This window comes from Arthrobacter sp. TS-15, assembly GCF_006964045.1.
GTDB lineage: Bacteria > Actinomycetota > Actinomycetes > Actinomycetales > Micrococcaceae > Arthrobacter.
Genome location: NZ_SDXQ01000062.1, coordinates 1 through 56448, shown reverse-complemented (window position 1 = coordinate 56448; position 56448 = coordinate 1). Strand labels below are relative to the sequence as shown.

54 protein-coding genes and 4 pseudogenes are annotated in these 56448 nt (G+C 62.5%); 29 read left to right on the top strand and 29 right to left on the bottom strand.

Going from position 1 to position 56448, the window contains the following annotated elements; genetic code table 11:
- Window positions 1-169 precede the first annotated feature (169 nt).
- The 4 genes from EU811_RS21660 to EU811_RS21645 all read left to right on the top strand — a co-directional run bounded on the left by EU811_RS21660 (window position 170) and on the right by EU811_RS21645 (window position 4820).
- A complete protein-coding gene (locus EU811_RS21660) occupies window positions 170-970 on the top strand; it encodes a TnsA-like heteromeric transposase endonuclease subunit (RefSeq protein WP_142940334.1) in 801 nt (266 codons plus the stop codon).
- Window positions 967-2997 (top strand): Mu transposase C-terminal domain-containing protein, encoded by a 2031-nt coding sequence (locus EU811_RS21655; RefSeq protein WP_142940333.1) that lies wholly within the window; start codon window positions 967-969, stop codon window positions 2995-2997. Before EU811_RS21660 ends, EU811_RS21655 begins: the two co-directional genes overlap by 4 nt.
- A gap of 87 nt (window positions 2998-3084) precedes the next feature.
- Entirely contained in the window at window positions 3085-4047 is a 963-nt protein-coding gene (locus EU811_RS21650; protein ID WP_238703508.1) for an ATP-binding protein, read from the top strand.
- Window positions 4044-4820: a hypothetical protein gene (locus tag EU811_RS21645; RefSeq protein WP_142940331.1), complete on the top strand. Its 777-nt coding sequence runs from the start codon at window positions 4044-4046 to the stop codon at window positions 4818-4820. The genes EU811_RS21650 and EU811_RS21645 overlap by 4 nt, the downstream gene beginning before the upstream one ends.
- A 181-nt stretch (window positions 4821-5001) precedes the next feature.
- On the opposite strand, the gene EU811_RS21640 is transcribed toward EU811_RS21645, so the two are convergent.
- On the bottom strand, window positions 5002-5643 hold the full coding sequence (locus tag EU811_RS21640; RefSeq protein ID WP_142940330.1) for a plasmid pRiA4b ORF-3 family protein: 642 nt from the start codon (window positions 5641-5643) through the stop codon (window positions 5002-5004).
- 68 nt (window positions 5644-5711) lie between these two features.
- Window positions 5712-6419, bottom strand: coding sequence for a hypothetical protein (locus EU811_RS21635; RefSeq protein WP_142940329.1), 708 nt, complete (start codon window positions 6417-6419; stop codon window positions 5712-5714).
- Between the two features lie 140 nt (window positions 6420-6559).
- Between EU811_RS21635 and EU811_RS21630 the strand changes: the two genes are divergently transcribed.
- A complete protein-coding gene (locus EU811_RS21630) occupies window positions 6560-7645 on the top strand; it encodes an ATP-binding protein (protein ID WP_142940328.1) in 1086 nt (361 codons plus the stop codon).
- Between the two features lie 308 nt (window positions 7646-7953).
- Here the strand turns inward: EU811_RS21630 and EU811_RS24675 are convergent.
- Window positions 7954-8076, bottom strand: a pseudogene (locus EU811_RS24675) (DUF4193 family protein); the annotation flags it as partial.
- Between the two features lie 139 nt (window positions 8077-8215).
- Here EU811_RS24675 and EU811_RS21620 point away from each other — a divergent pair.
- Window positions 8216-9343: a serine hydrolase domain-containing protein gene (locus tag EU811_RS21620; protein WP_142940327.1), complete on the top strand. Its 1128-nt coding sequence runs from the start codon at window positions 8216-8218 to the stop codon at window positions 9341-9343.
- Between the two features lie 423 nt (window positions 9344-9766).
- Here the strand turns inward: EU811_RS21620 and EU811_RS21615 are convergent, their stop codons facing one another.
- From EU811_RS21615 to EU811_RS21605, 3 genes are all read right to left on the bottom strand, one after another.
- Window positions 9767-10366: a hypothetical protein gene (locus EU811_RS21615; RefSeq protein ID WP_142940326.1), complete on the bottom strand. Its 600-nt coding sequence runs from the start codon at window positions 10364-10366 to the stop codon at window positions 9767-9769.
- A gap of 291 nt (window positions 10367-10657) precedes the next feature.
- Window positions 10658-11665 carry an NAD(P)-dependent alcohol dehydrogenase gene (locus EU811_RS21610; RefSeq protein ID WP_142940325.1) on the bottom strand — a complete coding sequence of 336 codons (1008 nt, stop codon included), beginning with the start codon at window positions 11663-11665 and terminating at the stop codon, window positions 10658-10660.
- Between the two features lie 144 nt (window positions 11666-11809).
- Entirely contained in the window at window positions 11810-12280 is a 471-nt protein-coding gene (locus EU811_RS21605) for a hypothetical protein (RefSeq protein ID WP_142940324.1), read from the bottom strand.
- 225 nt (window positions 12281-12505) lie between these two features.
- On the opposite strand from EU811_RS21605, the gene EU811_RS21600 reads away from it, so the two are divergent.
- Window positions 12506-13237, top strand: a complete 732-nt coding sequence (locus EU811_RS21600) for a TetR/AcrR family transcriptional regulator (RefSeq protein ID WP_142940323.1) — start codon at window positions 12506-12508, stop codon at window positions 13235-13237.
- Between the two features lie 328 nt (window positions 13238-13565).
- On the opposite strand, the gene EU811_RS23615 is transcribed toward EU811_RS21600, so the two are convergent.
- Entirely contained in the window at window positions 13566-13745 is a 180-nt protein-coding gene (locus EU811_RS23615; RefSeq protein WP_160147683.1) for a hypothetical protein, read from the bottom strand.
- 1347 nt (window positions 13746-15092) lie between these two features.
- Between EU811_RS23615 and EU811_RS21590 the strand changes: the two genes are divergently transcribed.
- Window positions 15093-15407 carry a COG4315 family predicted lipoprotein gene (locus tag EU811_RS21590; protein ID WP_142940322.1) on the top strand — a complete coding sequence of 105 codons (315 nt, stop codon included), beginning with the start codon at window positions 15093-15095 and terminating at the stop codon, window positions 15405-15407.
- A 5-nt stretch (window positions 15408-15412) separates the two neighbouring features.
- Window positions 15413-15535 carry a hypothetical protein gene (locus EU811_RS24620; RefSeq protein ID WP_274595849.1) on the top strand — a complete coding sequence of 41 codons (123 nt, stop codon included), beginning with the start codon at window positions 15413-15415 and terminating at the stop codon, window positions 15533-15535.
- Window positions 15536-15904: 369 nt separating this feature from the next.
- On the opposite strand, the gene EU811_RS21585 is transcribed toward EU811_RS24620, so the two are convergent.
- From EU811_RS21585 to EU811_RS21570, 4 genes are all read right to left on the bottom strand, one after another.
- The gene (locus tag EU811_RS21585; protein ID WP_142940321.1) at window positions 15905-17524 is read right to left on the bottom strand and encodes an ABC transporter permease; all 1620 of its coding nucleotides are present in this window, start codon (window positions 17522-17524) and stop codon (window positions 15905-15907) included.
- The gene (locus tag EU811_RS21580) at window positions 17524-18477 is read right to left on the bottom strand and encodes an ABC transporter ATP-binding protein (RefSeq protein ID WP_142940320.1); all 954 of its coding nucleotides are present in this window, start codon (window positions 18475-18477) and stop codon (window positions 17524-17526) included. The genes EU811_RS21585 and EU811_RS21580 overlap by 1 nt, the downstream gene beginning before the upstream one ends.
- A gap of 355 nt (window positions 18478-18832) precedes the next feature.
- Window positions 18833-20113 carry a glycosyltransferase gene (locus EU811_RS21575; RefSeq protein WP_160147682.1) on the bottom strand — a complete coding sequence of 427 codons (1281 nt, stop codon included), beginning with the start codon at window positions 20111-20113 and terminating at the stop codon, window positions 18833-18835.
- 101 nt (window positions 20114-20214) lie between these two features.
- Window positions 20215-20406, bottom strand: coding sequence for a hypothetical protein (locus EU811_RS21570; RefSeq protein WP_142940318.1), 192 nt, complete (start codon window positions 20404-20406; stop codon window positions 20215-20217).
- Between the two features lie 322 nt (window positions 20407-20728).
- Here EU811_RS21570 and nhaA point away from each other — a divergent pair, with 322 nt between their 5' ends.
- Together nhaA and EU811_RS21560 are read left to right on the top strand one after the other, a co-directional pair.
- Window positions 20729-22081, top strand: a complete 1353-nt coding sequence (gene nhaA, locus EU811_RS21565; protein ID WP_142940317.1) for a Na+/H+ antiporter NhaA — start codon at window positions 20729-20731, stop codon at window positions 22079-22081.
- On the top strand, window positions 22078-24768 hold the full coding sequence (locus EU811_RS21560; protein WP_142940316.1) for a cation-translocating P-type ATPase: 2691 nt from the start codon (window positions 22078-22080) through the stop codon (window positions 24766-24768). The genes nhaA and EU811_RS21560 overlap by 4 nt, the downstream gene beginning before the upstream one ends.
- A 173-nt stretch (window positions 24769-24941) precedes the next feature.
- On the opposite strand, the gene EU811_RS21555 is transcribed toward EU811_RS21560, so the two are convergent.
- Complete coding sequence (locus EU811_RS21555; protein ID WP_142940315.1) at window positions 24942-26465, bottom strand: SulP family inorganic anion transporter; 1524 nt, start codon at window positions 26463-26465, stop codon at window positions 24942-24944.
- Window positions 26466-26641: 176 nt separating this feature from the next.
- Between EU811_RS21555 and EU811_RS21550 the strand changes: the two genes are divergently transcribed.
- Window positions 26642-27034 (top strand): MerR family transcriptional regulator, encoded by a 393-nt coding sequence (locus EU811_RS21550; protein WP_142940314.1) that lies wholly within the window; start codon window positions 26642-26644, stop codon window positions 27032-27034.
- A 334-nt stretch (window positions 27035-27368) separates the two neighbouring features.
- Here EU811_RS21550 and EU811_RS21545 read toward each other — a convergent pair whose 3' ends face one another.
- Together EU811_RS21545 and EU811_RS23970 are read right to left on the bottom strand one after the other, a co-directional pair.
- Window positions 27369-27743 carry a hypothetical protein gene (locus EU811_RS21545; protein WP_142940313.1) on the bottom strand — a complete coding sequence of 125 codons (375 nt, stop codon included), beginning with the start codon at window positions 27741-27743 and terminating at the stop codon, window positions 27369-27371.
- A 1081-nt stretch (window positions 27744-28824) separates the two neighbouring features.
- Window positions 28825-29082 (bottom strand): annotated as a pseudogene (locus EU811_RS23970) (ATP-binding protein); the annotation flags it as partial.
- A 467-nt stretch (window positions 29083-29549) separates the two neighbouring features.
- Between EU811_RS23970 and EU811_RS21535 the strand changes: the two are divergent.
- Window positions 29550-30308 carry a hypothetical protein gene (locus tag EU811_RS21535; protein WP_142940312.1) on the top strand — a complete coding sequence of 253 codons (759 nt, stop codon included), beginning with the start codon at window positions 29550-29552 and terminating at the stop codon, window positions 30306-30308.
- 443 nt (window positions 30309-30751) lie between these two features.
- Here the strand turns inward: EU811_RS21535 and istB are convergent, their stop codons facing one another.
- A complete protein-coding gene (gene istB, locus EU811_RS21530) occupies window positions 30752-31567 on the bottom strand; it encodes an IS21-like element helper ATPase IstB (RefSeq protein WP_142940311.1) in 816 nt (271 codons plus the stop codon).
- Window positions 31564-33240, bottom strand: a complete 1677-nt coding sequence (gene istA, locus EU811_RS21525; RefSeq protein WP_142940339.1) for an IS21 family transposase — start codon at window positions 33238-33240, stop codon at window positions 31564-31566. Before istA ends, istB begins: the two co-directional genes overlap by 4 nt.
- A 173-nt stretch (window positions 33241-33413) precedes the next feature.
- Here istA and EU811_RS21520 point away from each other — a divergent pair, with 173 nt between their 5' ends.
- Window positions 33414-34613: an alpha/beta hydrolase gene (locus EU811_RS21520; protein ID WP_160147681.1), complete on the top strand. Its 1200-nt coding sequence runs from the start codon at window positions 33414-33416 to the stop codon at window positions 34611-34613.
- Window positions 34614-34755: 142 nt separating this feature from the next.
- Here the strand turns inward: EU811_RS21520 and EU811_RS21515 are convergent, their stop codons facing one another.
- The 9 genes from EU811_RS21515 to EU811_RS21475 form a co-directional block, all read right to left on the bottom strand.
- Window positions 34756-35355, bottom strand: a complete 600-nt coding sequence (locus tag EU811_RS21515) for a DUF305 domain-containing protein (protein ID WP_238703506.1) — start codon at window positions 35353-35355, stop codon at window positions 34756-34758.
- A gap of 84 nt (window positions 35356-35439) precedes the next feature.
- Window positions 35440-35757, bottom strand: coding sequence for an SSI family serine proteinase inhibitor (locus tag EU811_RS24440; RefSeq protein ID WP_238703511.1), 318 nt, complete (start codon window positions 35755-35757; stop codon window positions 35440-35442).
- A gap of 632 nt (window positions 35758-36389) precedes the next feature.
- Window positions 36390-37310, bottom strand: a complete 921-nt coding sequence (locus EU811_RS21505) for a GAF and ANTAR domain-containing protein (protein ID WP_160147680.1) — start codon at window positions 37308-37310, stop codon at window positions 36390-36392.
- A 111-nt stretch (window positions 37311-37421) separates the two neighbouring features.
- Window positions 37422-37868, bottom strand: coding sequence for a LapA family protein (locus tag EU811_RS21500; RefSeq protein ID WP_142940307.1), 447 nt, complete (start codon window positions 37866-37868; stop codon window positions 37422-37424).
- Window positions 37858-38163 (bottom strand): DUF3040 domain-containing protein, encoded by a 306-nt coding sequence (locus EU811_RS21495; protein ID WP_142940306.1) that lies wholly within the window; start codon window positions 38161-38163, stop codon window positions 37858-37860. The genes EU811_RS21500 and EU811_RS21495 overlap by 11 nt, the downstream gene beginning before the upstream one ends.
- A 127-nt stretch (window positions 38164-38290) precedes the next feature.
- Window positions 38291-38548, bottom strand: a complete 258-nt coding sequence (locus EU811_RS21490) for a hypothetical protein (RefSeq protein ID WP_142940305.1) — start codon at window positions 38546-38548, stop codon at window positions 38291-38293.
- Between the two features lie 17 nt (window positions 38549-38565).
- Window positions 38566-38973: a four-helix bundle copper-binding protein gene (locus EU811_RS21485; RefSeq protein WP_142940304.1), complete on the bottom strand. Its 408-nt coding sequence runs from the start codon at window positions 38971-38973 to the stop codon at window positions 38566-38568.
- 58 nt (window positions 38974-39031) lie between these two features.
- On the bottom strand, window positions 39032-39514 hold the full coding sequence (locus EU811_RS21480) for a hypothetical protein (RefSeq protein ID WP_142940303.1): 483 nt from the start codon (window positions 39512-39514) through the stop codon (window positions 39032-39034).
- A gap of 407 nt (window positions 39515-39921) precedes the next feature.
- Window positions 39922-41244, bottom strand: coding sequence for a DUF2254 domain-containing protein (locus EU811_RS21475; RefSeq protein WP_142940337.1), 1323 nt, complete (start codon window positions 41242-41244; stop codon window positions 39922-39924).
- Between the two features lie 192 nt (window positions 41245-41436).
- Here EU811_RS21475 and EU811_RS21470 point away from each other — a divergent pair, with 192 nt between their 5' ends.
- From EU811_RS21470 to EU811_RS21450, 5 genes are all read left to right on the top strand, one after another.
- Complete coding sequence (locus tag EU811_RS21470; protein ID WP_142940302.1) at window positions 41437-41964, top strand: DUF421 domain-containing protein; 528 nt, start codon at window positions 41437-41439, stop codon at window positions 41962-41964.
- 95 nt (window positions 41965-42059) lie between these two features.
- Complete coding sequence (locus tag EU811_RS21465) at window positions 42060-42647, top strand: ion transporter (protein WP_142940301.1); 588 nt, start codon at window positions 42060-42062, stop codon at window positions 42645-42647.
- Between the two features lie 428 nt (window positions 42648-43075).
- Window positions 43076-43522, top strand: coding sequence for a hypothetical protein (locus EU811_RS21460; protein WP_142940300.1), 447 nt, complete (start codon window positions 43076-43078; stop codon window positions 43520-43522).
- Between the two features lie 73 nt (window positions 43523-43595).
- The gene (locus EU811_RS21455; RefSeq protein WP_142940299.1) at window positions 43596-43907 is read left to right on the top strand and encodes a DUF3040 domain-containing protein; all 312 of its coding nucleotides are present in this window, start codon (window positions 43596-43598) and stop codon (window positions 43905-43907) included.
- A gap of 555 nt (window positions 43908-44462) precedes the next feature.
- Window positions 44463-44786 (top strand): hypothetical protein, encoded by a 324-nt coding sequence (locus EU811_RS21450; protein WP_142940298.1) that lies wholly within the window; start codon window positions 44463-44465, stop codon window positions 44784-44786.
- A gap of 75 nt (window positions 44787-44861) precedes the next feature.
- On the opposite strand, the gene EU811_RS21445 is transcribed toward EU811_RS21450, so the two are convergent.
- Window positions 44862-45107 (bottom strand): DUF4193 family protein, encoded by a 246-nt coding sequence (locus EU811_RS21445; RefSeq protein ID WP_238703510.1) that lies wholly within the window; start codon window positions 45105-45107, stop codon window positions 44862-44864.
- A complete protein-coding gene (locus tag EU811_RS24435; RefSeq protein ID WP_238703513.1) occupies window positions 45028-46641 on the bottom strand; it encodes a hypothetical protein in 1614 nt (537 codons plus the stop codon). The genes EU811_RS21445 and EU811_RS24435 overlap by 80 nt, the downstream gene beginning before the upstream one ends.
- Window positions 46642-46844: 203 nt before the next feature.
- Between EU811_RS24435 and EU811_RS21435 the strand changes: the two genes are divergently transcribed.
- The 7 genes and pseudogenes from EU811_RS21435 (at window position 46845) to EU811_RS21405 (ending at window position 52739) form a co-directional block, all read left to right on the top strand.
- Window positions 46845-47507, top strand: coding sequence for a hypothetical protein (locus EU811_RS21435; protein WP_238703505.1), 663 nt, complete (start codon window positions 46845-46847; stop codon window positions 47505-47507).
- On the top strand, window positions 47483-47851 hold the full coding sequence (locus EU811_RS21430; RefSeq protein ID WP_142940297.1) for a hypothetical protein: 369 nt from the start codon (window positions 47483-47485) through the stop codon (window positions 47849-47851). Before EU811_RS21435 ends, EU811_RS21430 begins: the two co-directional genes overlap by 25 nt.
- Window positions 47852-48220: 369 nt before the next feature.
- Entirely contained in the window at window positions 48221-48787 is a 567-nt protein-coding gene (locus EU811_RS21425) for a recombinase family protein (RefSeq protein WP_142940296.1), read from the top strand.
- Window positions 48788-49498: 711 nt separating this feature from the next.
- A complete protein-coding gene (locus tag EU811_RS21420) occupies window positions 49499-51715 on the top strand; it encodes a catalase (RefSeq protein WP_142940295.1) in 2217 nt (738 codons plus the stop codon).
- A gap of 123 nt (window positions 51716-51838) precedes the next feature.
- A pseudogene (locus tag EU811_RS24430) lies at window positions 51839-52054 on the top strand (recombinase family protein); the annotation flags it as partial.
- A 119-nt stretch (window positions 52055-52173) separates the two neighbouring features.
- Window positions 52174-52449 (top strand): type II toxin-antitoxin system Phd/YefM family antitoxin, encoded by a 276-nt coding sequence (locus EU811_RS21410; RefSeq protein WP_142940294.1) that lies wholly within the window; start codon window positions 52174-52176, stop codon window positions 52447-52449.
- A complete protein-coding gene (locus tag EU811_RS21405) occupies window positions 52446-52739 on the top strand; it encodes a type II toxin-antitoxin system RelE family toxin (protein ID WP_142940293.1) in 294 nt (97 codons plus the stop codon). The genes EU811_RS21410 and EU811_RS21405 overlap by 4 nt, the downstream gene beginning before the upstream one ends.
- A 224-nt stretch (window positions 52740-52963) precedes the next feature.
- Here the strand turns inward: EU811_RS21405 and EU811_RS24615 are convergent, their stop codons facing one another.
- Both EU811_RS24615 and EU811_RS21400 read right to left on the bottom strand, forming a co-directional pair.
- A complete protein-coding gene (locus EU811_RS24615; protein ID WP_274595848.1) occupies window positions 52964-53098 on the bottom strand; it encodes a hypothetical protein in 135 nt (44 codons plus the stop codon).
- A gap of 179 nt (window positions 53099-53277) precedes the next feature.
- Window positions 53278-54087: an IclR family transcriptional regulator gene (locus EU811_RS21400; RefSeq protein WP_142940292.1), complete on the bottom strand. Its 810-nt coding sequence runs from the start codon at window positions 54085-54087 to the stop codon at window positions 53278-53280.
- 511 nt (window positions 54088-54598) lie between these two features.
- Here EU811_RS21400 and EU811_RS24610 point away from each other — a divergent pair.
- The 3 genes and pseudogenes from EU811_RS24610 to EU811_RS21385 all read left to right on the top strand — a co-directional run.
- Window positions 54599-54754 (top strand): annotated as a pseudogene (locus EU811_RS24610) (YegP family protein); the annotation flags it as partial.
- Between the two features lie 183 nt (window positions 54755-54937).
- On the top strand, window positions 54938-55189 hold the full coding sequence (locus EU811_RS24420; RefSeq protein WP_238703512.1) for a hypothetical protein: 252 nt from the start codon (window positions 54938-54940) through the stop codon (window positions 55187-55189).
- A 1068-nt stretch (window positions 55190-56257) separates the two neighbouring features.
- Window positions 56258-56448: DUF3040 domain-containing protein (locus EU811_RS21385; protein ID WP_142940289.1), on the top strand; the 191-nt coding region annotated here is incomplete at its 3' end.

The window sequence follows — 56448 nt, the reverse complement described above, 5'->3', positions numbered from 1 at the left end:
AAGCACTTAGAGTCATTACAGCTTTACATAACGTCGGTTATCGGCGCGGAAACAACGGGAGTAGAAGTAGCTGCGAGAACTCCCGTGTCCGTTCTCATTCCAGATGTCAGTTTTCGCATTCAACGTGTCAGTTAACGGATTACAGACGATTCTCAGTTAAGTTGTCAGCGTGGCTGAATGTGAGGCTTTGAGGTCCCTGCCGGCGAATGCGACTGACTCGGCTCGGATTCTCGCGCGGTTGGATGGACGCATCCTGGATGAGCCGGTGTTGCCGGCTTGCGCATCGCTGCGCTTGGAATCTTCGCTGCCGGTCCGTTCCTTCTTTTCCTGGCCGGGCAAGCGGAATTACGAGGGTTCGTGGTGGTCCAGCACGACGTGCGCACATGTGGGCTTTGAGAGTCTGCTGGAGCGGGATTTCCTGATGCTTGCCGACTATGACAGGGACGTTGTCGGGATCGCGTCCCAGCCACTTGCTGTGCTGTGGCCTAAAGGGACTGATAGTGCCCGCGGCCATGTGCCGGACTTCTTTTTGCGACTTCGTGATGGCGGCGGACGAGTCGTGGATGTGCGGCACCCGGACCATCTGGAGGCCGGGGCCCGTCAGTTTTCCTTGACCCGGGCGTTGTGCGATGAGGCTGGCTGGGACTACGAGGTGTTCTCGGGGATGGCAGAGCCGGCGGCTTCGAATCTTCGTTGGCTCTCTGGATACCGGCTTCACAGATACGCTCCGCCCAGCACGATCGTGCCCGCGCTCATGGAAGCAGTCGATTCGGGTGTCTCCTTGTCCGCTGGCGTGCGGCGCGCTTCGCGAATGCTGCGGCTCGAACCTTCCACCGTTCAGGCCCATCTGCTGCATCTGGCCTTCATTGGGGTCCTCCAAGTCGGCCTGGACGAGCCATTGTCGATGGAGGCTTGGATCGCCCCGGCCCAGGAAAGGTCGCCGATGCCGAGACTGGCGGCTGCGTCGTGAAGTCCGTTCGCCTTTTCGATTTCATCCAGTTCGACGCAGGATCCTGGCAGGTTGTAGCCCAGGACGGGCCCGAGCTGGCCTTGAAGAATCTTGCTACCAATCGCATCCGACGAGTTCCGGTGGCCGATCTGTTGATCGATGATTCGTACTTGCCGGATGACCCCCCGTCCTTCCCCTCGCTGGACAATGCTGCGGCTCTGGAGACGCTCTCCCCCGGCACCCGTGACGGTGTCCTTGCCCTTCACCGGCACGTCCACGAAGTGCTCCACGGGATTCCTCCAGGGTCTCTGCCCGGCACGAACCCGAAGCCCGAATACGATCTCGCCAACCCCTTGCAGGTCCGGATCGAAGCCAAGCTGACGGAACTCGCTGCCCGTGGGATGGCCATGACTGAGCGGACAATGTTCCGCCATATCGCCGACTACCGAGCTCATGGCATCGGGGGCCTCGCTGACGGCAGAGCCACCCGCCAGATGAGCGTGGCCGGGCGAACCGACCCCAGAGTTTTTACACTGGTCGAGGCTGAATTGTCCGGGCAGAAGGATGCTTCCACGGGCACGCGATCTCGCGTCATTGCTCGGGTCCGGGCGGCCGCAGCCAAGTCGGATCTCGCCGTGCCATCAGATGCAACGCTCTACCGCATTCTGAAGAAAATCGAGGGTTCAAGGCACCCCTTCGGAAACGCGACCACGCGCCGGACTCAAGGAAACCGACCGGACAGGCCATGGGGACGCCAAAGCCCATCCCGCCCCGGCGAACTCGTGGAGATCGGCTCGACCCCGATGGACCTCATGGTCGTTTATCCGGACGGCAGCAGCGGACGCGTGGACCTGACTTTCGCACTGGACATCGCCACGCGCACCCCGTTGGCGGCCATCCTCCGGCCGGTGGCAACGAAAGCCGTGGACGCGGCCGTGCTGCTTGCCCGTGCCATGACTCCCCTGCCGATGCAGCCGGGATGGGATGCATCGTTGAGCTATTCACGATCCGTTCTCCCGCCTGGAATGCTTCCGCGCGACGAGGATATGCGCTCCGCTATCGCCGCCAAACCGGTCATTGTGCCCGAATCCATCACGGTCGACCGCGGCAAGGTCTTTGTCGGCTCGACCTTCACGGCAGCTTGCGAGCGTCTGCAGATCAGCATCACCAAAGCGGCCCCTCGGACGCCCACGGACAAACCCCACATCGAACGGTTCTTTGCAGGCGTCAACACAGGGTTCACCCAGTATCTTGCCGGCTACACCGGCCCGAACGTGGTCCGGCGGGGCAAGGACCCGGCCGCCGAGACGATATTCACCCTCGCCGAAGTGCAGAACCTGCTGGACTGGTGGCTCGTGGCCGTCTGGCAGAACCGTCCGCACCCGGGACTGCGGCACCCCGCCATGCCGAAGAAGGACCTCACTCCGAACGAAGCCTTTGCCGCCCTGGCCAGCGTCGCGCCACAGATCCCCGTCGCCCTCACCCGGGACGACTACATCGCCCTCCTGCCTGTCGAATGGCGTTCGATCCAGACCTACGGAATCAACTTCCACGGCCTCCACTACGACAATCCGGGCTTTCACCCATACCGCGGTGTCCCCTCCGGGCTCCCCTCTCCGGCCGACGGGCGCTGGGAAGTTCGGTATGACCCTTACAGACTCCAGTCGATCTACGTCCGTGACCACAAGAAAGGTCAGTGGATCGAGGCGAAGTGGACCCTGTCCACGCACCTTGTGGGACCCTTTTCCCGCGACGTCCTTGCCGCCGCGAAGAAGGCCATCGACAGGCGAGGCGAGACGGTCGCCGGCAGGGATCTTCTTGCCGAGATCAATCGGATCCTGACCGCCCCCACGGGACGCGCCGAGCGCCAGGCCACACAACGCACTCACACAACACCGTCGGCCGTCCCGGAACAGGAGGCCGGGCCGGACCCGATCACCGAACCCACTGCTACGCCGGTGGCGCCGATCCGGGCGCCGGACCCAGTCATCGTGGAATTTCCTCGGCGCCGCCGCCACGGGCGACGCATCGATCTTCTGGAGGACTGAGACATCGCCATCCCAGATAGCCTGGCGGCCTGGCGCGATTTTGTCGCGCATTTACCTGAAGAGCCCCTAAGTCTGACGCTGTCAGAAGTGCAGGCACTCTCCGTTGAGGCGAAGTCTGCCTACGACCGCACCCGGTTCGCATGGCTCGCGGCAGACACTGTCCTGGAAACCACAGACACACAGTCGCTCTCCCGGCAAGCCCGAATTGCCATAGCCCGCAACGCGGCCAGCACGGCGACCGCCAGGCGGGGCATCGCCATCTCAGGCGCCGCAGGAATGGGGAAATCGACGGCGGCTCTGCTTCTAGGCAAACGCCACGACAAATCAGAGCGCAAACGACTCGGACGCGAGGACGACCGAGAGTTCGCGCCTGTGGTTTACACCGTTGTCCCGCCTGCCACGACGCCGAAAATGCTCATGCAGGCCTTCGCGCAGTGGCTCGGACTGCCCGTGCTCCAGCGGGCCACGGCACCGATGCTCGCCGAGCAGGTCGTAGCCATATTGCGCACCTTGGGCACGTCGTTGGTGATCGTCGACGAAGTGCACAACCTCAAGACGAACAGGCAGGCCGGAGCCGAAGCCGCAAGCACCCTTAAACAGTTCGCGGACCGTCTGGACGCGACCTTCCTCTACGCCGGAATCGATCTTCCGACAACCGACCTCTTCGCTGGCGAAATGGGCCGACAGATCAAAGCCCGCATGATCCTCCACGAGATGACCCCATACTCCATCGGGACGAAAGCGAACCGTGAATCGTGGGCCGACCTGGTGCTCGGAGTCGAAAACCTCCTACCGCTGGCCGCGCACATCCCAGAGTCCCTTGCCGAGGAGTCTCTCTACCTCTGGGACCGGACCGGCGGGAGCATCGGTGCACTTCGCGGCCTTCTCTCGGACGCAGCCATCGGCGCGATCCTCGACGGCACTGAAAAGATCGACCGGCGCAGGCTCGAAGCAACAGCCACGGACTATGCAGCCCAGGAACACCACCGATCACACATCAAATCCGGCGCCTCAAAATCCAAGAAAACTGGAGTCAGGATGGCCCAGTGATCCTCGGCCCCCTCCCGGTGCGGACCCGCCTCACCCACGGCGAAGGCATCGAGAACTATGCGATCCGCCACGCTCAACGCAACGGCACCACCGTCGAACAAATCGAGAATGCCCTCCGTGAGGCTGGCGTTATGCCCAGGTCCCGCGCCCGACGGCACCCCGGACGCCTTCAAGCATGGAAACAACTGGGCGGACTCCACGACCGGGCCTTCGAAGCGCGGCTGTCGATCGGCGGCCACCCCGTCATCGAGCGGGCCCTATGCTTGCGCTGCGCCAGCGGAAACCAGCGAGTCGGCCGGATTCCGTCCATCGGCTGGGTCTGCGTCGCTCACCGTCGATGGATCGGCCGCGACCAGTTCGACATCCGGCAACTGCCTGAACTCGTCGCCGCAGAACGCCGCTTCAGGTCGACCCTGGTCTCCCGCGGAATCCACGTCGGCACGCCCGCGATGCTGGCCGCGAACGAATGCGCGAGTGCCGGCATCGCACTCTCCACCCTCGAAGAACGCGGCGCACGGGCAGGAAGACATGAGTACGAAATGCTGATCTACCCGGAAACTGTGAGAATCGCCCGACTCATCACCCGGCCCTCCTTCAAAGACTGGGTTCAGAATCCGGCACTCCCGGCCGAGCAGCGGCGCGATCGGGTCGCCAGCGAAATAGCTACCACTCTTTTCCGCACTGGCCAAAGCCACCGACGCCGCCGGGCGGCGCAGCGGATCGAAAACACGCTCCGAAGACTCTCCCGCCGCGGCATCGAATGGCTGACCTAAACCTCCCCAGCGACGCCACGAGCTCAAAGAATTACGGAACTGACAACATGAATGAGAAAGATACCGCCAGATTCTTCTCATCCAACCTGTCAGTCCCCACGTCGCCACTGACAACTGCATTGAGAACGGACAGCTGTGTTTGGCCCTCAGGCAGGGGCTTTCGGCCGAAGCCTCGGTGTGGTTAGAACTGGCCGGCCAGGGCTCGGTTCACGGCGGGGATGTCCAGGAAGGCAGGGTTAAACGGCGAGTCGGATCCGGTCACGTAGGCCACCCAGGCGGCATATTCGGCGTGGCCGGGATGAGCCGGGGCGGCCAGCGCATCCATGATCTCCTCGTAGCCGGGTAATCCACCGGAGTCCTCCAGGGGGCCGCGCCGGGCGCCGTCGGTTAGCACGGCCGGCGGAGCATCTGCGCTGGCCGGCCGGCGGGAGATCAGTTCAAGCCGGTGCAGCCAGCTGTCGCCAAAGTCGTATTCGTAGAAGGCTGCCCCGGACCCCAGGGCGAGCAGCTGCTCCAGCGTGAACTCCTCTTCGGGCCTGTCCCCCGGTTCGTCGCATTCCCGGCCCGGGAGCCACTGCAGGACCTCGGGAATTTCGCCGTCCACGGGCCGCAGCGGCGCGAAGGGAGCATCAGGGGTGAACCTGTGCAGGTGCGAGTCCTCCCAGCCGAAGGCTGCCTGCAGGACCCGGTGCACCTGGCCCAGGTCCAGGGAGCCCCGCATCTCCACCTGACGCCAAATGGCCGGGACGCTGTGGACCAGTTCCACGCGGACCTCCAGGATCGACTCCCGTCGAACCAGGTTATGAGCCTCCGGCTTGTTCATGCCGCCTATTCTTCCAGGGGACCGCCACCATACCCGGAATGGTGGCGGACGCGGGAGCAATCCTGTCCTTAGCGGACGTAGGGCGGGACGGAGGCGTCGGTGAATGGCTCGAACCAGTCCTGGATTTTCATGGGGGCAAGGCCCAGTTGCATGTTCAATTCGATGTCGTCTTCGAAGCCGTCCATGGCGTTCTGGTAGAGCATCTCACTGTCCGTATCTTCGAGCATGTGTTGTTCAAGTCGGCTCCGCCAGTCCTCTGCTAGATCGAGGCTATACAGGTCCTGGATGACTTCGACCTGGTCAAGAAGGCAGCGGAGCGCCAGTTCCTGGGCTACGCAGGAGGGACGGGTCCATCTGCGGGCCAGCGCGCCGGTCATGTCCGCAGCGATGACGAGAAACTGCCGGGCGAACCGGACGTCGTATTTGTCGGCGTGCCTGGGCGGCAGCCCGGACAGGACGAAGGTGTTGGCGATATCCTGCCGGTCAACCCGCTCAAGGTTCCGCAACCCGTTGAGATCCTCGAAAAGCTGGTCGATCAGGACGGCGGAGGCCTCCCACAAGGCGCCGGCGAGGAGCTTGGCCTGGAACAGGCTCCTGTCGCGCCGCTCCGGGGTGATGGAGCCTGCCCATTCGAGGTCATCAGCCTCCAGCCGGTTCCGCCGGTTCTCAGCCAGATCCTCCAGCTGCGGTTCTAAACCCAGCTGCTCCAGGCTCAGGCCAGTCAATTCCTCGCCGACACGGAGGGCGTGCTCGACATAGTTCTCTTCCCCGGTCATGGCCCCGATGCTACCGCCTTGCCCTCCGTTCCTGCGGTAGTACAGGACTTGCCGGGGACGCCCCCGCTGCCGTATGGTGGCAGAAGTTTCACCACTTTCACCACTTTCACCTAGTTTCACCCAGTTCGCAGGAGGCTAGGGTGCAGAACCCCTTCAAGCCCACGGCCGGGGCAACTCCCCCCGAGCTGGTCGGACGGGCCGGACTTTTGGATGAGTTCGAGTACGGCCTGCAGCAGGGCTCCGGCGCGCCAGGGCTCCTGACCATCATCACCGGCTCCAGGGGCATCGGCAAGACAGTCATGTTGAGCGAAGCCGAAGGAATCGCCCGGAACCACGGGTGGGCCGTGATTTCCCGGACAGCCACGCCAGGCTTCCTCGCCGGGGTCGGCGACGACATGCTCCGCCTTCTCGACGAACTCGGGGACGGGCCTCCATCCCGGAAGATCACCGCTTTTTCGGCAGCAGGGTTCGGGCTGACAACCCAACTCCCTCAGGAACGGTCGGCCGACTGGCGCCGCACCGGCAACGAACTGTTGCGCCTGCTGGACGCACAAGGCACAGGACTCGTCATCACTATTGACGAGATACATGCCGTAGACAGGACGGAAATCTCCCAGCTGGCAGCCGACGTCCAGCACTTCATCCGCGACGGGCTGCCCATCGGCCTGATCTTCGCAGGCCTGCCATCAGCCGTGTCCGACCTCCTCAATGAAGGCGTTGCCACCTTCCTGCGGCGGGCCGACAGGATCAATCTCCACGAAACCGCCATCGCGGAAGTCACCGCGTCGTACAGCGAGCTCTTCAGCCAGGGAGACATCAGCGTCTCCCCCGACCTCATCAATAAGGCAGCCGAGGCCACCGAAGGGTATCCCTTCCTGATCCAGCTCGTCGGCTACTACCTCTGGCTCGAAGCCGACAAGGCAGGATGGAAACTGGACCAGACAAACGTCCAGCGTGGAATCGCTGCCGCCCAACGACGGAACACCTTGGTGGTCGTAGAGTCGGCGCTCTCGGACATTTCCGGCAAAGACCGCGAGTTCCTCGACGCCATGGCCGCACAGGATGGTCCCACTGCCGCAGGACAGATCGGCGCCATCATCAAAGCCAAGCCCAACCTCGTATCCAAGTACCGGAACAGGCTCATCGCTGCAGGCCTGATCGAGTCCGCAGGCTACGGCAAAGTGGACTTCGCGATCCCCGGACTCCGCCAATACCTCCGCGAGTAGATTGACGGAATCTGCATTTTTGGCTCTTGAAAATGAGCGGGAAAGAGGCGCTGTAGAGGCTCGATCCAGGGACTCGCCACCTCTGGGAGTAGCCGCCGAGCGCGGCATTCAAGGGTTTTCTCCGCGGCCGATCGATACCAGCAGCCATGGTGCGTGGCACCGCGCCAATCGCGCTGAATGACAAAAAGACGTCTCTGACCTGCAGATTTGTCATAATGATGCATCTAATGAATCATCGATTCGGTTTTTGAAGCAGGTGCGTGAGGCGGAGCGCGCTGGTGGGTGGCCTAGTCCCTCATCGAGGGCGTCGCTTCGTCCAGCTCGGTAACGACGCTGCGGGCATCAGGGGCGTTCGCAGACTGCAAATCCTCCAGAGAACGCTCCTGGTATTCCTTGACGTCGGAACGGGCTTGGTCATAGTCGGCTGCCACAAACTGGCAGGGATACTTGCCGTGATCGTGCTCGCGGTGGTTCTCTCTTATCGCTCGCCGCCGCCACTCGGAGCAGCCGGGTTGAACGGTGTCAAACCGCACGGAACCACGCGTTGACGGCCACTATGAAGGAAGAGTCATGAACACCTTTCACAACCCGCCTGACGAGGCTGACGCAGAATTTGGTCCACTGCCCGCTGACCGCGTCCAGGCCATCGCCCAGGACATGGCCTCCGCGGCGAGGCTCCCCGGACTCTCTATCGCTATCGCCACCCCGGACAAGGTTCTCTATGCAGGAGCATTCGGATACGCCGATCTGGCCGAACGTCGTCGCGCCCGGCCGGAGGACCAGTTCCTGTGGTTTTCCATGACGAAGATTGCCACCGCTACGGCAGCGATGCAGCTGCACGAAAAAGCAATCCTGGACTTGGATGCCCCTATCGGCACCTACCTACCCGACTACCGCCCGCATGAACGCTTCGGACACCCCACCATGCGGCAGTTGCTCACGCACACGGCAGGCCTGGCCAACCCGCTCCCTGTGCGGTGGGTCCGCCCCGAGCATCAACCCCCGGACCCGACCTGGCTCTCCGGCATTGTCCGGAAGCACGGCACTCCATCCAAGGCTGTGGGCTCCCGGGCGGCCTACTCCAACATCGGCTATCTGCTTGCCGGCCAGGTCATGGAGGCCGCCTCCGGCCAGCTGGTTCAGGAGTGCGTCCAAGACTTGGTGCTCAATCCGCTGGGTATGACCGCAACGGGATACGAGTACGACCCGGAGGCTCCCCGGGCCGTCGGCTACGTGCGGATGCCTCTGGGCCTGCGACCGGTACTTAGACGAATCTTGCCCAAAGGTGTGGTAGGAGCACGGGTGGGAAAGTACACCAGCCTGAACCCGTTTCTGGTCAACGGGCCCGCGTATGGGGGCCTCATCGGCACCGCCGCAGACGCCTCAAGGCTGGCCGCGGCACACGCCGCCGCAGCTGCAGACCACCACCCGGTCCTAGAGCAGGGCGCCATCGAGCAGATGCGAACCATTACCGTCTCGAGCAAGCGGTTTGACCACGGCATCGGCTGGTTCCGCAGACCTGCAGACGCTGCGCGAACCCCTGTATTTGTCGAGCACTACGGTACCGGCGGCGGCTTCTGGAACGCCATGCGCATTTACCCAGATGACCGACTCGCCATGGTCGCGATGGCCAACACCACCGCTGCCTGGAATGTTGACCGCCTCTTCACGCAACTCAAGAACCTGCGATGGGCATAAGCTCATGCCCATCGTCAGCGGGTGAACTAGACGACGCCCAGCCGGCGCAGTGGAGGTCGGTGAACAGTATCGCAAAGCCAGCGGCCATGGCCACGACTAAGAACACGATTCACAGCACGGCTTTCAAGGCTGCAGGATGCAAAGGCGCCATCCGACGGACGGCCGGTGCTCCCGGACGTCAGTGGACGCTTCTTTGCCCGGCGGCGAAAGCCCCGCCGATCCTCCAACGCCAGCTACGACCAGGCAACGGCGACCCCAGCTATGGAATATCAGCGCCGAAGTGACCGGCCTGATCAAGACCGATTGGTCTCCGTAGGCGACAGCCTCCCCCTCCAAGCTTCGGTCGACCAAATCTCCTGATGCGTGACAGCCTCCGCCACCCGTGAGAGGGGCTGCATAGCGTCTTCCTATTTTGTTGGGGCTCTATCGGGACTGGAGAGCATCCAGCGCGACTGCCATCGCCGCCGCAACCCGGCCGTCGAGTCGGGCGCCTGGGAGGGTGATGAGGTAGCGGTCGCGCAGGGACCGTCCCCGTTCTGATGTCATGAGCACGTCTCCTTTCGGGTCGATGAAGTCGAAGTGGAAGCGGAAGGGCGAAGGGATGGCGTCTCCCAGGGGTGTCGCTTCCCAGAGGCGGCGGCCGATGGCGATGTCGAGGCTGCGTTCGCTTCCGGTGACTTTGAGACCGTCTGTTTCGAGGTGCCAGGTCGATCGCAGCAGGGACTTGCCAAAATCTTTTCGGAAGCTGCCGATCGGTTGTTCGTTGGCGTCCAGCACGTCGTACGTCGCGGCGAGATCGAGGCGCTGACGGGCTTTGAAGGAGAAAAGCGGCATGGTCCGTGACTCGTCCTGGTAGAAGGTCACCTGCTCCTTGAAAGCGGCCCGCTTCTGCTGCGCTACGGCGAGCAGGTGCCCAGGTTGCCCGTCTCCTGTGACGGAACGTATTTCGTACCGGTTCACCATCAGGGTGAGCTTCTGTATGACCGTGAAACGGTCGATGCCCTGGGCAAGTTCTGCGCTCATGTGCGTCCTCGTGGTTACGGCGGTCCCGAACAGTGCGCGGTCCACCGGTTGCTGTTTTCCCTTTCCCCCGCCTTGACCGGCTCCTGTTGAAAGGACTGGTCCTTGTACCCTGGCAGGGTCCTTCCACCATGGCGGTTCCTTCAGCGCCGGTGCTGTGCCATGTTGGTTGGCCGTGGGCAGCTCGGTGAGCTCACCGTTCCTGCCCAGGCATCTGCGTAGCCCGTCAGTCAGTGGTCTTAATGGCTAGGTGTAGGTTTACGGTACTTCGAGGGCTGCCTGTATGGAGAGGTGTTACCTGGTTTCGATCGTCGGCTCTTGCGTGGACGGGGCAGCGACCCGCACGACGATGTTGCCTGTTTTCCGGCCGGTGCTGACGTGCCGGTGTGCCTCGGCGATGTCGCTGAGGTCAAAGGCGCGGTCGATGACGGGGCGGAACAGGCCGGCTGCTGCGAGCTGTGCGATGTGGGCGAGATCAGCGGCGATGAATGGGACGTTGCCGGCGGTGATGTGGATGCCGGTCCGGCGTGAGCGCACGCCTGCGGTAAGAACCCCGGGGAGGTCGGCAATGACAGATAGCAGCGCTCCCCCGGGCTTGATCAGTGGCTGCAATTGCCGGAACGGTACGTTGCCGACACAGTCCACGATGATGTCGTAGGCCGCCCCTGTCTGGGTGAAGTCGTCCTTGGTGTAGTCGATGACGGTCTCGGCGCCAAGGGAACGAACCAGGTCAGCGTTGGCGCCGCTGCATACTGCCGTGACGTGGGCACCTGCGATGTGGGCGAGCTGCACGGCTGCGGTTCCGACGGCACCCGAGGCCCCGTTGACGAGCACCGACATCCCCGGGCCCATGCTGGTCCTGCCGAGGAACGCCTGGGCGGTGATCCCGCCGAAGACCAGCGCCGCGGCTTCCTCGAACGTCAGGTTCGCCGGCTTAGCTGTGACGGCCCCGTCCTGCGGGACGGTGACGTATTCGGCGTGGCCGCCGAACGTCCCGCCCAGCATCGCCATGACCTCGTCACCGGGCTTGAAACGGGTGACGTCGGGACCGACTGATTCGACGACACCGGCGATGTCCATACCTAGGACCGGGATGCGCGGGGTGATAAAGCCGAGGGTGACCGAGCTGAGAAGCTTCAGCCCTCGTGGAACGTTTTTAGTCCGTGCCCGGTAATCAGCGGCGCTGACCGTGGCTGCCCCGACCTTGACCAGCACTTCGCCGCGCGAAGGTATGGGTTTGGGCTGTTCCTCAAGCCGGACCACATCCGGGCCGCCGAAGCGGCGATAGACCGCGGCCCTCATCCTGCGATCCCCTCCCTCGCGTCAGTGCCTGTAGCGGTGAGCTTGGCGACGGCCTTCCGGTGGGAAGCCATCGGGAGGATTTTTGTGGTTCCCAGTTCTGATGTGGTCATGATCGGCTCCTGCGGCGAGGGGTGGGCGGGGGCTTTATCGGGCTGTGGTCAGCCACGGGTCACCGCGCCTGGTCACGTACTGCCGGAGCAGGTACGGCCAAGGAAGGATCACGAGGACGATCACAACCAAGGAGCAATTAATTGCCACACTGGCGGCGGCGTCGTTGAGCGCACCCGCAAACCAGAGCGGCAGCGCCACGGCGCTTAGCCAGATCACCTTCCAGGTCATTTCGAACAGCAGGATCGGGATCATCTTTACCGGGTAGCGGACGCCGAGGAAGAACAGGAGGGACTGCGCGATGAGCATGCAGACAACAACACTGTCCATCAGTGCCCAGGACGCGTCGTGCCCGATCAGCAGGGGCCACCGGGTGAGCGCTAGTCCGACCGCCATAAATAGGTAGCCGGCGCGCAACAGGTATAAACGCAGGAGTGACAGCGGCGGGTCCTCCGGGATGCTCAGAACGGTCTTCGGTTGGGGCTGGGATGATGCCGGTGATGACATTGCAGACTCCTTGTCCGATTACTCCGAGACCGAGAAGTTCTTTTCGCTGGCGGTGCGCGGCCTTTCGGCGAAGAGGCAACCGCTGTCCTCGAAATTGGGAACGCCAGCGACGGGAAGAGTTGCCTTCAAGGAGGTGTATCGCGTACACCTTTGATATGGAGACCTTAGGGTGTACCCCGTACACTTGTCAATGGCCCTATTCTCAACGGTGTTAAGGTGAGCCCGATGACCCAGCAGGTGAAGACGGCGGAGCGCGTCCGGTTGAACAGGAACCGGGTGCTCACCGCGGCCGTGGCGTTGGCCGACACCATAGGTGTCGAGGCGCTCAGCATGCGGCGGCTCGCCCAAGAGCTCCATGTCGTCCCCATGGCACTGTACAAGCACGTCTCCGACAAGGAAGACCTCCTTGACGGAATGGTCGAGGTCATCATCGGCGAGATTGACCCGCCCAAGATCAGTTCGGACTGGAAGGCAACGATCCGGACGCGCGTGCTATCAGCCCGCCGCGCTCTCCAACGGCATACCTGGGCGAGGCTGGCGATCGAGTCGCGCACGAAACCCACGCCGGCTGTCCTCGACTACCAGGACTCCTTTGCCGGATTGTTCCTCTCCGGCGGGTTCTCCCCCGACCTGGCACACCACGCCATGCACGCCCTGGGCGGACGGATGTGGGGATTCACCCAGGAGTTGTTTGACAGCTCAACAGCCAACGCAGCCGCGACGCCGCCGCAGCCTGACCCTGAAGCGGTGGCGGAAATGTTCGCGCAGCTGGCACAGCGCTACCCCAACATCGCCAGCATTGCCACAGCCACTCCGCATGACCCAGACTCAGTAGTCGGACATGGATGTGATGATCAGTTCGAGTTCGAGTTCGCGCTGGACATACTCCTGGACGGATTCGACAAGCTCCACCGCGAGGGCTGGAGCTCTGCGAAGGAGAAACCCCGAGATACCTAGATAACACGATCCGACGTATACAAGCCGCGTGAGCGGAACGTCTCAAGGAAAGGTGTGCCATTTGGGCGCCTCTCACCCAGCTCAGGCTGACGAAACATCCCTTATCGGCGATCGATCCGGGCTGTCCTTAGACGAGAGAATCGCGCATCTGTTGCAAGTTCCATTCGATTTCCAGACGTGTGTGGAACGGGTCTTCGGGCGGCCGTACGGGCACCCAGTGCCGACTTCGGGAGAAAGTTCTACTGACAGGTAATTGATACGCCGCGTACCTTAGGCGAAAGGGCTGTGAGGCCCCTCACGTTTCCACGGTTCGCTTCTTTTGCGTCCATTAGACCGTCTGGACGGCAGCCCAACGTCGCGCTGCCGTTCGGACTGCAACTACCACCAAGGTCAGTGACAGCGGCCCTACCGGGAGGAGGCCCGTGGCAGGAATGTTCGAACTCTTCAACGACCAGGAACCGAACTTCAGGTTCAGAATCACAGATGCCGACGGTGCAGTGATGGCCACCTCACGTGCCTTCCCCGACAAAGGGTCTGCCGTGCAGGAATCGGGGAATTGCGCGAATACGCCGGAATGGGCCACATCACCGACGTATGCCGGTCGCCCGCGGTACCGGCAGTTGCAGCACCAGTGGCTCCAGCAGCCGGAGAACCGGCCTTAGATCTCAAGTGTTTCAGCCCCCGTCACGGACCTTCGGCCCATCCCCAACGCACCTCCCGGACCATGTCGGCAGCCTGACGAATAGAAGCAGTCAACGGTCTGGAAGCAGAAGCAGGGGCAAGCCAACAGGCAATTCTTTTTCCGTTAGCGAGGGAAAGGGAACCGATTCGCGGCCGGCAGCGGTTGCATGTCTATGGTAGTGGCGGTGTCGCCGCTTCCCCTCCCCCATTTTGCGGAGCAGTCACGGAACCCCTCGCTTGGGTCTCCCCCAGGCTCGGGTGGGGTTCGTCGTTGCTTCTCGGTCGGGTGTGTTGGGGCTCCCAGCCAACACCCGCGGAGGCGGGGTGCTATGGTCGGGCTTCCTCGACGGAGCTGGCTTCAGCCGCGACTCGCCGAGACGAAGCCATCATGCGCTAGATGCGGGTTGCTGTGGCGGATCAGTCTCATGATTGTCGTGATGGAGGCCGGCCAGGGAAAACGCGCTGCATGCGTGTTGGACGAGGTTGGTGTTGGTAGTTCCTCGCCCTGCAAACGGGCAAGCAAACGGGCAAGATTGCGATGTTTGAACCCTCATTCGCTAAGGGCCCGGAAGCGTCCGCTCAAGGTTTCCCCTACGAACGGACTTTGGCCCGCTTCCATCGACAAGTGCGGTCCAGCCGTTACTTTTTCTCCACGCGGCCTAAGCGTACGATTGTCGCCTTTTTCTGAAGCGACTCCTTGTAACGGCGCTGTTCTCGGCCTCGTCCTCCTGAAGCTGCTGCTCGGCGCCGTCCTGCTCGCCGGGCGCCCTCGCCCCGCACCCTGACGGCCACAGCCGCGCACTGACCCAAGCGACTCCGGTGGCAGTCCCCCAAGACCGGACTCGCCGCCTTCCGCGCGCTAAGGCTGAGATGATGGAACCGAATTGCCACACTATCTGATCATCACCAACCCAAAGACCTGGCCGGGGGCGCCCGCCCCTGCCGATAGGAGCACAGCGTGTCCAGACCCGGACTGCGAGCGGCGGCTGCGGTGGTCCTCGCACTCGTCGCGTCGTCTTGCGCAAGCAGCACCTCGAGCGAGGCCCCGGACTTTACCCCGCCTCCGAGGGCGAGCACTACGACACCGGAGAGCCCGCAACCCCCGCCGAGTCAGCCATCCAGCGCGCCAGAGCCGGGCACCACGATTACCACAGCCGCGAGCGACTTCGGCCAGATGCTCTTCGATGCCAAAAAGCAGGCCATCTATATCTGGGAGAGTGAGGAGAGCATCAGTCCGGAGTGTTACGACGACTGCGCTGAAGCGTGGCCACCCGTGCTGACCGATGGAGCGCCGACCGCTAGCGGCGAGGTCGACTCGAGGCTGCTGGGGACGACGAAGCGGCGGGACGGCACGACCCAGGTCACCTACAACGGGCATCCGCTCTACTTCTACGCGCACGAGGGGCCCGGCGAGGTGAAGTGCCACAACGTCTCGACTCACGGGGGGCTCTGGTGGGTCGTAGATCCGGACGGGATCCGAGCACCGTAGCTGCAGTGCAGGCGGAGCCGAATCGGCGGCGCATCCTGCAGCTACGTGGTGCGGGCTCACCGTCCGGGGACCGGCTGCGCCTCGTGGAACTCGACGGTGCAGCCACCAAGGATGTTGAGGTGCGGTGACTTGGCCAGCTCACAGCGGCGAGTGCCGGGTCGCCAAAGATCGTCGCCGTTTGGCAAGACGGTGACGGCTTGCGCTGCGTTTTACCCTGCGGACGCTGTCGCGACCTCATGAGACAAGTCGCCCCAGCCCATCCCGACAACGAGATGATTCTTGGATCAAGTCAATCCGCATTGCTGCGAGAAAAGCTGCCAGCAAATGAGTGGACTGAGCCGCTGTCGTCTGACTGAGGCGCCCCGTAGACCGATCCCCTAGCGCAAGTCCCCATTGCTTTTGTTCAGTCGGGGCGACGTCTCGTTTTCCAAAGGGTTACGCGACGGATTCGCGGCCCCGCAGGGGTAGCGCCGTGCCTCTTCAATCGAGTGGCGTACTTAGACCCTCAGGTCCCGTTTCCGGATCAGGCGGCTGGCTGCAAATGCCATGGCAATGGCCACTGCCGTCATCAGCAGGGCACCCTCCAGATGGAAGGCTTCAACTGGCATGGCTGAGGAATGCCGGAAGGGGCTGAGGTCCTGAAGCCAGATGGGGAGGCTGAGTAGCTCCCCGAATTGCCCCAGGACCAGCGCGGCGGCCAAGGCGCTCCAGCCCGCGGTGCTGCTCCAGCGGGGGGCGAGTGCGAACACCAGCACTGTCAGGGCAGGGAAGACGAGCGCTGCCGGGATATGTGCCAGGGCGGCGGCAAACACGGTGCCGGGGCTGCTGCCCCCTGCCTGCCCCAGGGTGAGCACGAGGGCGGCCGAGGCTCCGGCGGACACGGCAACTGCCGTCGTCGTGATTGCTGCGACGGCGAGGGTGCTGCCCAGCCAGCGGAACCGCGACGCCGGCACGGACAGCAGCAGTTCGGCCCGGCCTTCCGCTTCTTCCGCCCGGAGCCGCAGCACCGCCTCGATCCCGGCCGCAGCGGCCAGGATTCCGGCGATGCCCAGCATGGCGGTGGTAAACAGGTCAACCAGGCCGGCGTCGCCGGGAACGATGCGGTTCATCAGTTCCGCTACGGACGGGTTTCCTTCAAGTGCGTCGCGGACCACCGGGCCCAGACCCCCGGCCACGGCCCCCAGCGCAGCGGTGGTGACGCACCAGCTGGCCAGGCTTCCACGCTGCAGCCGCCATGCCAGGCCCAGCATCGATGCCAGGCCGGAGCCCGCCCGTTCCGGGCCGGTTTCATCCGCAGCGATGTAGCTGGTGCCCAAATCCCTGCTGTTGCGCAGCACCACGGCAACGCCCGCCAGGACGGCGGCAACTGCCCCCAGCAGCAGCAACGGCAGCGTCTCCGTCTCGGTGAAGGGCCGGATGCGTTGGCCCCAGCCGATGGGTGAGAACAGTGAGGGCCAGGCCGCGGTGACGTGCAGCAGCGATGGGTCGGCTATGCCGAGTGCGTCGCCGGCACCGCGGATCAGGTAGGCGCCGCCCACCAGCGCCGCGGCTGTCCCGTTCGCGCTCCGGGCGGAGGGCGTCACCTGTGCCACCAGCGCGGCGGCCGCCAGGAAGAACAGGCCCACCCCGCCAACAGCTGACCCCGCCAGGAATGATCCCTGGACCGGCAGGCCGGCACCGATGAATCCGGCGGCAACGGCCAAGGCAAGGACCACGTTTGCGCAGGTGCCGAGGAGCAGGGTTGCGTACAGGGACGTCACCCGGGTGACCTGGGTGGAACCGAGCAGCTCGAACCGGCCCTGGTCCTCATCCGCGCGGGTGTGCCGGACCACCAGGAATGCGCTCATCAACCCGGCCAGCACCGCCGTGAACGAAAACCCCTGGAAGAAGGTGACAGCTCCGGAACTGATGCCGTCGGGCAGGCCCCGGAGGAACAGGAACGCCGGACTGGCCGCAGCCACCGAAATCAGGGCGGCCCGTTCGGTGTCCTCGCCAAACTGTGTGGTGACGGCGGTGGCGGCCGCGTAGCCAAGACCTGCGATGCCCAGGATCCAGGCGGGCAGGGTTCCGCGGTCCCTGCGTGCCTGCAGCAGGACCAGCCGGAAGACGGCGCGCATCACAGCACCTGGCTGTTCTGGCTCTTGTGGTCCGTTTGACCGGCGGCTTGCCCCGCGTCCTGCACGCCGTAGTGGCGCATGAACAGCTCCTCCAGGGAAGGCGGCGCAGCCGTGATGCCCGTGACGCCTGCCCTAGCCAAAGCATCCAGGACGTAGCCCAGGTCTGCTGCGTCGGCGTCGAACTCCACAGAAGTCCCGTCAAGACGGAGGTCGTGAACGCCGCGCCACGTGGCCAGCACTTCAGGTGTGGCCGCCGACGTGACCCGGAAGCGGGTGCGGGTGAGGTGCCGGAGTTCGGCCAGGGTCCCGGATTCCACGGCCACGCCGGACCGGATGATGGTTACCCTGTCACAGAGTTGTTCCACCTCGGCCAGGATGTGGCTGGACAGCAGCACCGTAGCCCCGTCCGCGGTGACCCGGCGGACATGACGGCGGAAGACGGCATCCATGACCGGGTCCAGGCCCGAATTCGGTTCATCCAGCAGGTAAAGTCTCGCGGGGCGCGAAAAGGCCGCGATGAGGGCGGCCTTCTGACGGTTGCCCTTGGAGTACGTCCGCGATTTTTTCCGGGGATCGAAGTCGAACTCGTCAATGAGCTGCCGTCGCAGGTTCTCGTCCGCGCCGCCGCGCAGCCCGGTGAGCAGGTCGATGACCTCGCCGCCGGTCAGGTTGGGCCAGAGCGTCACGTCCCCGGGGACGTAGGCAACATCGCGGTGTGCCCGCACCGGCTCAGCCCAGGGGTCGATGCCGAACACACGGGCCGTTCCCGACGTGGGGCGGATCAGTCCCAGGAGGATACGGAGGGTGGTGGATTTCCCTGCGCCGTTGGGCCCCAGAAAGCCGTGGACTTCGCCCGGCAGGACGGACAAATCCAGGCCGGCAAGCGCGGCCGTCCGTCCAAAGTTCTTGGCGAGGCGGGAGGTGTTGATGACCGGAGATGAGTCTGACTGCATGACGGGGCCCGTTCCTTGGTCGCAGCTATCATGCCAAGGCGGTTGCCATGGCATGCCGCAGGCGTTTCCGCATGTGGGCCGACCAGGCTTCCCGGCTCTCCAGTGCACATACTACAAGCGGCATGGAAGGGGCGGAAGAGGCCGCTGTCAGGGGCCAGCAGCCTGTCCTTGGCGCGGGCCATGGTGCTGCGTCGGACCCCTGTGGGTGTCATTTCGAAGTCGCCTGCCCACGGGCAATGCCAATCTGGGCGGCCGCCCGCAGGATTCCGGGGTAGAGCGATAGAGCCGCCACCGGTCCCGCATGGTTACGACGGGACCCGGTGTGGCCGCCGGACAGATGGCTTTTATGGGTTGGTCAACCGTCATCGGGAGTAACACCAGTGATTTCCTCCAGGACCTGTACGCCGGCGGCGAGACCGTTTTCGGCGCGGACTGCGGCTCCCACCTGTTCGGCACGGGAGGCGTAAGAGCCGGTGTGGACGAGGTCGCCCAGACGGTCGGTCAGGCCGTCGCGGAGTTGCCTGGCCGGTAGCGGGGCAGGTCCAATACCGAGCGCATGGACCCGCGCGCCCCAAAATGGCTGGTCCCCAAGGAACGGCACGACCAGTGTCGGCCGACCGGCCCGTATGCCAGCTGCCGTCGAACCCGCCCCACCGTGATGTACGACTGCAGCGACACGCGGGAAGAGCCATTCGTGGGGCGCGCCCTCCATGACCAGGACATCGTCGGTCCCGGCCTCGCCGGGGGCGATGCCGCCCCACCCGGTCGCGACGATTCCGCGTAGGCCATGAACCCGCAGCGCGGCCAGGACGGTGTTCCGGCGCTCGTTCGCTCCCTTGCCGAAGCCCATGGAGCCGAAACCGATGTAGACAGGAGGCTCGCCCGCGGCGAGGAAGTCCACCAGCTGCGCGGGCGGATCGTAGTCATCGTCCTCGTTGTGATCCAGAAACCAGTAGCCGGTGACGTGGGCCGAAGGCGGGTAGTCCTCGGGGACAGGCACAACGTGCCTGCTGTACGGATACAGGACGTGGACCGGACTGCCGTCCGGATTCCTGAGCGGATCGGCGAGACGCCGGATGCGACCCAGGCCGGCCTCGCGTCGGAAGGCGTTAATCATGCCGCCGTATATTGCCCCACTCATCCGGCGGAACCCGTAGGAGGCGCGGTTTCCCAACGCCCCGAACGAGGCCCCGCCGAAAAACGGCATGGCGTGCGCACGCGTCGGGGTAAAGAACGGCAACGGCAGGGAAAGCACGCCGGGAACCCCCAGCGCCTCGGCGATGTGCGGCCCGGCAAGACATTTTGGGTGGTGTACAACGACGTCCGGATGCACCGCCTGCGCCGCGGCCCAGCATTCCGCGTTCAGCTCGCGCATCGCGGAGCTCATGACCCCCAGTGTCCGCAATGCATCCCGGGGACCGCTCAGCTCGGGCATGACCTCCTGAACAAGGCGCAGCATCGTCGAGCCCGCGGGCTTGTGGGTAATCGTCCCGGGACCGGCCTGTGGCACCAACTCCGCGAACCCTTCAGGAACAGCGAGGGTGACATCATGCCCCGTGCGGGCAAGCGCACCGGCGAGGGCGGCGTAGGGCTGAATGTCTCCACGGGTCCCGAACGACATGATCATGACATGCATGGCAGGCTCCTCTAGATGGACTCCTTGGCCGCCCAAGCGGGGCGACATTACCGCCCACCAGGCTTTCCGGCACACCACTTGGGACGTCACACCCTCAGCTGCTAGTGCCGGACAGGGGCGCGCGCCCTAATCCGGCCCTCAATGTGGCGGATTTTGCCGGCACCCTTGGGACCCAGGAATCCATGCACATCTCCGGGCGCCACGGTCAGACTGAGACCATCTAATGCTCGGGTCCGGCCAAAGTCCTTCACCAGACCCCGAGCTTCGATGACGGGTTGCGTTTTCGTGTTCATGAGCCGTCCGCTCCTCAGGTCATTACGCGAACACCCGAGGCGGTCGCCGGGGGCGTTCCGCAGGCATTGCCTACGGGCCGACCAGGCTTCCCGGCTCTCCGATCCACAGCATACAAGCACCCGAACCGGGCCGGAAGACCAGCGGTTCCTCTTCGATTCGGTGTTTGCGCAACACACCCGACCACAAACCTCTCGCGGGATTATCAACACTGAACCGGCGGCGTCAATGTGCCCGAGTATCGACGGCCCGTAGACTGGAGAGAGGTGAGCCGGGAAGTCTGGTCGGCAGTATGTTTGTCGACTCAACTTTTAGGACTCTTTCATGGGCCATAATCTTCCCTCCCCTCCGCCGCGGTTCACCATTCTTGGGCGGGGCAGCTACGCAGAGTCACTGCGCATCGCCGAGATCCTGCGCAAGGAAACCGTCGGCGGCGTGCTCCTGGTAGCAGCAGCCGTCATCGCACTCATCTGGGCCAACTCTCCGGCATCCGAGAGTTACTTCGCCCTCAGGGACCTCAAGATCGGTTACGAGCCGTGGCACCTTGAACTGAGCCTTGGCGCTTGGGCTGCGGACGGGCTCCTGGCAATCTTCTTCTTCCTCGTCGGCCTGGAACTCAAACGGGAATTCGTGGCCGGGGACCTGCGCCAACTCAACAAATCGATCGTTCCCGTCACCGCCGCCGTAGGCGGCGTAATTGTTCCCGCGCTGATCTACGCGGCGATCAACCTCACCAGCCCCGAGACGATCCGTGGGTGGGCCATCCCCACGGCCACCGACATCGCCTTCGCCGTCGCCGTCCTGGCCATCATCGGCTCGCACCTGCCCAGCGCCCTGCGGATCTTCCTCCTCACCCTCGCAGTGGTGGATGATCTCATCGCGATCAGCATCATTGCTTTCTTCTACTCGAGCGACATCCAGGCCGGACCCCTGCTGTGGGCACTGGTACCGCTGGCCCTCTACACATTCCTGGCACAGAAATACCGGCGGTTCTTCAAGATGAACGCCCCGGCCGCGTGGCTGATCCTGCTGCCGCTTGGGACCGTGGTGTGGGCCCTGGTGCATGCCTCCGGAATCCATGCCACGGTGGCCGGGGTCCTGCTGGGATTTGCCGTCCCGGTACTCCGCTCCAAGGCAAGCGGCGGCCCTCAAGCAGGTCCCGGGCTTGCGGAGGTCTTTGAGCACAGGTTCCGGCCCATTTCCGCCGGCGTTGCCGTCCCGATCTTCGCCTTCTTCTCAGCCGGCGTGGCCGTCGGCGGCTGGCAGGGCCTGATCTCGGCGCTAGCGGACCCGGTGGCCGTCGGCATCATCCTGGCACTGGTCCTCGGCAAGCCGGCGGGCATCCTCGGAACCACCTGGCTGCTGACCAAGGTCTCCAAAGCCCAACTGGACAGCAGCTTCAAATGGATTGACGTGATGGGAGTGTCCCTCCTGGCCGGGATCGGCTTCACAGTGTCCCTGCTGGTCGCGGAATTGAGCTTCGGCCACGGAAACGTGCACGATGACGCCGCGAAGGTCGGAATTCTTACAGCCTCCGTCCTGGCAGCTCTGCTGGCCGTCGTCCTCCTGCGGACCAGGAACAAGCACTACCGGCTGGCCCACGAAGCTGAGCTGGTCGATTCGGACCACGACGGGATCCCCGACGTCTACGAACCCGGTGAGTCCTCCCGGCCATGACCTCCCAGTCCACCGGCACCAACACCAAGATGGCGGAACCCGTGCCGTGGCACGCCCTGGGTCCAGAGCACGTATTTGCCGCATTGTCCTCCGGGCCCGGCGGGCTCAGCACCGCCCTGGCGTCCCGCCGGCTGGCCGAATACGGTCCCAACGAGTTGAGCGTCGCCGGAGCCACCCCGTGGTGGCGGGTCCTGCTGCGGCAGTTCACCAGCCCGCTGATCGGAATCCTGCTGGCGGCCGCCGTCGTGACCTTCATCCAGCAGCACTGGGTGGACTCCGGCGCCATCTTCCTCATCCTGTGCATCAACGCAGCCCTGGGGTTTGTCCAGGAGCGCAAGGCAGAGGCGGACGTCCGGGCGCTCCAATCGCTCTCCACCCCGTCCTGCCGGGCGCTCCGGGACGGCGTCGAACAGGTGGTCCCCGGCAGCGGCCTCGTCCCCGGTGATGTGGTGCTCCTGGAAAGCGGGGAACGGGTCCCGGCCGATCTTCGCCTCTTCGAAACCAACGGCCTGCAACTGGATGAGTCCCTGTTGACCGGCGAACCGTTCGCGGCCACCAAACACTCTGCGCCGGTTCCTGCCGATACCGGCGCCGCGGACCGGGCAAACATTGCCTTCAGCGGCACGTTCGTGGGCAGCGGGCGGGGCAAGGGAATCGTCATTGCGACCGGCGCCGGAACAGCGTTGGGTGAGATCAATGCCCTGGTCCAGGGTCCGCCCGGGAAATCACCGCTGCAGCTGCTCACCCACAGCCTGGAACGGCGCATCGGCCTGATCGTCATGGCGGCACTGGTCTTCATCTTCATTGCCGGACTGGTGCTCGGCAACGACGTCTCCACCATGTTCCGCACCTCGGTGGGACTCGCGGTGGCGACCATCCCCGAATCACTTCCGATAGTGCTGACGGTGGCGCTCAGCCTCGGTGTCTCCCGGATGGCGAAACGCAATGCCATCATCCGTACCCTGCCCGCCGTCGAAACCCTGGGTTCCACCAACGTCATCGGATCCGACAAAACAGGCACGCTGACCGAGAACCGGCTTACCGTGGAACGGATCTGGACCACTGCGGGGCTGTTGGACATAACAGACACGGCCGACCACGGCGGCGCGGCGGACGCGCCCCTGGTCCGGGCCGTGCTTCGGGCCGGTGCCTTAACCAACGAGGCGACGCTCTCCTCTGAGGACGAGGACCTGGAATACTCCGGGGACGCCGTCGATGCGGCCATGGCCAAGACCGCCGTAGCCCGGGCCGCCATCAGCGAACAGGACCGCACCGCGGAACCCCTGGCCCACCAGCCCTATGAACCGCACCTGAGGTACTCCCAGACAGTCCATGCAGATCCCGACGGACGGCGGATCCTGTACGTCAAAGGGGCTCCCGAAGCGGTGATGGACGCAGCCGTCGCCATTGCCCACGCAGACACTGAGGGACCGCTGGACAGGGCGCTGGTTCATGCAGCCAACGAGGCGATGGGCCAGGACGGCCTCCGGGTCATCGCCACCGGATCCCGGGTTCTGGCCCCTGAGGAGAAGTTCACCGCACCACTGCCGGCGCCGGCCGGGCTCACCTTCCTGGGCATGGAAGGCATGACCGATCCGCCCCGGGCCGGGGTGGCCGAGGCCATCGCGAAGTGCCGGCGGGCCGGGATCAGCGTCATGATGATCACCGGAGACCACCCGGTAACCGCCACGGCCATCGCAAGCCGGCTCGGACTGTCGACGGACAAACCCGCCCTGACCGGCGCCGACATGGCGGACCTCGATGACCACATGCTCGCCGCACGCCTCGAACAAACCGCCGTCGCGGCCCGGGTCTCCCCGGTGGAGAAACTCAGGATCGTACACGCCCTGCAGACCGCCGGTAAGGTCGTCGCCGTCACCGGCGACGGAGTCAACGACGCACCCGCCCTCAAAGCCGCCGCGATCGGCGTCGCCATGGGCAAATCCGGCACAGACGTCGCCCGCGAAGCAGCCGACGTCGTGCTGACCGACGACAACTTCGTCACCATCGTCCACGCCGTGGAACAAGGCAGAGTCACCTTCGCCGCCATCCGCAAAACCACCTACTTCCTGCTCTCCACCGGAGCAGCAGCACTGGTGGCCGTCACGCTCAGCGTCTTCGCCGGCACACCGCTGCTGTTCCTGCCCGTGCAGATGCTCTGGATGAACGTGGTGACCAACGGCGTCCAGGACATCGCTCTGGCCTTCGAACCGGCGGAAGGCGATGAACTCGCACGCCCGCCCCGGCCGCCGTCCGAGGGCATCCTCTCACGCACGCTCTGGTTCCGGGCCGGCATCACCGGCGCGTGGATGGCCCTGGCCGTGATCCTGAGCTTCATCGTGGAACTGCACAACGGCTACCCCGAAATCCACGCCCGGACGCTCGCGCTGACCATGTTCGTGATGCTCAGCTTCTTCCAGGTCTTCAGCTCCCGGGCCGAAAACAAATCCCTCTTCCAGCTCAAGCTGCTGGCCAACAAACCGCTCCTCTACACCTCGCTGGCCGCACTCGGCCTGCACTGGGCCGTAATGAACTGGCCCGTGACCGCAGGGCTGCTGGAACTCACCCCCCTGACCGCATGGGAATGGCTCCTCTGCGCTGCCGTGGGATCCACCGTCCTGATCATCGTCGAGGCCGAAAAAGCCGTCCGCCGCTGGGCACACCGCAACGACGCCCCGGCGGCATGAACGGCCGGCTCAGCTGACCTCGTGGTGCCAGTGCAAGCATGATCCGCTTCCGAGCCGTTAGGACCGGAATCAAATGGCCGGCCGGGGCACAACCGCTTTGCAAGTGACGAGACCTTAACGACGACTCACCTCCAGGTTGCCCGGAAGGTCCCGTGGGCGAGAGCGAACCGGCATCAGTGGCCGGCACCGAGTTTCCCGCCAAGTCGTTCACGCATTGTCCTGCTGGCGTCGTTGAGGCCGATGATCTTCACATCTTTGCCGTGGTTTCGGTATTTCTCTGTGATGGCGTCCAAGGATGCAATCGTCGAGGCGTCCCAGAGGTGGGAGGCATGCATGTCGATAACAACGTGATCAGGGTCCAGAGCGTATTCAAACTGAGTGTAGAGATCGTTGGAGGACGCGAAGAACAGTTCGCCGTTCACCACGTAGATCGCGGTTTCGTGCCCGTCCGTGATGGTGACGGACCGTTCGACGGTGACGAAGTGCGCGACCCTGCGGGCGAAGAGGACCATGGCGACGAGAACTCCGACACCGACGCCGATGGCGAGGTTGTGGGTCACGACGGTGACGATGACGGTAGCGACCATGACCATGGTTTCGCTCTTTGGCATCATCATTAGCGTACGGGGGTGGATGCTGTGCCAGTCAAAGGTGGCCCAGGAAACGAAGATCATCACCGCGACGAGGGCGGCCATCGGGATGACCGAGACGACGCCGCCGAGGGCGACGACGAGGATGAGCAGGAAGACGCCGGCCAGGAAGGTGGAGATTCGGGTTCGGGCGCCGGAGGCTTTGACGTTGATCATGGTCTGGCCGATCATCGCGCATCCGCCCATGCCGCCGGTGAATCCGGTGACGATGTTGGCGACGCCCTGGCCCCACGCTTCGCGGGTCTTGTGGGAGCGCGTGTCCGTGACATCGTCGACCAGCTTGGCGGTCATCAGGGATTCCAGCAGTCCCACGAACGCCATGGCGAGGGCGAATGGGAAAATGACCTGCAGCGTCGTCAAGGTGAACGGCACGTTCGGGATAAACAGCGACGGCAATGAGTCCGGCAGGTCGCCCTTGTCACCCACGGTCGGAACGACGACGGCAGCCAGGACAGTGATGAGGGTGAGGACCACGATCGCCACCAGCGGGGCTGGAACGACATTCGTGAGCTTGCGCAGGCCGAACACGATCACCAGAGCCAGGGCCACCAGCGGATAAACCAGCCACGGAACGCCGATCAGTTCGGGGACCTGGGACATGAAAATCAGGATGGCAAGAGCATTGACGAAGCCCACCATCACCGAGCGCGGGATGAAGCGCATCAGCTTGGCCACCCCCGAGACGCCCAGGATAATCTGGAAGATCCCGGCCAGGATCACTGCGGCGATGAAGTAGTCCACACCGTGGGACTTAACCAGCGGTGCGATCACCAGGGCGATCGCACCCGTGGCGGCGGAAATCATGGCCGGTCGGCCGCCGACAAAAGCGATCGTTACTGCCATCGTGAAGGACGCGAACAGCCCAAGCCTCGGGTCGACCCCGGCGATGATCGAGAAGGCGATTGCTTCAGGGATCAGCGCCAGTGCGACCACGAGCCCGGCGAGGACTTCAGTCTTGAGCCGACGGGGTGACTTCAGGGTTTCCCGTACCGATTGGAGTTGTTCGGGTGTGTAGGCCGGGGCTTCCCCGGCGGATGTGACGGCCATTGCTGGCTCCGTTCATGATCAGGAAAACACCACGGTGTCTTCGCTTTTTCGACGAATGAAGGGGCGCAGCATCGCGCCGGGAGGAGGGGAATTACGACTGAAGGTCTCACCGCTCACGAGAAACTCTACCCTAACGTGATGGTAGAGTTACACCTTAACAAGAACGGAGATCCCTGATGACAGGCAAAACCGGTAGCACGACCATGCACATTGGTGAACTGGCAGAACGGACAGGCCTGTCATTGCGTACCATCCGCCACTACGACGAAGTCGGTCTACTCCCTGCGACAGCACGCACTGATGGCGGCTTCCGGGTTTATTTAGAAGAAGACTTCGACCGCCTCATGGTGATCAAGCAGATGAAGCCGCTGGGCTTCTCGCTGGAGGAAATGGCGGACATTCTCACCATTCTTGGTAATGGGCAGGGACGCCCGGAATCCGCGGGGAGCAGCTCCGAAAAGCTTTCCGAATATCTGGAGAAGGCAATACATCAGAGGGCGAAGATGGCACTCAATCTCGCACAGGCCGACGAGTTCATCAAGAGGATCAGCGGCCAGCAGAGCTTTTAGCGGTCCGGTGCTGGTTCGGATTATCCAAGGCGTTGTTTGTTCGGGTCGTTCAACGGAGCACCGTGAAATGCCGGGCGAGCACACTGCAGCGCGATAATCCAGGATGCGCCGGCGCCGGGCTTGGCCTACGCAGGAACCTGGCCAGTCCATCTCCTCCTAGCCGTGAACGCCCTTGTCAGCGGTATTCCGGCCAGAAGTGCACACTCCCGGTCACTATGATTTCCCTCTGCCGGCTACCAGTCCTCCGGGACGATGAGGACAGACCGTTGCTGTTGGTGGATCAGCAACGCAGCAACGGATCCTTCGATGACCCTGCCCAGCCAGGCCATGGATCCTAGCCGCCCGGCACCGACCACGAGCAATGCTGCGTTGGTATTGTCGGCCAGGCAGTTGAGAGCCTGGAGACATCGCCATTGAGTACCCGGAAGGACCAGGTCTCCCCCGGCATGCCGAGAATAGCTTCCAATTTCTGTTGTAGCTGCCCGGAGGGGAAATCCCCTTCCTCGTTGATTGTGGGGTCCAGGGATAAGGCTGCCCGTTCGTTTACCGGTGCCCATTCGGTGAGGTAGCTGGCCGGATCGACGAAGGCGCAGATCAGGTGCTTTCCCAACCCCGTGGCCAGGGCTGCGGCCGTTCGGATCAGGTGCTCTGAGACGGTCCAGTCGACCCCTAGAACGACGGGCCCATGGGGCCATTCTTTACGGGGCATCGGAGCTTCTTAAGGTGGGCCCCGGTGGTGATCAGCAGGACGGCTGCTGGACGAGGGCTGGGCGGATTGTGGATATTCGGTGATCCGGCGTTTAGGCGGTTGGTCGCATTCTTGAAGTGGTCTCGTCCGTCGGCAGCGCGCGATGGTCTCGGTTTTGCAACCCTTATGCCAAAAGAGCATTACCTAAGGAGCTTTGACATGGCCGGCACTGTGGCTTTACAGAATGTTGATTGGTGGCGGTCCGTGCTGACGGTTAGTAAACGAGAAAATTGCGCATCTATTGCAGGTTCCGGTCGGTTTTCACGCCTGTATGGAACATGGAACTGGTCTTGGTGTATCATGCGGCGCAATTGCGTCGGGAGAAAAAGTTCTACTGACAAGTAACTGGTCTGTCACGTACCTTTGGCGAAAGGAGCACGTGAGGCCCTCATATTTCCGCGAATGAAGTCTTTGCATCCGTTTGACCGTCCGGATGGCAGCCGACCGTAGTGCTGTCGAAAAGTACCAAGGCCAGCGACAGTGGCCGTACCGCGACGAGACCCATGGCAGGAATGTTCGAACTCTTTAACGACTAAGACTCAAGCATAAGGTTCAGATTTACAGGTCCCAACGGCGCAGTAATGGCCATCTCATGTGCCTTTCCCGACAAAACGTCTGCCGTGACAGGAATTTGGGACATGCGAGTACGCGGGCATGGGCCACATCACTTACGTGTGCCTGCCACCTGTGGCACGTGCGGTTGCAGAACCAGTGGCCCCAGTAGCCGAAGAATCCGCCTCCGGCTACCGATAATTTCAGTCACCGGCTTAGAGCTTCGGCACGTCCCCAACGCATGTCCCGGACCGTGCCGGCAGCCTGACAAACAAAGCAGGCAGCTCTCGGCCAGGCGCAGGGCGCTTTCCAGGCCCAGGCTTTGGAAACCGTGACAGCCGAGCCACTGCGCGTTGATTTTGTCAATCTGACTTGAGCCCACTTTGGTGGGAAATCGCAGCTTGATCGGGGTCCACCTTGAAACAGGCTGTGGAGGCGAAGGCAGCGTGGTTTGAGTCCGCTCTCGCACTCGCGCTGGTGGATTGGTGGTTCTTGTGTGGGCGAGGCGGTAGGAGTCGGTGCCGGCTTCGATGATGCTGCCTTTGAAGGTGAGCCGGTCCACCGTCGCTGGGCAGAGGGCGTCAGTGAAGGTCTTCGTCCACCCGGAGAAGGGTTCGGGTTGCGATGGCCACGGATGCTTTTTCTTCCCTTTCGGTGAGGACCTGGAAGAGGAGTTCGGCGCCGCGTTTGTTTAATTCTATGTAACCAAGCTCTTCGATGCGAGTAGATCTACTCTGCCGTTCCGGGCGCCTGAAAATGACAAGCGCATGAAGCAGCGGGGATATGACAAAATTGTCACAATTGGATATCAATTCGATTTATTTTCGTTTGAAGCCTGTATGTTGAGCCTGTCCGGGACGAATAGGGGATTCAGGCCTGACTTCGTTCATGCAGATCCAGGCGTGTCGAAGGAGACACCCATTGAAAAACCGCTTGAAACAAACGCGAGTACTCAGCATGGCTGCGATATTTCCCCTGATTGTCATTTTGGCTCCTGCGGCACACGCGGATCCTGATCCCTCATCCGGGAGAACGTATGCCGACTACGTGCAGAGTACGGAGAGTGATCAGGCCGCGATGCCGGGAGCGGGTCGACCGACTCAGCTGCCAGAGGCCGCACAAGCAGCACGACCTCTGCTGGATAACAGTCGGCCATCTCCGGCGGCTGCCTCTAACGCGAGCATTCCCCGGCGGACTCTGAGTCCTGGTGAGATCGTGTCCCCGAAACTCGTGCCTCCCGGATCCCAGCGCAACAAAGCTGATGCTCCGTCGTTGCGAGTGATGGCCGATGATGGATGGAGCCACAATTACTGCAGCTACTATCCCAATGCCTCGGCAAGCCCTGCGGGTCCGGCATCAGGTCAGTCGTGGGCAGTCGGCAAGGCCTATCGTAGTTTCGGGTGGGAAATCGCAACCTCCGGCAGGGATGGTTTTGACGCCGAATCCACGACACAGTCCGCGACTAGCACGTCCTCACTGCCCATCTATCTGAGCCCATCGTGGCCGTCACCTGCCCGCATTGAGGGATGGGCGGAACCCCAGCTCTCGGGGACGTTTGCTCTAAACGCCGGGGTGAGCGGATTTGGCGTTGCTTCCGGAAGCAACGGAAGATTCACGCAGGACATCGGCTGGACCGTAGGGGCGCAGTCCTTCATGACTAGGTTCTTCGATATCTCTGAGAGCACTGCGGGTGTAGAAAAAGTCCGACGATATGCCTTCGACACAGCTGCTGGCATGGCATATCCTTTCGACATTCAGGTGCAACCAGGGACAACTCACAACTTCACAGGAACCAGTACAGTCACCTCGGTAGCTACTGCCACTTATGGCGCCGGAGCCTACAGTCAGGTTGATTTTGGATCAGCCAATATCGACGCGCCCTCCTCAGACCCGAACGGACACGTCTACATGGATCGAAAAGGTTACGTCGTCATCGACTACAAACTGCCCTCCGGTTGGACAACGGGCTGCTGATGGTGATGCCAACGAAACTTCAGGTATTGGAAACAATCGGCATCGGATTAATGCTGCTTGCGCTTTATCTCGCGGCGATTTTTGTAGTGATGCTCCTTTCGTTGGCAACCGGATCAGAACCAATTTCAACGCTGCCCATAACGGCTATAGGGGCACTGGTAGCAGCAGCTGTTTCATTGGCTCTCCGTCGATATACCAAGCGGCTTCGGAACAGTTCGTGACAGACTCATAAATCCCGAGTTATTTGAAGAGGGTGGCGTTGCCACTACTCAAGGTAAAGTGCTTAGCACTTCAGCAGAGGCGCTCGGCCGGCACTTCCCAGCCGAGCGCCTCTCTGTACGGATAGGCACTGGAGTCAGAGCCATCAAGACTTCGACAATGTCTCACCCAGTTTGTGCTTTGAGATCACTTTTTGGCTTGATCGTATTAAACGGGACCCACCTCTAGCTGGCGGTTTGGTGGTTTCTTGTGTGGGCGAGGCGGTAGGAGTCGGTGCCGGTTTCGATGATGGTGCCTTTGAAGGTGAGCCGGTCCACGATCGCTGCGCAGAGGCGTGGGTCAGTGAATGTCTTCGTCCACCCGGAGAAAGATTCGTTGGTCGCGATGGCCACGGATGCTTTTTCTTCCCTTTCGGTGAGGACCTGGAAGAGGAGCTCGGCGCCGCGTTTGTCCAGTTCCATGTAGCCAAGCTCGTCGATGCAAAGTAAATCCACGCGTCCGTAGCGGGCGATGGTTTTGGCGAGCATTTTCTCGTCTTCTGCTTCGACGAGTTCGTTCACGAGCCGGGTAGCGAGAATGTATCTGACCCGGAAGCCTTTCTCCGCAGCCGCCGTGCCGATTCCGATGAGCAGATGTGATTTCCCGGTCCCGGAATCGCCGATCAGACACAGGGGTTGGCCTTTGCGGATCCAGTCCCCGGTGGCCAGGGTATTGATCGTTGCCTGGTTGATGTTCGGGTTCGCTTCATAGTCGAAGTCCCCAAGCCATTTATCCCGTGGGAAGTTCGCTGATTTCACCCTCCGGAGAGAGGAGCGCCGGTCCCGGTCATCACACTCGGCCAACAGGATCTCGGCCAGGAATCCCTGGTAGGAGAGCTGTTCCTTCCCTGCCACTGCCAGGGCCTCATCCAGGACTGCGCGGATCGTGGGCAGGCGCAGCCGGCGGCAGGCCTGGTCCACGGCCGCGACCGCGGCCTGTTCGGTCAAGCCGCGACGGCGCCGAAGGGTCTGGGAAATAACAACGGGTGCGGTGGGACTCATGAAATCTGCTCCTTGGACGGCGGGGTGGAGGATGACTGGGCACGGAATTTGAGTAAGTCGTCATAGCCAGACACCGAGGGCAGTGGGCGTTTGTCGGGTGGGAGACCTGCGATCACTGCTGCAGGGTCCGCCAGTCGGCGCTGGGTGAGACTGACAACGCGGTGCTCGAGAACATTCTCTTTTGCACCGGGATGGCAATCGGGTTGGACCCACCCTGTGTTGCTTTCGGATGCCACACGCCTGGCTTCCACCGCGACGACGTCTGCGCTCACGGCACCGACACGAAGCGCCGCGGTGATCCCGTCGATGACGTCACGTGCGTCCATGCTCCGGTGGAGCAGTAGAACATCGATAAGTTCCCGGGTGGCCTCAGCATCACCATCGGTTTTCCTAGCCGCAGCCCAGAAAGCGTCGTGGGCGGGGGTGAATGCCCCGGATCCGCGGGCCTGCGCCAGGGCCGTGGACCCGGGCAAGGCGCCTGGTTTTATCCTGAGCACTTCAAGGTAGTGGTCCAGTTGCACGCACTGCCCGCCGCGGGCCACGGTCCTTGGATGTTTGGCGATCAGGGTTCTGCCATCGAAGATCCTCACCTCGGTAGCGCGCAGGGACACCCTGACTTTTCGGTTGATGAACCGCACCGGAACGGAATACTTCGCCGAGCGGACCGTCACGAGGGATGACCGGTCCACCCTTGGTGTCAGGATCAGGCCCGGGTCGAAGTCCTCGACCGGCAACGGTGCCAACAAGGGGTGCTCAACAGCGAAGTCCTGCCCGACCGTGCGGAGCCGCTGGGAAATCCGGCGGCGGTCCTCAGTCTCGTCCCAGACCCGGATCCGGTCATTGAGCTCCACTAAGCTATCCACGGCCGGAACAGGGGTCAGGAAATTCCGGCGAAACCGTCCCACTTCTCCTTCGACCCCGCCCTTCTCATGGGCCCCTTCGATGCCCGGGATGCAAAAGAATGAGTCGAACCCATAGTGGGATTTGAACAACACCCATCGTTCGTTCTCCACGCGTTGCCGGCCGCCACCGTAGATGACCTTCGTGACCGCGGACGTGAGGTTGTCGTACCGGATGTGCTTCGTGGGGACCCCGCCCAAAGCATTGAACGCTTCGATATGGCCTTCCAGGAATGCCTCCTGCGCGCATGTAGGGTACACGCGGTGGACAGCCTTGCCCGAGTGGGAGAGCCGGTAAGCGAACATGTAACAACGGGTGCGGACGCCGGCGACGTCCACATACACATCACCAAAATCGACCTCGGCCTCCGCGCCAGGGGCATGTTCCTGAGGCACAAAGACTTCCATCGGGGCCCGTCCGGCCTCGATGGCAATCTGGGCCCTCCGGGCCTTCACATACTGACGTACCGTCGAATACGAAATCATCGCCTGATGCTCATCAACCAGACGGTCAAAGATCCTTTGGGCGGTATGGCGCTGCTTCCTCGGAGCATCAAGATCAGCCGTAAGTATCTGGTCGATCACAGCCCTGATCCGGTCCAGTTTCGGTGCCGTGCGGGCAGGAATCCTGCGGGGCGGCGGCTCAGCAGTTGCGAGGGCTTGCCGGACAGTCCTTCGGGAAACATGATGCTCCCTGGCAAGCGCGCGGATCGACCATCCCTTGACGCGTGCGTCCCGCCGGATCCTTGCAAAAAGCTCCACCCTCAACCCCATCACTGCCTTCCACCATTGGAAAAAACCTGATGAAATCAACGGTGGGGTGGGCTCAGTTCAAACTGCGATTCCTCGACCGGCGAGCCGCAAGTGGGCTCAATTCAAACTGCAGAAGCGGTCTCCATTCAAGCTGCCATAATCAGCGCGTGTCACTCCGTGAGTATGCTGGCGATATGAGCGATCCCGAGCTTGTGGCTCTGCCAGTAGGGTTCGAGCGGTTCCATCGACGTAACTTCGTCAACTACCAGCTCAACCGGGCTCATGCGTTGGGCTTCGCCGACCGCCATGAGCTAGCCGACGCCGCGGCACACGTACGCTCGATGGATGACTGCGTCACCGTGTTCGAGGCCATATCGAGCCGGGCGGCCGCCGAGGCGCGGCCTCGACAGGCGGCGGGTTACGCGAGGATTGCGGAATTCTTCACGCCCCCGCATTCGGCGGAGAAAACGAATCGGTACCGCCTCTATCTCAGGCTTTTCGGAACCGCCTTCGCAGATGCTGTCTTCGTCCGTCACGAGGTCCCCTATGCCGACGCGGAACTGCCGGCGTATGCGCTTCCGGCGGTCGGGACACGGACTGGCGACACTGTGCTACTGCACGGCGGGTTCGATTCCTTGATTGAAGAGTTCTTTCCCATCTGTCAACGTGTCGCTGCCGCCGGTTTCGACGTCATTGCGTTCGAGGGCCCGGGACAAGGTGGTGCGCGGGCATTGAACGGGCTCACCTTCGATCATGACTGGGAAAAACCGGTCGGGGCGGTGTTGGATCACTTCCGCCTCGACCGGGCGGCTCTTGTTGGCATCTCAATGGGTGGATACTGGGCTCTGCGCGCCGCAGGACGCGAACCCCGGATACAGAGTGTTGTGGCTTGGCCGCCGGTGTACGACTGGCTCCACCGGGTCCCACCGGTGTTGCGCGGCCCGGTTCGCGCGATGTTGCGCCACCGGCGCTTCATGCGCTGGAGCGTACGCACCCGTGCCCGGCTGTTCCCGACCCTTCGCGTCGTGGTCGATCAGGTCCTGTACATGCTTGACAGCGACGACCCGGTCGATGTCGTTGACTGGTTCATGGGCATGAACGCCGAGCACCTGGGCAGTGGACGGGTGAACCAGGATGTACTGCTGATGTGCGGCGAGCATGACGTCTTCCAACCACCGGCACTGGCCCAAGCACAGGCAAAGGCGCTCACTGCCGCCCGAAGCGTCACGACGCGCATGTTCACCCTTGCCGAGCAGGCCGACCAGCACTGCCAGATGGGAAACCTCGAGCTCGCCTGCGAGGTTCTTACGGCATGGTTGAATGCTGCAGGCACGAACGGCGGCGTTTCCAGGCAATATTCCGATCCCTCTCCGGAGCAGACCGAACCAAAGTAGAGGTGACTGTGTCCGCACAGGGCCCCCGCTGTCGGAGTGCGGTGCGGGCGGATTTGTCAGGCTTGCATTTCGTTGCCGGTAGTACAGCGAGGGTTACGGCCACGGTGAAGGCCTCGCCTCCGACGCTGGAGCGAGGTGCAAATCACTCTCCGGGGCACTTACGTTCTGCGAGCTCCTCGTAAGCAGGGACCGGCCGGGCCTCAGCCTCCTGGGGTGTTGCTGCTACCCCGTTCCGGTCAATATCCTCAATCAACCACTCCATCTCGAGAATCTCCCGGCGCTGGGCCTCACTGATTTCGACGGCGAGTTCACACACCCGGACGTCAGCCAGCTCGGAGCGCTCCGACCGGGTGATAGCCAGCGAATGGTGCGGAATCATCCCGCTCATGAACGCGCTGTCCTGCACCGTGGTCTGTGTTCGGTCCAGGAAAGCGCCACCGCCGAGAAGCAGGAGGCTAATCACCACCACGGCCACGTTCGCCTTTGTGGTCCGATACATGTTCAGCATCCAGGCGAGCATGATCAAACCCATGGTGCCGCCCATAGTTAGGGCCATGAACATCCGGCTCTCGCTCCAGCGCACATGGCTCCATTCCCAGGAGCCGATAAACATGACGAAATACATCACCACCATCCCGGTCAGGATCATCGCCCCGAAACGCAGGTACATGTTCCTCATGTGATGGGACTGGTACTCGTCTCTATCTTGCCCGTGGGACTGTCTTTTTTGGTTATTCGACATGGGACTTCTCCTTTTAATGTAGTCAACAGAAGGTTGTAGGCCGCCCGCCAGCCTGCTGACCGTTTAAGCCGTTTGCCTGTTCGGCTAGAGGTTTGTGGTCGGGCCGAGAATGCTACTGGCCGCGTTCCACTGACGGATCTCGCAGCCGTCACGGAGGGCGAATGAAATGTCCACTGGCACGCCATCGACCATGCCGGTCACGGTGGCTGTTTGGGGTCCGCCGTATTGCTGGGTGCACACCACGTCTTTGCCCCGAGGCTGTGGGATGAGCACTCCAGGATTGTTTTTTAATACCTCGCAGGCCTTGGTCGCAGAGGGGTGTTGGCTTTCATTCGTTGGAGCCCCGTTCCTGCACGTCAGGGTGTAATTGATGGCGGGTTCGGAATCGGACGGTTTGACCATGATGGCGAGCTCGGCGTCGCCGCGACCGAGCCCCGGCGGAAGAGAAGGCGGCGAAGGTGACAGGCCGGGAGTAGTTGTTGTGGGGGCGGGCCGCGGCGTCTGCTTTGTTGGGGCAGGGCTGGCCGAGGGTATATCGGATGCTGTGGGCTGTGGTGGTCCGCCGCTTGGCGAGCATGCACAGAGGCTAAGAACGGAAACCACCACGAACGTGCGGATCATCGTCTGTGGCATGACGTGCCTCCTCGGAGGGCTCTCGGTTGTTGCGGTTGTTTTGCGCAATCCGTTTCAAGGGTGCGCGTTCGGCTTAAGGATCAATGGGCAGTCCGGTTCAGTTCAGTGCAGGCAGCCGTTTCTGGGCTTCTTAGATGCTCCGGAACAGCGCGGATGAAAGTATGGACACTACGGGTACGGGTGTTCTTGCATCCATAATGACGAAAAAGCGTGCATCCATAATGACGAAAAAGCGCATACCGCAGCAGCACGAGCACAGACCACGCGCAGGTGGCGGCAGTTCTTTCCGGGCTGGCCCGCCCAGGCCGCATGGACCATCTCCCGCACCCGGGCCCGCAGTATCCCGCGGAAGCACTGTCGGACGGCGGAAAAGCCCGCAACCCTGGCCGTCAGTGGAAGCGTCATGGGTCAAAGTGAACGAGGATGTCGCTGTCGCCGGAGACGGATGCGACGACGGCGGCGGCGAGGTCCCGGAGTTTCATGTGTCTGGAACTGGCAGCCCGGCGGAGAATATTGAAAGCGGTGTCGTGGTCGCAGTTGTTCTGGCCCATCACCACTCCCAGTGCTGATTCAATGACCGCTCTATGTTCCAATGCTGCGTATAAGTTCTGAACGGTTTCCGTAAGATCGGTGATCCGTAAGGCAGAGCGGAGCGTTCTTGACGCGTGCTCGGCGAATGCCCGCGCGGCTTGAATGTCGTGACGCGAGAAAGCATCTGATGTGACGGCAGTCAGGCTCATGACTGCCCGGCTTGGGTCTTCCACTTCCAGGGGGATGCTCACACAGGATCTGATACCTTGCTCGGTGGCGGATCCAGCAAGGCCTGACCAGCGGTCATCGCCGGTCAGGTCAGAGGAATGGACCGTGCGTTGTTCGGCCAAGGCCGTCAGGTTTGGGCCTTGTTTGAGGTTGTCCTCCAATTGGTCCAGCGACCGGGCCAAAGGTCCGCTCCACGCCGTGATTGGATGCCTTTTCGGGCGAGTGATTGTTATGGAGCAGGCGGAGTCGGGGCTGTCGCAGGTCACCGTGTTTGCTGCGACGGCGGTGAGGTTTTCCACGAAATCCTCGAGCTTTCCCTTGTTCAGCATGAGGTCCTCCAGTTCCACCGCCAAATCCGGTTTCGGTATGGCCAGGGTAGCGGTCTCGCAGTGGTTCTTGATCAGGCCAGTACCGGCGCACTCGCGGACTTCGGCGATTGCAGCTGCGGCAGCGTGCTTGTCCCTGAATGGACCTGAAACAGCTAAGACCCTGCCGTCGGGGGCGAGGAGCTGGAAACGTATCTGGAACTGATCATCGGTGAACAGTTCGAAATGTCCGGCCATGATGGCCATCCTCCCTGCCAGGTCAAGGTCCTGAGTGCCGGCGGGTAGAAATTATCGTTGGGTAGGCGCGGGGCCAGAGGTGCGTCAGGTCCCGCTGCTTCGCTGCTTCCATCACCTGGCGGGGTGCCCGTGTCTGAACCATTGACCCCACGGCTTTGTTGGCCGCTTGGTCGGGGAACGATGCCGTAGGCGGGTGGCGGCGGTTCGCAGTTGCGCGATACGGATCGCGCCGGCGACTGCTACGAGGAGTCCGCCGACGATCGCGGCGATACAAAGGGCGATGCCGAGGGGAACCGAGCCCGCGAGCCCGAAATACTGTACGGACACCTGTTCCTGGTTTTGGAGAATGAAGAGAATCAGGACTCCCAGGAGTACAAGGCCAGCGACAGTGGCCGTCCACACAAAACCGGCCCTGGTGGGGTGCGGCGGATTCCCGGTGGGGCGGTGGGAGGATGTGCGCGCCCCGATCGCCGGTTGCCGTGCAGGCGGTGCCGGGATGAGACTTCGGGGAGTCAGCGGATGTGTTTGCACGGTGCGACCTTCACTTTCACGTTTCATGACGTGTCTCCTCTGGGCCTGTATAGAGTCCGAGGCCTTTGATGAACCAGTGGGCGCCGGCCATCATCAGCAGGAAGCCGACGGCGCCGATAATAATGAGTTCTGTTGCGATGCCCACGATGACAAGGGTGAATGCGGCTACCAGCGTGAGGAGTCCATGGACCATCGTGGCGGCCTCCCTGGTGTGTTTCCCGGGCGCGCCGCTCTGCAGTGTCCGGTCCAGATCCGGGTCAGTGGAAGCCAGCTCCTGTTCGAGCATTTCAAGGCGTTTGCGTTCGTCCTCTGACAGTGCCATGGATTCCTCGCTAACTTCTGGGATCAGGTCGGGTGTGGGAAATCAACGTCGGGCACATGGATGGTCAGGTGATGTTTTGCGGTGCCCGACGCTTGTGTTTCCGGTGTCCGGCGGCAACTCCTGCGGGTTAGTTGCGCCGTTGATCGAAGCTGAATCCACACGCGCACCGGTAGGTGTGCAGGCTGCGGTCGTTCTGTGCTGTGGTTTGGTCGCCCGGCGGGGCGGGATGAACGATGATCAGTTGCATTTGTTCACCACAGTGAATGTGCGAGTTCAGCATGCGGCGCAGTTCCGGATCCTCCGATGACCTGCCCGGTAGGGCACTTCCCGACTGTTCCTGTTCCCAGGAACGGCGGTCTGCCTGGGTGTTCTGAGGTCGTGTCATTGTGCCGCTCTCCTTGCTCAGCCCAGCGAAGCAAGGAGTTCACCGCAGGCGTGTTCACACTGCCGGCAGGCTTCGGCGCACACCTGGCAGTGGCGGTGCATCGAGGCGTGCTGTTCGCGTTCGTCCGCGCAGGCCTGACAGGCTGCGCGGCACGCTTTGAGCACGGAACGGGTGGTGTCGGTGGCAGAGCCGGTGTGGCGGGAGAGAATCTTGCCGGTGGCGGCGCAGATGTCTGCACAGTCGAGGTTGGTGCGGATGCATGTGGTCAGCTCGGCGACCATGTCTTCACTGAGGCAGGCGTCGGCGCAGGCGGTGCAGGTTTGTGCGCAGTCAAAGCACGCCTGGATGCATTCGGCGAGCTTGGTCCTGTCGACGCTTCCGGGGTCTTTCGGGTGTGCGTCCAGCATGGACTGTACGTGTGTCATTGCAGTCTCTTTCCAGGGGGTATACAGCAGGGTTGAGGAGGGCGAACGGCGGACCGTTCTACGTCCTGCTGATGGAAAGTTCGACCACGGTAAGCGCAGGCAGGTCAGGCTCCGGAGGCGCTGCGCCGTTGAGCAGCGCATCCCCGGGCTGCTGGTGGGTCACGGGTGGTGGGTCCAGGGCGCCGGTCCTCATGGGGGCTGGTTCGCCGCGGGGCGCATGGCGCCGTTGGCAGCAGTCCTTTTCGATTTCTTCAGTCCCAGGTGATGGCGCGGCGCTGTGTACGGCGCCGGTTGAGTGGGAGGTCGAGGGTGGGGTGTCAGCGGCACTGGCTGCGGTTTCCGCTTGTAGCGGCAGTTCCCTGGAACTCGGATCGTCTGCTGCCTGAACCGGGCCGTGCCCGGGAACGATCGCGTACCGGCTGCCGGAGGTATAGGAAGCGGCTCCTGTGAGGAGAAGGGTCAGCAGGAACCACACGAAGAGGCTTCGCAGCCAAACGGGGCTGTGAAGCATTCCTGGTGAGGACCACTTCAGCGCGGCCATCTCCGAATCCCGGTGGGTGTCATATAAAAAGCCTAGCTACGGGCGCTGCCCGGATGGTCACGCATGTATCACTTTTAGGCGTCAACTTGGAGGCCAGGTGGGCTCAAGGAACCGGCCGTCCCTCCCGCGGTTGCTTGGTTGTCCGCCCACAAGCACCGGGAGGGATCTGCCCGAAAAATCCAGACGGGCTATGGCGGCCCGGGTGCAGCCGGCCTCCAGAAGGGCACCGTGACAGGACAGTATCGGCACTCCGAGGGGGCGCCCGGTGTTTTCCGACAACCACCGGATGTATCCCCTTGACCGTCGGTGGACCTGGCCGCCGGCTGCCTCCATCAGTGCCATGGTCGTGGCGTTACTCACGGCGCTGCTCGGCGGTTCGGGTTTATGCCAGGTGTCCTCGTGGCCGTTCATGCCTGCGTGAGTCCTTGCGCATCGGCTCCTTTCAGAAGGCTTCGCAGCTCCGGGTCGGAATAATCCGCAGCAAGGATAGCGATACGCATCTGTTCCAGATGGTCCAGGATCTCCTCACGGTACTGGCCCTTTCGGTCGCACCAGGCGAGTTCGTGGAGGAGTCCCAGGAGGCGGTCCGCAACGGCAGGGTCCCCGGCTCCGTATTTCCTGGGCTGATCCATGGCCATGTCGAGCAAGTCCCGCAGCGTGGGGAGGGACAGCACCACCCTGATGCGCCCGTCCTCGTCGGTGAGGTGCTCCGGCCCGGGGTTCCTGTCCGCCAATCGGCACAGGAGGTCCGAGAGATGACCAATGACATGGACTGCGGTAGTGGGGTCGTTAATGCCCGGCGAAAGGGCACGCACGGCAACATCCACCAGTTGCCGGAACCCGAACCCCACGTCCTGGACGTTGGTACGTTCAAATCCTGTTGCCAGGGCCGCATTCACCTCATGGGTCAGCTTCTCCCGGGTTTCCGCTCCCAGCATGGCCCCCTTTTTCACGGCCCAGGCGGTGGCGAAGGGAACTCCCACCACCAGAGAACTCCCCGGTGGAACGTCCAACCGCACCACGGCCCCGCATGTCGTGACAGCGCGAAGGAGCGCGTCTTTATCAACGGAGGTCAAAAATCCTGAGGAAGAGGAAGTGATGGGAACTCCCTGTGATGCGGGAACCGGAGCGGGTCCGTGCGCAGGCCGGTCCTCGGCAAAGACCCGGTCGATGGTGTCCTGCGTTTCCAGATTGACCCGGCGCATCATCGTTTCCACCCGAATCTCTCGTGCCAGGTGCGCCAGGAACAGCACCAGGCCGACCACACTGGCGATGGCGAGGGCAAACGCGACGGTGACCGAGATTTCCGGTACGAAGGCGGTGTTCCCGTTGCCCTCGTCCCGGACGCTCCGCAGGACCGTCAGCGCGAAGGCGAAGGCAGCCAGAAAGAGGGCAAGTGTTCCATGGACAAACCGGTCAGAGGTAAATGTCCGCAAAAGCCGCGGCGAAAATTGACTGCTGGCCAGCTGCAGCGTGACCACCGTCAGCGAAAAGGTCAGGGACGTGACCGTGATGAGGGATCCCGAGATGGCCTGCAGGATCGACCGGGCAGCTTCCGGACCTCCACTGAAAAGAAAAACTCCAACGTTCTCCGGGAGCTCACCGTCAACAGCTGAATCCAAAGCAGGCAGCGCCACCCCCATCACGACGGCCAGTGCCACCGCCAACACAGGAAGTGGCCATAACTGCGTCCGGAGCGAGTCCAGCACGTGCACGGCACGGCCGTTCATCACCAGCAATTCCTCTGTCGTGAGAGTGCTTCAATCATGAGCTCCTGCTTCCTGACCCCTACCGGTGCGATGCGGCCCTCTCCCACTAGCCTTGGTGCAGCTAAACGGAAGGGGAAATACTAAGCGTACTGTCAGTGACGGTGTCCCTGTCCTTGATAGTGCCGAATTCTCTGTCGAAGGAGTACGAAGCGTATGTGGTTTGATTCCTGGCCGGATATTATCCGGGTCCTGCTCATCGGCTCGGTCTCGTATGCCGCCTTAGTGGTGCTCCTGCGGGTGACGGGCAAAAGGACCCTGGCGCAGCTGAACGCGTTCGACTTCATCGTGACAGTCGCCTTCGGATCCACGCTGGCCACTATCCTGCTTAACTCGGACGTCGCCTTCCTGGAGGGGTTGACGGCGCTCGGGCTGCTGGCGGGCCTTCAGTTTCTCGTGGCGTGGGTATCAGCGCATGTGCCCGGGGCAAGGTCAGCTGTGACCTCACGACCGGTGGCTCTGGTTGTGTCCGGGGAACTTCAGCATGCCCAGCTGCGCAGGAACCGCCTTAGCGAATCCGAGGTGCTGCAGGCGGTCCGTGCGACCGGTTCCGGTGACCTTTCGGACGTTGCAGCGGTGGTCCTTGAAACCAACGGGGCCATGAGTGTCATTCCCAGGAGCAAACTCGGCAACGGGTCTGCTCTTGATGGTGTTCAGGATGCTCCCGGGCCCGAACTCCCATGACAGGCCACGACCACCGGTCTGGCGGCCCGGGCGCGCAGTTAGGAAGAGGACGGCTTCGCCGTGCTGAGGTACTGGCCCGGCGGCTGGATAAACCGATGGGGATCCTCGGGGTGATCTTCCTCTTCGTTGTGCTCGGCCAGCTGGTGGCGAAAGAGCCGGCCATGGTCACCGCTTTCACGGTCGCGGGGTGGTTGTTCTGGGCTGTGTTCGTTTCCGAATTCCTGTTACGCGCATACATTGCCGGTTTCAGCAAGGACTTTTGGCGGAAAAGCTGGTGGCAGGTCATCTTCCTGCTCGTACCGTTCCTGCGGTTCTTCCGTGCACTGCAAGCACTTCGACTCCTCCGGATCACGAGACTGGCCCGCTACGGCTCAATCCTTTCCGCCGGTGTCCGGGGTTCCCGCTCGGCTGGACGGCTTTTGACCAGCAGGATCGGCTGGCTCACCGCCGTCACCGCGGTGGTCATCCTGGCCTCCAGCCAACTCCTCTACGCAACAGGTGAGCACAGCTCCTACGCCCAGTCCCTGTATGAGTCAGCCATGGCTGCGATCACCGGTGACGGCATCACCGGCACCAGCACCTTCTCACGCATCATCCAGGTCCTGCTGGCCATCTACTCGGTGGCCGTCTTCGCCACGCTTGCAGGTACCCTCGGAGCCTTTTTCCTCCGACAAAAAGAATGAGGAACGGAATTCTCGGCGTGCCCGCAGCAGGAGAGGCTTGAATCAGGGTTACGGGCGCGTCAAGAATGGCCCAGCCCCATCACGGGTGCATAACACGGGGTTGCCGGGACAGATCAGGCACGTAGCCTGAATAGTGAGCGGCATAGCGGAACCGAATGCGGGCAGGATGCAGAACCTGCCACCCGGGGACCCGTGAGATGTCCGGGACACAACCCACAGCAAGATGGTCCCGGCGCAGCCGGTGGCTTCGCGGTCGGATCATCACCTGCCTTTGATCGGCAGCGGCCGCCAGCAGTTGCCGGCCTGATGTTACGGCTGATGCGAGAACACGCAGGCTGTCAGCCCTCCATGGGCTTTTCGCCGTAGTCCCGATTAACTAAACCCCTGTACGGCAGTCTGATCGATGACTGAACCGGGAAGGACACCGCATGAACAACGCAAGACGTGCTCTCGCCGCACTGCTGGCGCCAGGTATTGTGACGCTGCTTCTAACGGGCTGCACGCCCTCACCTGACGAGGACCACTACGCGATCGCGGTGGGGTCAAACAAGGACTTTGCCGGCTTTGAACTGCGCAGCATATTCATTGTCACTTCGGCGGAAAACGAGCCGGGTCGCATATTGGGGACGATCTTCAACAAGACTGCCGAGAACATGGATCTTGTTATAGGGGACCGCGACGACGAGCTGCCCTTGAACATTCCAGCCGGGGGAAAGGTGGATTTTCAGGATGTGCCGACTGTCCTCAGCAGCACAGAAGCAAGGCCAGGCGCGCGGACCGACCTGACAGTCAAAGCTCGTGGTGACACGACCAGTTTTGACGTGGCCGTACTCGACGGGACATTGGGCCAATACGCCCCATATGTTCCAAAGTGAGTTCGCTACCGGCTAGGGGATGTTTCAGTCCTTCGGCTAGCTATTGACCGCGGGGAGCAAGGGAAGCGCCGTCATGGCCCTATCTGATGAAGAACGCAGGAGAATTCAAAACCTCGAACAGGAACTGGCCGAAACCGACCCAGGCCTGGGTCGCCGGCTGCAGGAGGGGATGTCCCGGCGTTGGACATCCGCCCGCACTGTCTACGGTGTCCTGGCAAGTCTGGCCGGCTTCGCTTTGGTCATGACCGGAATCATCAATCAGCTTGCGGTCATCGGCGTCGCTGGCTTCCTGCTTATGGTCTCAGGAGCGCGTTGTCTCCCTGGTCACTTTCCTGATGGCGTAACCAGGCAGCCGCCACAACGCCGTGCCGATGGAGGCCCCTAAAGAGGGTGTTGCTAAAGCAGCGGACAGCCCTGGACCTCGGTCTCAACGAGGAAGCCGAATTCCCGCCGGGGAAGCTACAACAGCAACTGGAAGCATTCTCAGCAATCCGGGGACACCTGGTCCTTTGACAATCTCCGGCCTCGCACCGGCGTCCGGAGTGTAGGGATCGTTCACTGGATCCAGTGCCACGCATTGTAGAAGATTTTCTTCACTTTATTGATTTCTAATAAAGCGCGTATTTTGCAATAAAGTCGTCCAGGGCCGGGCTCGGAGCGTACCCAAGGTGGCTTGGCTCCAGTGAGTCCTCGGTTGTCCTGACAGAATCCCTGGTTTCGTGGTTCAACGGCGGACGGAAGCCTGCGGATGCTATTCACGCATGGGAAAATCCCAAGACTCAACCAGGCCCGCGCAGGCGCTGATTAACAGCGGCGGCAGCGGCTGGCCCCGCTCCTTGATGGAACAGGTTCCTGCGCCGGTGTTGCGTGGATCACATTTGGTCTATGGTTATTCGGGGTCGCCACAGCGTCGTGGCGCCCAATCTAGAGCGGAGAGAATGTGACGGCAGAGAAGCTTCGGGTGCTGGTCCGGGTGGATCTCGACTGTGCAAAGGCTCAGGTTGCCGCGCAGGGTCATGTGACATCCAAAAGCGTCCAAGGCCTGTATGCGGTGATGAAGCGTGCCAACTCGCTCACCGCGGGCATGGCCCTGGAGCTTGATATGACCCGGGCCCGGATCGAGCCCGATGCGTTGGAAGAACTGCGGGCCTGCTCCAGGTCCCACCATCTGCCGGCCTGTGTCGATCCGCTCCAGTCCGACTACAGGCTGAGCATCCTCGCCCCTGACACTGCTGCCCTGGCGACGGCTACCCAGGCAGCCTGACCGGCACCAACCAACTCCTCAAATCAGGGAAAAATCCATGATGAACCGGCGGCTACGGATTGAGGAATGGGTGCCCTATCCTTCGCATTCACTGCAGTACGAGTGGCCGTTGCTTTCGCGGGCGAGTTGGGACCGGTGCCGGACGAGGAAACAGGAGTAGCAGGTGAACTCGTCCGCTGCCTGGGGGATGATCTGAACGACGAGTTCCTCGGCGACGATTTCTCCCCCGGGGGTCAGGCCCTCATCGAGTGCATCGGCTTCGTCCAGTTCCTTGATAACGCTGCGGGCATCCGGGGCGTTCGCGGACTGCAATGCCTCCAGGGAACGGTCCTGGGATTCCTTGACGTCGGAACGGACTTCGTCGTAATCGGCTGCCACTTTGGTGATTCTCATTTCTGACGTTTGCTGCGCGGTTCTTCTGACGAGACAGCAACGTACACCACTGCGTCGCTGTTCCCACTTCAGAGGACCGAAAGATGTCGGTGTGCCGCCTTCTGCCGCGGACGGCTCCGTGCAGTCGTGGCGCAATCGCCAAAGCAAGATGCCGCCGCCCGGATCGTGCCTGTGGCCGGTGGTGCGGTCTTGTGCCGGCGCTGACCGGGCCCGGCACGTTAGCCCACGCGGATGCCATTATCAGCCAGGAACTCGCGGGCACGGCCCAGCTGACGGTCGGTGGAGAAGGCGTACCACTGTTCGGCCAGGTCCTCGCCGTGGAGGAGGTCGCGGAACCTGCCGAAGGCGCCTTTGCCTCCGATAGCGCGCTCCAGCCGCTCCCGGAGGGCCTCATCGTGCTGCCGCTCAGCAAGGCCGCCATGTCCCGCCAGCCGTCCCGTGAACCGGTCCGGTCGAGGCGAAGCCAACGGTTCGGCTCCTCCTCAACGTCGATGGCGGCGTCCTCCCCGACCATCATCGGGTCAGTGGCGGCCTCGTCGTACACCTGCCCGGTGCGCAGGTCGAGATAGCCGCCGGTCGACAGGTCGGGATCCCCTTCCAGCACGATGCTGAGCATCTCGAGGTCTACCGGCACCACGCGTCCTGTCAGCGGTTCGCGGCGCAGACCGGCGAGCAGGTCCTCGGCCAACACCTGGTCACCAGCGCCGCCGCGCCCTGTTAGCCGGTTGATGACCGACAGTGCCACCGGCTCGGTCTCCTGGCGGTTACGCTTCAGCGCCATCGGTATGCCGGCGCCCACCTGCTGCAGAGCGTCGTCAATGTCGTGTCCGGTTACCGCCGCGAGGAAGCGGGCCGCATCTGCGGCCGCGATGGCTTCACGCAGCTCGGACAGGTCCAGCCCCGGCACATGCACAGGTGCGGGCCAGGCGTGCAGCAGCATCGGATGCGACTGACCCGGTTTCTTGGGCGCCCGGCCCTCCCCGTCGTCGTCAGCCCACCGGCGCCCGTACTGGTCCGGGATGCTGCCCCATCCCCAATACGGCAGGGGGACATCCGGACGAACGCCCAATACCTCCAGCGGGTCGACCTTCACCTCCCCCACCACGCACCGGTGCATCCAGGCATCCCCAAGGTCGAACGTGAACTGAAACTCAGCCCCCGCTTCCACCGTCCGGACGACCTTGGCAGCAGCAATGTCAATCGGTGCGATGATCGGCCCGCGGATCGACGATCCGGCCATCTCGGCTCCCGTCTCGTCATCCGTGATGACCCGGCCGTCAGCCAGGGTAAACAGTGACAGGTGCGAGCGGTCCCACCGGGCGAACGCATCGTTGATGGCATCGGCGAGATCCATGAAGGTATGCGACGGCCCGACCGCGAAGATACGTCCCGGCCACGGCCACAGCTCCTCACCCCGACCACCGAGCAATTCCACCGTCACCGACAACCAGGTTCGCGCCATACCCCCAGAATGCCACGCACCACGGCCCGTTCCGCAGCCGCGCTACTGCAGGGCCCCGGCCGCCCGGATCCGTTATCTCCCCGCCCATCACCTCTCGTGAACTGCCGCGATAGCATCTGCTGGATGGACAAGGTGCAATCGCGGACAGGGGACGCTCCCCACACCGACCGCGCTGCCAAGCGGGCGGCATCCGCATGAGGCTCATGAAAACAGACGTCATCGCTGGCTTGCCGGCCCCGGCAGCCAGGGCGTTCCTGCGCCGGACCAGGTTCGCAGACTTCGATGAGGAGTGGGCCCTGTCCCTGCTCTCACCACATGGCGTCGCCAGCCCGCGCTCCACCCTTCTGGGCCTTGAAGACGCCGGGTACATCGAGCGTGCCGAGCACTCCCACGGCAACCAACGGTGGTGGAGATCAACAACGCTCGGCAATGCCCTCGACATGGCCAGCTTCGGGAAACCGATCACCCGCAAAACAGCGGACCGGCTGGTCGCCGAACTCATCGACCGGGCCAAAGCCTACAACGCCGATCCCACCAAACCCTGCTTCGTGCAACGCTTGAGGATCTTCGGCAGCTACCTCGACACAGCGGTCGATCCCCTCGGCGACGTGGACGTAGAACTCGTCCTTGGCCAGCGCACCACTGATCCGCAGGAGATTCTGCGATACGGTACCCCCAGCGGGCGCTCGTTTCCGACCTTCACTGATCATCTGCTGTGGCCAGGCAGGGAAGCCGTACTCATCCTGAAGAACCGCTCCACGGCCATCAACATCACTCAGGAAGATATTGATGAAATCACCGACAAGACCAAAATCATCTACTCCATGGCAACCGATGAAACGTGTCCCCCTCCCCCGCCCTCGTAACAACAGCCACCGCCTCACGGCTGGCCATGTCGCTGAGCCACCGCCTCACGGCGGGCTATGTCGCTGAGCAGCCGGCCTGCGTGTCAGCCGCACCCAACACGTCCGGCACCCGCTACCGTCAAGGCATGTCGAGAGGACGAACGGAAACCACAGCAGGGGCTGCGCCCCTGCTGGCAGGCCAAACGTCGATCGACGACGTTCTTGAGCAGCCGTACGACCTGACTCCCCAGCTCCCCCTCCATTGGGCTGCACTCGCCGCAGGCCAGCGTCTTCACGCCGCCCGAAACTCTCCAGGGGCCCCGATCTCTCCTCCGAACGATGAAGCCGGGAACGACCACGATTGAGGTCGCCCTGCCCGTATTGATGGAGGGAGCTCGTTCAGGTCCAGTGTCGCCTGTCGATTGGATAGCACCTGTTCGGCCAGTCGGATATGTGCGCCCGGTCCGCCCAATCTTTTCAATCCCGCTTGTGCTGCACGTTCACTCATGAAACTGGAGTCATCCGGCACCCGCAGAGCCCCGACCAAATAGCGCTGACCGGAGCTTCGATTTATTGTGTAGCCAAACCTGAATCGCCGGGAAAGAGTCTATTTGGCGGCTGCTGAGTTGAAGTATTCGCACATGTTCAAGGGCCTGGTTCGCCGGTAAGGCTTGACTTAATTCCAAGACGGGCCTAGAACTCAACCTGACAGGCCAAATGGATTGGAGGCGTCGGTGGGCGGACAGCGGATCGGGTACGTGCGCGTGAGTACGCTGGACCAGAACGAGAAACGACAGCTCGAAGGCCAGGTTCTGGACCGGGTCTTCACGGACAAGGCCTCCGGCAGGGACACCGCCAGACCGGAGCTCACGGAACTGCTGCGGTTCGCCCGCGACGGGGACACCGTGGCCGTGCACAGCATGGACCGGCTGGCCCGCAACCTCGATGACTTACGCGCCCTGGTTCAGACCCTGACCCGCAAGGGCGTGCGGGTGGAGTTCGTCAAAGAGAGCCTGGTGTTCACGGGTGAGGACTCCCCCATGGCCAATCTCATGCTTTCGGTCATGGGTGCCTTCGCTGAGTTCGAACGCTCCCTCATCACGGAACGTCAGCGGGAGGGCATCGCGCTGGCTAAGCAGCGCGGTGTGTACAAGGGACGGAAGAAGACCTTGACACCCGAACGGGCTGCCGAGCTGGTCCAGCGCGCCGGCAGCGGTGTTTCGAAAGCCCTCCTTGCCCGTGACTACGGAATCAGCAGGGAAACGGTCTATCAATACCTTCGCCACACCCAACCGGAGTGAACTACTCCCTACCAGCGCCATCGTTTGCCATTAGACCGGCCGGAGGTTGACGGAATCTACATTGTCGGCGTGGCGGAATGCGCAGGGCAGTGCCCCGGGAAGAGGGTGCGTGTGTGGGTTGCCAGCCTTGTTGGCGAATTGCCAAACGATCTGGCGAATCCTTCCAGCGAGTTGCCGGAGCGCTGGTAAGATCGCCCGAAAACATGCATATGGTCAGTTCTGGATCGGGTCGTCGCTTGGCATCGGCGCCGGAGACCAAGCCCGAACGACCCTGAAGCCGAGCCTTTCGTCAACTCCGATGGCAACGCGGGCTGGCGGCGCTCTGTTCGTATGAGCGCATACTTCAGTCCGCTCGCCTGCGCCGTTGCCAGCAAGGGACAGACGCGATTTCCCCGCTACGCCAAGCTCCTCAGCTCGCCAACTGATTGGCAATTTCGCCATCTTTCCTGACAAGGCACAGCGCGTGATTTCAAACAAGACGTTTGAACCGGGCCTTTTGCCCGTAATTGCCGGAGTCAGGTCTGGTCAGCCAGGACCCGGTTCATGACGGATGTCCAAGGGAGGCAGGGCAATATTCGGGCATGGTCAGGATGGGAACGTATTGGGTGGAAGTTGTGCCATGGGAAAACGTTGCCTATGGTACTAAGCACGCTTAGTATCCCGGTTTTCGCGGAGGACTGCTGGGCTTTCCGATCTTGAGGAGAAGAATTCGTGCCAGACGACAGCAACATCCAGATCCCCGGTGTCCCAGCAAGCGAGCCTGCCAGCCTGGAAGAGCCCACAGCTCCGCGGGAGCCCCTGCCGCCCAAGCCGGATCAGCAAGGACCTGAAGCGGTCTCGCCCACTGGAAGCCCGACAGGGGCGCCGGCCGCGTCGCGCGCCCAGTCCGGCCAGTACCTGACCACCGCCCAGGGGCTTCGCCTTCGCGATACTGACCACTCCCTGAAGGCTGGCTCGCGCGGCCCCATTTTGCTGCAGGATCACCACCTGCGGGAAAAGATCACGCACTTTGACCACGAACGCATTCCCGAGCGTGTGGTCCATGCCCGCGGCGCGGGAGCCCACGGCGTCTTCCGCTCCTACGGCACTGCAGCGAACATCACCCGCGCAGGCTTCCTGGCCAAAGACGTTGAGACCCCCGTCTTCGTCCGCTTTTCCACCGTGCTGGGCTCCCGGGGCTCTGCCGACACCGTCCGTGACACCCGCGGGTTCTCCACCAAGTTCTACACCGATGAGGGCACCTACGACCTGGTGGGCAACAACATCCCGGTCTTCTTCATCCAGGACGGCATCAAGTTCCCGGACATTATTCATGCCGCCAAGCCGCACCCGGACCGTGAGATCCCTCAGGCACAGAGCGCTCACGACACGTTCTGGGACTTCGTGTCCCTGCATACCGAGGCCCAGGCGCACACCATGTGGAACATGTCTGACAGGGGTATCCCGCGTTCGTACCGGACCATGGAGGGCTTCGGCGTCCACACTTTCCGGTTCGTCAACGACGAGGGCAGGACAACCCTGGTGAAGTTTCACTGGAAGCCAAAGCAGGGTGTGCACTCGCTGGTGTGGGAGGAAGCGCAGATCATCAATGGCATGGATCCGGACTTCCACCGCCGGGACCTGGCCGACGCCATCGAAGCCGGCGCCTACCCGGAGTGGGAGCTCGGGGTCCAGACGTTCCCGGACACCGAAGACCAGATGTTTGAAGGCATCGACCTGCTCGATCCCACCAAGTTCGTGCCGGAGGAATTGGCTCCGGTCCAGCCCATTGGTCTCATGACGCTTAACGCCAATCCCACTAACTTTTTCGCCGAAACCGAACAGGTGGCGTTCCACCCCGGCCACCTGGTTCCCGGGATCGACGTCACCAATGATCCCCTGCTCCAGGTGCGCCTTTTTTCGTACCTGGACACTCAGATTTCCCGGCTGGGTGGGCCCAACTTCGGCCAGATTCCCATCAATCGTCCGCATTCTCCGGTGAACGACATGCTGCGGGACGGGATGCACCAGCAGGCAGTCCATGGTGGAGTTGCTCCCTACCGGCCCAACTCGCTCGACGGGGGCTGCCCGTTCCTCGCCGGACAGGACATGGGAGCGTTTATTGATGTGCCGGAGGAACTGGCTGCCTCCATTAAGGAGCGGAAGAACCCGGCTTCCTTTGATGACCACTACAGCCAAGTGGGCCTCTTCTTCCGCAGCCTCAGCCCGGTGGAACAGAACCACGTGATCCAGGCCTACACGTTCGAGCTGGGCAAGTGCTACGAGAAATCCATCCGGGAACGGCAGCTTGCGGCTCTGGCCAACGTGGACGCCGGACTGTGCGCCGCAGTAGCGGAGGGCCTGGGCCTGCCCGTCCCCGATGCGACAGAACAACTGCCGGAGTCCGACCCCAGCCCCGCCCTGTCCCAGGTAGGCAAGACCTGGCCCGTCGCCGGCCGGGTCGTCGGGATTCTCGCCGATGAGAACAGCGACCTTACTGCCGTGAACGCGGCACGAAAAGCCTTGGACGCCGAAGGTATCGTCCCGCTGGTCATTGCTCCATCGGGCGGCTTCCTGGGATCAGAGAACGACGGTGGGGTCCCCGTGCAGCGGACCTACCTCACCGCCCGCTCCACAGAGTTCGACGCCGTCATCGTTTCAGCGGCTGCCGCTCCGGCTCCCGATGCCGCACCGGGGCTTGACGCCAAGGCCGGCGCTCCCGCGGACGCCTCCGACCCGCGGGCAGTTCCGCTGCTGACTGAGGCATTCCGTCACGCAAAGGCCATTGCCACCATGGACAGCGGCTCAGCGGCTCTAACCGCGGCAGGAATACCTCAAGATGCCCCAGGGATTGTCTCCGAGGAAGATGCTGAAGCCCTGGTAACGGCATTGACCGGACTCTTGGCAGCCCACCGGGTGTGGGAACGGTTCCCGGCCGCCTCAGCCTAGGGCCCAAGCAAGGCGAGTTGACCGTCGAAGGGGAGCGCCGGCGTCGTATCCGGACGGGCGCTCCCTTCCTTGCTTCCGGCGCCGGTACGCAGGGTTTGCCGTTAGGTTCAGGTTCTACAACGTTTCACTCGCTCCCTCATCAGGGAGCGCCAGAAGGAGGGCGTCGCCTTGGCCAAGCAGCGCCGCCTACAAAGTCAGGAATAAGACGCTCACTCCGGAACTGTCGGCCGAGCTGGTCCAGCGCGAGGGCGTCGGAGTTCCGAAAGCGGTCCTTGCCCTTGAAATAGGATCAGCCGGGAGACCGTCTACCAGTACCTGTGCCACGCCAAACTGGAGTGAACTGCTCCCCCACCGGCGCCGCCGTTGAGCCAGTCCGACGCGGGCTAGCTTGACGGAATATTTATTATCGGCTAAAAGTTGGGCTAGTGATTAGCCTGAACTCCGGCTAGAGTTGTATCATGAGAACGGTACCGCTCAGCGAAGCCAAGGACAAGCTTTCCGCCCTCGTGGAGGAAGCTGACAAGACCCACGAGATCATCCAGATCACCCGCCACGGGCACCCATCGGCCGTGCTGATGTCCGCCGCGGACCTCGAGTCGCTGCAGGAAACAATCCATTGGCTTTCCCAGCCTGGCATTCGCGAAGATCTGGACCAAGCCCGGCGCGACATTGCTGACGGCAATACGACTAGCGGTGATGACCTCCGCCGGGAGTTCGGGCTGCCGCCGCGGTGACTGATGCACAAACCGCCGGTCATCCGCCATGGAAGGTCGAAGTTACCAGCCCGGCGTTGAAGGGTTTTCGGCGGCTGCCGGAGAAGGCAGCGGCGGCGATCGTCGAACTCGTCACCGGCGTCCTCGCCGATAACCCGTACCGACTGAGTAAACCGTTGACAAACGAACTCCTCGGCCTGCGCACCGCCCGCCGCGGTGACTACAGGGTGTTGTTCACCCTCGACGTCGAGGAGCACATCCTGTATGTCCACCGCATCGAACACCGATCCGACGTATATAAGCCCCGTTAGCCGAACTTCAAGGAAAGATGTGCCAGCTGGGAGCCTCTCCCCCGGTTCAGGTTGACGAAAGGCCGGTTATCGGCTCAAAGCACGATAGGGGAAGGGGGCTCCGAGAGCTCCCGTGGTTCCTTGTGAATCCGGGATTTCCCCACCGGAACCTGGCGCGCAACCAAGCAAATATTTGCTCTGCGAGATGGTTCCGAGGCAGCCGCGTCATCTCCCGCCGGTTAGCTTCAGGTCGAACCGGATGCTTCGATCCAGACGTTCGGCAGTGTCTCTGCCCCATCGTTCTGCGCGAGTGCTCCGCCAGCCGGTTCGCTGTTCCGGTCTTGCTGCGCGCTGCATCCTTCGTCGTAGTCGGTTGCCATTGTGGGTCCTCATTTCTGTCGTTTTCTTCGCGCTTGTTGTCCAGACTGCAATGCACACCGTTGTTCCGGTCTTCCCGTTTAGGGGCAGGGCGGCTGGGCCGCTGTTTAGTGGCCACGTGAGGGGACATAGGGGGCTATTGTTCGAACGTGTCGTCTTGTATGGGCACGTTGATCTGGACTTACTGCGCTGGTTGAGGGACCGTCGTTGGTTGGCCGAGACGTGCTGATACTGATCGGGCTGCCGCTAGCACGCTGTTCGTATGTGCAGCAATTCGGTCAGTTCCGGTGCGGGACCGCGGCGCCTTCACCGTGATGCACCCCACGGCTTTATTCCGGTAATCACGCACGACGGCAGATATGCCGACTTCCTCAAATGAGCTAAAGCCGTCGTTCACGGCGAGGCCCTGTTCCTTCACGGCTGCGAGGTGGTCCCGGTAGGCGCCATGGGGACCGGATTCGGGCGAACGGGTGATCCGGCCCGCTCCCAGCAACTGTTCCGCCTCATCAAAGGGCAGCTCGGCGAGGAATATCCGCACTGAAGAGCTCTCGTATTGGTTGTATCGGGTTCCGATTGCCGCAGTGTGTTTAACCTGGTGCGGGCTGGGGATCTCCTCCACGACTATGGCCTCAACCCCGTTCCATACGGCTAATGCGCTTGTTTCCCCCGTGATTTCAGTAAGTGCTTCCAGATCGGCTTGTGCGGCACGGCGGACGTCAAGCTCGGCGAGGAGGGGACCGGCGAGGCCAATCAGGCCCAGGCCAAGCCGGAAGCGTCCTGTCTCTTGGTCGCGTTCGACGTACCCGGCATTGGCCAGTCCGGTGAGAATCCTGGAGACAGTGCTCTTATGCAGATTCACCTTTTGCGCTATTTCCGTTACGCCCAGTACTGGCTTTCCGGTGGAGAACGCTTCGAGGACGCCAAGGCCGTTCAGCAGCGAGGCGGCAGCCCCTTGGAGTGGTTCGTCGTTGAGCCGCGGCCTGCCTGGCATATTTTGTCCTCTGTCGATGTTGTCAGCAGCCGCCAGCAGTACTGCTGCTGCGGCGTCCGTAGGTCGGCCCCGCCTCCCATCTTAGGGCGACGTCCGGGACATCAGAGGGTGGCCGGACGTCCCGTCCTTTGAGCCACTGATCCTGCCTTGAGCGTGCGTGCGGTACTACTGGTGGCCGGCTTCGGCTTGTTGGGGGTCATATGGGTGGCACGGGCAGTAGTCCCTTGGAACAGCTCGCCCACGTCGATATTCAACTTGAGCCAGCCCCTTTGTCCAGTCGTCCCTGGCATCAGGCGCCGACCTTTCGTTGCGTGCTGCAACAATCGGCATGGCGGGACCCGCGAATCCCTCACGGACCTCGACGCCCTTTGACTTGTTGCAGTGTCAGCAACTATATTGATTATATAGCAACAGCACCACCCGCTGGGTACAGGTAAGTGGGTGGGGATGCTGCTTAGGACAAAGGCGGGCGGGGGGCCGCTGCCAGAGTTCAAGAGAAAGGCCCTTCGACGTGACGGGACAGTTTGAGATCTTTCGGGACGGCACCCGCTTTTGGTTCCGGCTCACCGGTGAGGAACGCGAGGTGTTGGCGGTTTCGGGCGCATTTGCCGAAAAGGCGCAGGCCGCGAAGGCCATTATGGCCGTGCGGGAGAATGCGGCGGCCGGTCACATAGTAGACAAGTCACCAACCGCCGCATCGGCAAAGCCCGCTCGGAAGACTTGCTCCCGCCTCGCACACAGGGCTGGCCGGCAGCCGTCACGGCCAAGAGGCGGGCCGGAGTTGCACGGCACCCAAACCGGCCCGGCAACGCGATCGAAGCTGAAGTTTCTAATCCACCTCGATATCGATATGAGCGAGGCACGCATTCAAGTCCGGGGTCGTGTCACCGAGCTCAATCTGGCGGCGGTGTATGCAGTGGCCCGACGCACCAGCACCATCGTCAGCGGACCGGCCGTGGTCCTTGATCTGCGTCAGGCCGCGGTGGGAGTGATCCCACTGGGCGACCTGCGGTCGGCCTGCCAGTCCGGCGAACTGCCCGCGGCAACAGGCTCCGCGCCCACGCCTTGCCGGCTAAAGATCTTGGAACCGGCCGCAGCGTAAAGGCGCAAGATTTCAGGATCAACGGACGGTGGCTGCCCGCACCTGTTGCGGTTCAAATGCAACCACCGAAACGCTAAGGGCTTGCAAGTTTGAGGAGGAGCCAAACATGATGCAGCGGCCCATTGAGGAATGGTGGGGTGACCTTGACCCGGCAACCCGACAGTGGTTCGCGGAGAATCCCGGCTGCCTGGTCCTCCCGCGAACAATATCCAATGCCGTTTGCCAGGTGTCTGGCGATCACGCCGGCCAGGATCGGCACGGGCGCCTGGAGTTATCGGCGCTGGATCGCGAGTTCGTCAGAACACGGGACGGGAAAAAGAATCAGTAGGGAGGGACTTGGCGGCTCACAGCGAGCTCTTGGTCGACGTCCCACCACGACCACACGCTCGGCGTGGCGTCCTTTCGTAAGCGTGACTTGGAATGAATGAGTGGTTTTCTTACGGAATCGTTCGGAGGATAGACGTGATGATTTTCTTTGGTGTGGGTCACACAGTTCGTACTTCTGGTCAGGATGGGGAACGGTTACTGGGCACGGCAACCCGGCTGCCGCCTGTGAGACGCCCCAACCATTGCGGTGACGATATGCAGCTAACCATGCAAGGGGCTGCTGCTGCGAGGAAATCCCCTTCACCTGGGTTAAGCGGTGACGGGCGGGATTTGCATCTCGTGTGGCAATGCCAATGTGGTTTTCGTCTGGATCCGCATCCAGCCCCATCAGAAGTGTGGGGCGCCGCTGCGGTTTGAGCCCGCCGAAAGAGAAGTGGCGCATGCCGTCCAACGGCTACGTCAGGATATGCGTGTCGTGTCGGCTAAGGGAGCGACGTCGAACTGCTTGCCGAACCGGATCAGCTCACACGCGATGAACTTCAGACGGGGACCTCTCTTGGACGCGAGGAACAAACATCGTCTGAGTGCATAGAACGCAACTTCCGCACCAGACGGGTTGGTGCCTGGCGCTAATTGTCGGACGGCGAAGTTTTTCCTTTTTCGAAAAGAGCAGAACAGTCAAAGTTCCTCACCGAGGCCCATCAGAAGGTTGAGGAGCTGTATCCATAGGGAGGTTTTCAATTGCCGTTATCAGACAGAGAGCGGAAAGTGCTTGAGGAATTAGAGCTGGACTTGGCGGCAGAGGATCCTCGGCTGGCTCAGGAACTCTCGTCAGGCTTTGTGGAGCGCAGGGTCAAAGCAAGCAAACACCTCGCCGCCATCGGATGCCTTATCGGGGTTGTGTTACTCATGGCGGCTCTTCCACTTTTAGC

What these genes read in the sequence shown, in the direction of transcription:
- EU811_RS21640 (WP_142940330.1), bottom strand. Translation starts at nt 5,643, where the DNA reads ATGAACAAGCCGGAGGCTCATAACCTGGTTCGACGGGAGTCGATCCTG.
- EU811_RS21635 (WP_142940329.1), bottom strand. Translation starts at nt 6,419, where the DNA reads ATGACCGGGGAAGAGAACTATGTCGAGCACGCCCTCCGTGTCGGCGAG.
- EU811_RS21620 (WP_142940327.1), top strand. Translation starts at nt 8,216, where the DNA reads ATGAACACCTTTCACAACCCGCCTGACGAGGCTGACGCAGAATTTGGT.
- EU811_RS21615 (WP_142940326.1), bottom strand. Translation starts at nt 10,366, where the DNA reads ATGAGCGCAGAACTTGCCCAGGGCATCGACCGTTTCACGGTCATACAG.
- EU811_RS21610 (WP_142940325.1), bottom strand. Translation starts at nt 11,665, where the DNA reads ATGAGGGCCGCGGTCTATCGCCGCTTCGGCGGCCCGGATGTGGTCCGG.
- EU811_RS21605 (WP_142940324.1), bottom strand. Translation starts at nt 12,280, where the DNA reads ATGTCATCACCGGCATCATCCCAGCCCCAACCGAAGACCGTTCTGAGC.
- EU811_RS21600 (WP_142940323.1), top strand. Translation starts at nt 12,506, where the DNA reads ATGACCCAGCAGGTGAAGACGGCGGAGCGCGTCCGGTTGAACAGGAAC.
- EU811_RS21590 (WP_142940322.1), top strand. Translation starts at nt 15,093, where the DNA reads ATGCTCTTCGATGCCAAAAAGCAGGCCATCTATATCTGGGAGAGTGAG.
- EU811_RS21585 (WP_142940321.1), bottom strand. Translation starts at nt 17,524, where the DNA reads ATGCGCGCCGTCTTCCGGCTGGTCCTGCTGCAGGCACGCAGGGACCGC.
- EU811_RS21580 (WP_142940320.1), bottom strand. Translation starts at nt 18,477, where the DNA reads ATGCAGTCAGACTCATCTCCGGTCATCAACACCTCCCGCCTCGCCAAG.
- EU811_RS21575 (WP_160147682.1), bottom strand. Translation starts at nt 20,113, where the DNA reads ATGCATGTCATGATCATGTCGTTCGGGACCCGTGGAGACATTCAGCCC.
- EU811_RS21570 (WP_142940318.1), bottom strand. Translation starts at nt 20,406, where the DNA reads ATGAACACGAAAACGCAACCCGTCATCGAAGCTCGGGGTCTGGTGAAG.
- nhaA (WP_142940317.1), top strand. Translation starts at nt 20,729, where the DNA reads ATGGGCCATAATCTTCCCTCCCCTCCGCCGCGGTTCACCATTCTTGGG.
- EU811_RS21560 (WP_142940316.1), top strand. Translation starts at nt 22,078, where the DNA reads ATGACCTCCCAGTCCACCGGCACCAACACCAAGATGGCGGAACCCGTG.
- EU811_RS21555 (WP_142940315.1), bottom strand. Translation starts at nt 26,465, where the DNA reads ATGGCCGTCACATCCGCCGGGGAAGCCCCGGCCTACACACCCGAACAA.
- EU811_RS21550 (WP_142940314.1), top strand. Translation starts at nt 26,642, where the DNA reads ATGACAGGCAAAACCGGTAGCACGACCATGCACATTGGTGAACTGGCA.
- EU811_RS21545 (WP_142940313.1), bottom strand. Translation starts at nt 27,743, where the DNA reads ATGCCCCGTAAAGAATGGCCCCATGGGCCCGTCGTTCTAGGGGTCGAC.
- istB (WP_142940311.1), bottom strand. Translation starts at nt 31,567, where the DNA reads ATGAGTCCCACCGCACCCGTTGTTATTTCCCAGACCCTTCGGCGCCGT.
- istA (WP_142940339.1), bottom strand. Translation starts at nt 33,240, where the DNA reads ATGGGGTTGAGGGTGGAGCTTTTTGCAAGGATCCGGCGGGACGCACGC.
- EU811_RS21520 (WP_160147681.1), top strand. Translation starts at nt 33,414, where the DNA reads ATGAGCGATCCCGAGCTTGTGGCTCTGCCAGTAGGGTTCGAGCGGTTC.
- EU811_RS21515 (WP_238703506.1), bottom strand. Translation starts at nt 35,355, where the DNA reads ATGTCGAATAACCAAAAAAGACAGTCCCACGGGCAAGATAGAGACGAG.
- EU811_RS24440 (WP_238703511.1), bottom strand. Translation starts at nt 35,757, where the DNA reads ATGGTCAAACCGTCCGATTCCGAACCCGCCATCAATTACACCCTGACG.
- EU811_RS21505 (WP_160147680.1), bottom strand. Translation starts at nt 37,310, where the DNA reads ATGGCCGGACATTTCGAACTGTTCACCGATGATCAGTTCCAGATACGT.
- EU811_RS21500 (WP_142940307.1), bottom strand. Translation starts at nt 37,868, where the DNA reads ATGAAACGTGAAAGTGAAGGTCGCACCGTGCAAACACATCCGCTGACT.
- EU811_RS21495 (WP_142940306.1), bottom strand. Translation starts at nt 38,163, where the DNA reads ATGGCACTGTCAGAGGACGAACGCAAACGCCTTGAAATGCTCGAACAG.
- EU811_RS21490 (WP_142940305.1), bottom strand. Translation starts at nt 38,548, where the DNA reads ATGACACGACCTCAGAACACCCAGGCAGACCGCCGTTCCTGGGAACAG.
- EU811_RS21485 (WP_142940304.1), bottom strand. Translation starts at nt 38,973, where the DNA reads ATGACACACGTACAGTCCATGCTGGACGCACACCCGAAAGACCCCGGA.
- EU811_RS21480 (WP_142940303.1), bottom strand. Translation starts at nt 39,514, where the DNA reads ATGGCCGCGCTGAAGTGGTCCTCACCAGGAATGCTTCACAGCCCCGTT.
- EU811_RS21475 (WP_142940337.1), bottom strand. Translation starts at nt 41,244, where the DNA reads ATGAACGGCCGTGCCGTGCACGTGCTGGACTCGCTCCGGACGCAGTTA.
- EU811_RS21470 (WP_142940302.1), top strand. Translation starts at nt 41,437, where the DNA reads ATGTGGTTTGATTCCTGGCCGGATATTATCCGGGTCCTGCTCATCGGC.
- EU811_RS21465 (WP_142940301.1), top strand. Translation starts at nt 42,060, where the DNA reads ATGGGGATCCTCGGGGTGATCTTCCTCTTCGTTGTGCTCGGCCAGCTG.
- EU811_RS21460 (WP_142940300.1), top strand. Translation starts at nt 43,076, where the DNA reads ATGAACAACGCAAGACGTGCTCTCGCCGCACTGCTGGCGCCAGGTATT.
- EU811_RS21455 (WP_142940299.1), top strand. Translation starts at nt 43,596, where the DNA reads ATGGCCCTATCTGATGAAGAACGCAGGAGAATTCAAAACCTCGAACAG.
- EU811_RS24435 (WP_238703513.1), bottom strand. Translation starts at nt 46,641, where the DNA reads ATGGCGCGAACCTGGTTGTCGGTGACGGTGGAATTGCTCGGTGGTCGG.
- EU811_RS21435 (WP_238703505.1), top strand. Translation starts at nt 46,845, where the DNA reads ATGAAAACAGACGTCATCGCTGGCTTGCCGGCCCCGGCAGCCAGGGCG.
- EU811_RS21410 (WP_142940294.1), top strand. Translation starts at nt 52,174, where the DNA reads ATGAGAACGGTACCGCTCAGCGAAGCCAAGGACAAGCTTTCCGCCCTC.
- EU811_RS24615 (WP_274595848.1), bottom strand. Translation starts at nt 53,098, where the DNA reads ATGGCAACCGACTACGACGAAGGATGCAGCGCGCAGCAAGACCGGAAC.
- EU811_RS21400 (WP_142940292.1), bottom strand. Translation starts at nt 54,087, where the DNA reads ATGCCAGGCAGGCCGCGGCTCAACGACGAACCACTCCAAGGGGCTGCC.
- EU811_RS24420 (WP_238703512.1), top strand. Translation starts at nt 54,938, where the DNA reads ATGAGCGAGGCACGCATTCAAGTCCGGGGTCGTGTCACCGAGCTCAAT.